General features: G+C 68.7%; 39 protein-coding genes and 6 pseudogenes (1 of these 45 running past the window's edge). 20 read left to right on the top strand and 25 right to left on the bottom strand.

Annotation, left to right across the window (positions count from 1 at the left end):
- Positions 1–2275, bottom strand: partial view of an FdhF/YdeP family oxidoreductase gene (locus AB0915_RS12655; RefSeq protein WP_366691068.1) — the 5' portion only. The gene continues 38 nt to the left of window position 1, outside the view; the window shows 2275 of its 2313 coding nt (coding positions 1–2275); its start codon is at positions 2273–2275; its stop codon lies beyond the left edge, outside the window.
- A gap of 165 nt (positions 2276–2440) precedes the next feature.
- Here AB0915_RS12655 and AB0915_RS12650 point away from each other — a divergent pair.
- The 4 genes and pseudogenes from AB0915_RS12650 to AB0915_RS12635 form a co-directional block, all read left to right on the top strand.
- A pseudogene (locus AB0915_RS12650) lies at positions 2441–2611 on the top strand (encapsulin); the annotation flags it as partial.
- A 41-nt stretch (positions 2612–2652) separates the two neighbouring features.
- Positions 2653–3288: a DUF1345 domain-containing protein gene (locus AB0915_RS12645; RefSeq protein ID WP_366691067.1), complete on the top strand. Its 636-nt coding sequence runs from the start codon at positions 2653–2655 to the stop codon at positions 3286–3288.
- A 360-nt stretch (positions 3289–3648) separates the two neighbouring features.
- Entirely contained in the window at positions 3649–4446 is a 798-nt protein-coding gene (locus tag AB0915_RS12640) for an inositol monophosphatase family protein (protein WP_366691066.1), read from the top strand.
- A gap of 196 nt (positions 4447–4642) precedes the next feature.
- The gene (locus tag AB0915_RS12635) at positions 4643–5125 is read left to right on the top strand and encodes a GNAT family N-acetyltransferase (protein ID WP_366691065.1); all 483 of its coding nucleotides are present in this window, start codon (positions 4643–4645) and stop codon (positions 5123–5125) included.
- Positions 5126–5258: 133 nt separating this feature from the next.
- Here AB0915_RS12635 and AB0915_RS12630 read toward each other — a convergent pair whose 3' ends face one another.
- The gene (locus tag AB0915_RS12630; protein WP_366691064.1) at positions 5259–5585 is read right to left on the bottom strand and encodes a hypothetical protein; all 327 of its coding nucleotides are present in this window, start codon (positions 5583–5585) and stop codon (positions 5259–5261) included.
- An 89-nt stretch (positions 5586–5674) separates the two neighbouring features.
- Between AB0915_RS12630 and AB0915_RS12625 the strand changes: the two genes are divergently transcribed.
- Positions 5675–6841: an IS630 family transposase gene (locus AB0915_RS12625; RefSeq protein WP_366691063.1), complete on the top strand. Its 1167-nt coding sequence runs from the start codon at positions 5675–5677 to the stop codon at positions 6839–6841.
- Between the two features lie 44 nt (positions 6842–6885).
- Here the strand turns inward: AB0915_RS12625 and AB0915_RS12620 are convergent.
- From AB0915_RS12620 to AB0915_RS12605, 4 genes and pseudogenes are all read right to left on the bottom strand, one after another.
- A pseudogene (locus AB0915_RS12620) lies at positions 6886–7335 on the bottom strand (transposase); the annotation flags it as partial.
- A 310-nt stretch (positions 7336–7645) separates the two neighbouring features.
- A pseudogene (locus AB0915_RS12615) lies at positions 7646–7906 on the bottom strand (phosphoketolase); the annotation flags it as partial.
- Positions 7907–7953: 47 nt separating this feature from the next.
- Positions 7954–8097: pseudogene (locus AB0915_RS12610) on the bottom strand (universal stress protein); the annotation flags it as partial.
- Positions 8098–8197: 100 nt separating this feature from the next.
- Positions 8198–8998, bottom strand: a complete 801-nt coding sequence (locus AB0915_RS12605) for an HPF/RaiA family ribosome-associated protein (protein WP_366691062.1) — start codon at positions 8996–8998, stop codon at positions 8198–8200.
- A gap of 495 nt (positions 8999–9493) precedes the next feature.
- Here AB0915_RS12605 and AB0915_RS12600 point away from each other — a divergent pair, with 495 nt between their 5' ends.
- The 4 genes from AB0915_RS12600 to AB0915_RS12585 all read left to right on the top strand — a co-directional run bounded on the left by AB0915_RS12600 (position 9494) and on the right by AB0915_RS12585 (position 14317).
- Positions 9494–10717: an arginine deiminase gene (locus tag AB0915_RS12600; protein ID WP_366691061.1), complete on the top strand. Its 1224-nt coding sequence runs from the start codon at positions 9494–9496 to the stop codon at positions 10715–10717.
- 66 nt (positions 10718–10783) lie between these two features.
- Positions 10784–11785, top strand: coding sequence for an ornithine carbamoyltransferase (gene argF, locus AB0915_RS12595; RefSeq protein ID WP_366691060.1), 1002 nt, complete (start codon positions 10784–10786; stop codon positions 11783–11785).
- 38 nt (positions 11786–11823) lie between these two features.
- On the top strand, positions 11824–12792 hold the full coding sequence (locus AB0915_RS12590) for a carbamate kinase (protein WP_366691059.1): 969 nt from the start codon (positions 11824–11826) through the stop codon (positions 12790–12792).
- A 1-nt stretch (position 12793) separates the two neighbouring features.
- Positions 12794–14317, top strand: a complete 1524-nt coding sequence (locus tag AB0915_RS12585) for a Na+/H+ antiporter NhaC family protein (protein WP_366691058.1) — start codon at positions 12794–12796, stop codon at positions 14315–14317.
- Positions 14318–14441: 124 nt separating this feature from the next.
- Here the strand turns inward: AB0915_RS12585 and AB0915_RS12580 are convergent.
- Positions 14442–14573, bottom strand: a pseudogene (locus AB0915_RS12580) (DUF397 domain-containing protein); the annotation flags it as partial.
- On the opposite strand from AB0915_RS12580, the gene AB0915_RS12575 reads away from it, so the two are divergent.
- Positions 14508–14813, top strand: a complete 306-nt coding sequence (locus AB0915_RS12575; protein ID WP_366691079.1) for a hypothetical protein — start codon at positions 14508–14510, stop codon at positions 14811–14813. The pseudogene AB0915_RS12580 and the gene AB0915_RS12575 sit on opposite strands and share 66 nt — an antisense overlap.
- Positions 14814–14871: 58 nt before the next feature.
- Here the strand turns inward: AB0915_RS12575 and AB0915_RS12570 are convergent, their stop codons facing one another.
- The 8 genes and pseudogenes from AB0915_RS12570 to AB0915_RS12535 all read right to left on the bottom strand — a co-directional run bounded on the left by AB0915_RS12570 (position 14872) and on the right by AB0915_RS12535 (position 34781).
- Entirely contained in the window at positions 14872–15891 is a 1020-nt protein-coding gene (locus AB0915_RS12570; RefSeq protein WP_366691057.1) for a helix-turn-helix domain-containing protein, read from the bottom strand.
- Positions 15892–16021: 130 nt separating this feature from the next.
- Positions 16022–16657, bottom strand: a complete 636-nt coding sequence (locus AB0915_RS12565) for a hypothetical protein (protein WP_366691056.1) — start codon at positions 16655–16657, stop codon at positions 16022–16024.
- Positions 16657–20337, bottom strand: a complete 3681-nt coding sequence (locus tag AB0915_RS12560) for a S8 family serine peptidase (RefSeq protein ID WP_366691055.1) — start codon at positions 20335–20337, stop codon at positions 16657–16659. The genes AB0915_RS12565 and AB0915_RS12560 overlap by 1 nt, the downstream gene beginning before the upstream one ends.
- A gap of 474 nt (positions 20338–20811) precedes the next feature.
- Positions 20812–24561, bottom strand: a complete 3750-nt coding sequence (locus AB0915_RS12555) for a S8 family serine peptidase (protein ID WP_366691054.1) — start codon at positions 24559–24561, stop codon at positions 20812–20814.
- A gap of 471 nt (positions 24562–25032) precedes the next feature.
- Positions 25033–27981 carry an AAA family ATPase gene (locus tag AB0915_RS12550; protein WP_366691053.1) on the bottom strand — a complete coding sequence of 983 codons (2949 nt, stop codon included), beginning with the start codon at positions 27979–27981 and terminating at the stop codon, positions 25033–25035.
- Between the two features lie 690 nt (positions 27982–28671).
- A complete protein-coding gene (locus AB0915_RS12545) occupies positions 28672–32376 on the bottom strand; it encodes a S8 family serine peptidase (protein ID WP_366691052.1) in 3705 nt (1234 codons plus the stop codon).
- A gap of 435 nt (positions 32377–32811) precedes the next feature.
- Positions 32812–33522: pseudogene (locus tag AB0915_RS12540) on the bottom strand (response regulator transcription factor); the annotation flags it as partial.
- Positions 33519–34781: a sensor histidine kinase gene (locus AB0915_RS12535; protein WP_366691051.1), complete on the bottom strand. Its 1263-nt coding sequence runs from the start codon at positions 34779–34781 to the stop codon at positions 33519–33521. The gene AB0915_RS12535 and the pseudogene AB0915_RS12540, both read right to left, overlap by 4 nt.
- A gap of 611 nt (positions 34782–35392) precedes the next feature.
- Between AB0915_RS12535 and AB0915_RS12530 the strand changes: the two genes are divergently transcribed.
- The gene (locus tag AB0915_RS12530) at positions 35393–35653 is read left to right on the top strand and encodes a hypothetical protein (protein WP_366691050.1); all 261 of its coding nucleotides are present in this window, start codon (positions 35393–35395) and stop codon (positions 35651–35653) included.
- A 160-nt stretch (positions 35654–35813) separates the two neighbouring features.
- Here AB0915_RS12530 and AB0915_RS12525 read toward each other — a convergent pair whose 3' ends face one another.
- Positions 35814–37040, bottom strand: coding sequence for a cytochrome P450 (locus AB0915_RS12525; RefSeq protein WP_366691078.1), 1227 nt, complete (start codon positions 37038–37040; stop codon positions 35814–35816).
- A 107-nt stretch (positions 37041–37147) separates the two neighbouring features.
- Here AB0915_RS12525 and AB0915_RS12520 point away from each other — a divergent pair, with 107 nt between their 5' ends.
- Positions 37148–38380 carry an FAD-dependent oxidoreductase gene (locus AB0915_RS12520; RefSeq protein WP_366691049.1) on the top strand — a complete coding sequence of 411 codons (1233 nt, stop codon included), beginning with the start codon at positions 37148–37150 and terminating at the stop codon, positions 38378–38380.
- A gap of 710 nt (positions 38381–39090) precedes the next feature.
- A complete protein-coding gene (locus AB0915_RS12515; protein WP_366691048.1) occupies positions 39091–39735 on the top strand; it encodes a hypothetical protein in 645 nt (214 codons plus the stop codon).
- Positions 39736–39934: 199 nt separating this feature from the next.
- Here the strand turns inward: AB0915_RS12515 and AB0915_RS12510 are convergent, their stop codons facing one another.
- Entirely contained in the window at positions 39935–40390 is a 456-nt protein-coding gene (locus AB0915_RS12510; protein ID WP_366136645.1) for a MarR family transcriptional regulator, read from the bottom strand.
- Between the two features lie 156 nt (positions 40391–40546).
- Between AB0915_RS12510 and AB0915_RS12505 the strand changes: the two genes are divergently transcribed.
- The gene (locus tag AB0915_RS12505) at positions 40547–42004 is read left to right on the top strand and encodes an MFS transporter (protein WP_366691047.1); all 1458 of its coding nucleotides are present in this window, start codon (positions 40547–40549) and stop codon (positions 42002–42004) included.
- A gap of 374 nt (positions 42005–42378) precedes the next feature.
- Here AB0915_RS12505 and AB0915_RS12500 read toward each other — a convergent pair whose 3' ends face one another.
- Positions 42379–43521, bottom strand: a complete 1143-nt coding sequence (locus tag AB0915_RS12500; RefSeq protein WP_366691046.1) for a site-2 protease family protein — start codon at positions 43519–43521, stop codon at positions 42379–42381.
- 308 nt (positions 43522–43829) lie between these two features.
- Here AB0915_RS12500 and cpt point away from each other — a divergent pair, with 308 nt between their 5' ends.
- Together cpt and AB0915_RS12490 are read left to right on the top strand one after the other, a co-directional pair.
- Entirely contained in the window at positions 43830–44360 is a 531-nt protein-coding gene (gene cpt / locus AB0915_RS12495; RefSeq protein ID WP_366691077.1) for a chloramphenicol phosphotransferase CPT, read from the top strand.
- Positions 44361–44847: 487 nt separating this feature from the next.
- Positions 44848–45024, top strand: coding sequence for a CsbD family protein (locus tag AB0915_RS12490; protein ID WP_366691045.1), 177 nt, complete (start codon positions 44848–44850; stop codon positions 45022–45024).
- A gap of 390 nt (positions 45025–45414) precedes the next feature.
- Here the strand turns inward: AB0915_RS12490 and AB0915_RS12485 are convergent, their stop codons facing one another.
- Complete coding sequence (locus tag AB0915_RS12485; protein WP_366691044.1) at positions 45415–45822, bottom strand: DUF2795 domain-containing protein; 408 nt, start codon at positions 45820–45822, stop codon at positions 45415–45417.
- Between the two features lie 688 nt (positions 45823–46510).
- Here AB0915_RS12485 and AB0915_RS12480 point away from each other — a divergent pair.
- On the top strand, positions 46511–46642 hold the full coding sequence (locus AB0915_RS12480; protein ID WP_366691043.1) for a hypothetical protein: 132 nt from the start codon (positions 46511–46513) through the stop codon (positions 46640–46642).
- Positions 46643–47035: 393 nt separating this feature from the next.
- On the opposite strand, the gene AB0915_RS12475 is transcribed toward AB0915_RS12480, so the two are convergent.
- Positions 47036–47335: a hypothetical protein gene (locus AB0915_RS12475; protein ID WP_366691042.1), complete on the bottom strand. Its 300-nt coding sequence runs from the start codon at positions 47333–47335 to the stop codon at positions 47036–47038.
- A gap of 496 nt (positions 47336–47831) precedes the next feature.
- Here AB0915_RS12475 and AB0915_RS12470 point away from each other — a divergent pair, with 496 nt between their 5' ends.
- From AB0915_RS12470 to AB0915_RS12460, 3 genes are all read left to right on the top strand, one after another.
- Positions 47832–48908 (top strand): glycerophosphodiester phosphodiesterase family protein, encoded by a 1077-nt coding sequence (locus tag AB0915_RS12470; protein ID WP_366691041.1) that lies wholly within the window; start codon positions 47832–47834, stop codon positions 48906–48908.
- A 205-nt stretch (positions 48909–49113) separates the two neighbouring features.
- On the top strand, positions 49114–49920 hold the full coding sequence (locus tag AB0915_RS12465) for a maleylpyruvate isomerase family mycothiol-dependent enzyme (RefSeq protein ID WP_366691040.1): 807 nt from the start codon (positions 49114–49116) through the stop codon (positions 49918–49920).
- Positions 49921–50191: 271 nt separating this feature from the next.
- Positions 50192–50335, top strand: a complete 144-nt coding sequence (locus tag AB0915_RS12460) for a hypothetical protein (RefSeq protein ID WP_366691039.1) — start codon at positions 50192–50194, stop codon at positions 50333–50335.
- Between the two features lie 183 nt (positions 50336–50518).
- Here AB0915_RS12460 and AB0915_RS12455 read toward each other — a convergent pair whose 3' ends face one another.
- From AB0915_RS12455 to AB0915_RS12435, 5 genes are all read right to left on the bottom strand, one after another.
- Complete coding sequence (locus AB0915_RS12455) at positions 50519–51442, bottom strand: RNA polymerase sigma-70 factor (protein WP_366691038.1); 924 nt, start codon at positions 51440–51442, stop codon at positions 50519–50521.
- A gap of 163 nt (positions 51443–51605) precedes the next feature.
- Complete coding sequence (locus AB0915_RS12450; protein WP_366691037.1) at positions 51606–52079, bottom strand: carboxymuconolactone decarboxylase family protein; 474 nt, start codon at positions 52077–52079, stop codon at positions 51606–51608.
- 817 nt (positions 52080–52896) lie between these two features.
- On the bottom strand, positions 52897–53463 hold the full coding sequence (locus tag AB0915_RS12445; RefSeq protein ID WP_366691036.1) for an isochorismatase family protein: 567 nt from the start codon (positions 53461–53463) through the stop codon (positions 52897–52899).
- A 542-nt stretch (positions 53464–54005) separates the two neighbouring features.
- A complete protein-coding gene (locus tag AB0915_RS12440) occupies positions 54006–56378 on the bottom strand; it encodes a SpoIIE family protein phosphatase (protein WP_366691035.1) in 2373 nt (790 codons plus the stop codon).
- A gap of 559 nt (positions 56379–56937) precedes the next feature.
- On the bottom strand, positions 56938–57603 hold the full coding sequence (locus tag AB0915_RS12435; RefSeq protein ID WP_366691034.1) for a TetR family transcriptional regulator: 666 nt from the start codon (positions 57601–57603) through the stop codon (positions 56938–56940).
- Between the last annotated feature and the right edge of the window lie 68 nt (positions 57604–57671).

The raw sequence follows: 57671 nt of genomic DNA, 5'->3' as shown, positions 1-57671 counted from the left end.
TGATCGGTTGGTCACTCTGGGTGCTGTAGTCGCCGTGCGCGCACAGCACGTTCATCTCGGGCATGTAGCCGGCTGCGCAGCCGCGGGGAATGTCGTAGGGGATGGCGAGGTAGCCGTTGAGGGACCGCTGGCTGCCGTCCTTCGCGGTGCTCGTGATGTCGACGGGGCCGAGGTCGGCGATACCGCGTTCGCGCATGTCGGCCCGGTTCATGAAGACGAGCGTGCGCAGGTTCTTGATGCCTCGGTAGCGATCGTTGTCGGAGTAGATGGTGGTGTTCCACTGGTCGTGGGACCGCACGGTGGCCAGTGCGAGGGTGCCGGGGGCGGGGACCACGTCGGGCAGGGTGGCGGTGGAGAACTCGGCGCGTCCGGACGGGGTGAGGAAGACCAGTTCGCGGGCGGGCTGCTTGATGCGGAAGCCGAGGGGCAGGCGCACGCGGCGGTTGAAGTCCTCGAAGCCGTCGAGGACCCTGGCCATGGTGTCGCGGATACGGTCGTAGTCCTCGATGTACCACTCCCAGGGCGTGGCGCTGTCGGGCAGCGCGGCGCGGGCCATGCCGGCGATGATGGCCGGCTCGGACAGCAGGTGAGGTGAGGCGGGCCGTTTCATGCCGATCGACAGGTGGACCATGCTCATCGAGTCCTCGACGGACGTGCTCTGGATGCCCTTGCGCTGATGGTCCTTCTCCGTACGGCCGAGGCACGGCAGGATGAGGGCCTGGCGGCCGTGGACGATGTGGCTGCGGTTCAGCTTGGTGCTCACGTGGACGGTGAGGTCACAGGAGCGCAGCGCCGCGTAGGTGTACGGGGTGTCGGGCGCCGCGAGGGCGAAGTTGCCGCCCATGCCGACGAACACCTTCACATCGCCGCGGTGCATCGCGGCGATGGTGCCGACGGTGTCCAGGCCGTGCGCACGGGGCGGCTGGATCTTGCAGACCTCGGCGAGGCGGTCCAGGAACTCGTCGGTGGGGCGGTGATCGATGCCGCAGGTGCGGTTGCCCTGGACGTTGCTGTGCCCTCGCACGGGGGAGGGACCTGCTCCTTCCCGTCCCAGATTGCCGCGGAGCAGAAGCAGGTTGACGATCTCCCGGACAGTGTCGACGCCGTGTTCGTGCTGGCTGATGCCCAGGCACCAGCTGAAGATGCTGCGGTCGGCTTCGGCGTACACGTGCGCCGCTTTGAGGATGTCGGCGCGGCTCAGCCCGGACTGGTGCTCGATCTCCTCCCACGGCGTGGCCTCGCACAGCGCGCGGTATTCCTCGAAGTCGGCGGTATGGCGGTCGATGAACTCCCGGTCCAGCGCCTTGGGGTCGGTTGCGGACTGCTCCAGGATCGCCTTGGCCACGCCGCGCAGCAGAGCCATGTCGCCGCCGATGCGGGGCTGCAGGTTCAGCGTGCTGGTGCGGGTCGTCTTGAAGAGGGCCATGTCCGTGAAGTCGTGCGGGACGATGGTGCGTGTGGCCGCCGCTTCGACGAGTGGATTGACGTGCACGATCTGGGCGCCGCGATGGTGGGCCTCGGCGAGGGCGGTGAGCATCCGGGGCGCGTTGGAGGCGGCGTTGACTCCCAGGATGAACAGCGCGTCGGCCGCCTCCCAGTCCTTGAGGTCGGCGGTCCCCTTGCCGGTGCCCAGGGACGCCTGGAGGGCGCGGCCGCTGGCCTCGTGGCACATGTTGGAGCAGTCCGGCAGGTTGTTGGTGCCCAGTTCACGGGCCATCAACTGGTAGAGGAACGTAGCCTCGTTGCCGAGCCGGCCGGAAGTGTAGTACGAGGCCTGATTGGGGTTGTCGAGGTCGCGCAGGGCACGGCCGACCACCTCGAACGCGTCCTTCCAGCTGATCGGAACGTAGTGGTCCGTATCGGGGTCGTAGACCATCGGTTCGGTCAACCGCCCCTGGTTCTCCAGGTCGTAGTCGCTCCACCCGGCCAGCTCCGTCACCGAGTGCGCGGCGAAGAACTCGCGCCCGACCCGCTTACGGGTCATCTCCCAGGTGACGTGCTTGATCCCGTTCTCGCAGATGTCCAGGTGCAGGCCCTTGGTGTCGTCCGGCCACGCGCAGCCCGGACAGTCGAACCCGGTGTTCTCGTGGTTCATCCGCATGATCGCCCGCGGCCCGTCCACCAGCGCACCCTCGCGTACCAGGAGACGGGTCACGCTCTTGGCCGCACCCCAGCCTGCGGCGGGGTGGTGGTAGGGGTGGAACTCCGGATCCTCCTCGGGCGTGGGACCCACACGAGGCTCCAGGGATTCCTGTTCGTCAGTGTTGGCGCTCAAGACTCTCAACCCTTCCACCATGCGGGCATGAGCGGATAAAACGGCACTTTCGGGCAGGCTATGCCCGCTCGTACCCGCTCGCCATTCGACTTTTGGGGGACTGGGCGGTGCCGGATATTCCGCGGGGGTGTGCCGGACGGCGCCCCGGTCTGAGCGCCGGCCCTCAAAGGTGCCTTCGTCCTGTCCGCCCGCGGAGGCCACTTCGAACTGTGCCTTTTGGCGGATGTGGCGATCGGCCGCACCGGGCACGACGCCAGCGGTATCGATCTGTACGTCCATGAGACGCTGATGTTCCTGACCTACACGGACGAGACCGTCGTCGTACTGGAAGCCTGAGACCGTTGACCGAGCTGCCGAGGCATCACTCTCGAGGCCCCATGAACCACTGGCTGATGGTTTCCGCCGCTCCCCGACTCGCGAGCGCGGCGGTCGTCGGAGCGGTCGTCGGAGCGGTCGTCGGCGTCCTGACCCACCTACCCCTGGGAATCCTCGCCGGGATCGCCGCGGCGGAAACGTTCTTCGTCGTGACAGGGTGGATCGCCTTGTGGCCCATGGACGCCGCCACCACCCATCGCAACGTCCGGCGCGAGGAGTTCCGGCCCATCGTCGAGGAACTCGCCGTAGTCGCGGCCGCCGTGTGCGGACTGGTCAGCATCGTGGCGCTGCTCCTCGTCGGCCACTCGGGCCTGAGCCACGCCGCGGCCGCGACCGCGCTCTGCGGCGTGTTCATGGCCTGGGCGGCACTCCACCTGATGTACGCCGCCCGCTACGCGTACATCTACTACCTGCCACCCGAGGGCGGGATCGACTTCAATACCGACGACTTGCCGCGGTACAGCGACTTCCTCTACTTCAGCTACAACCTCGGCATGACCTATCAGGTCTCCGACACCGACGTCTCCAGCTCTACGATCCGCGCGGTCGCCCTCCGGCACTGCCTGCTCTCCTATGTCTTCGGCGCGAGCATCCTGGCCACCACCATCAACCTCGTCGTCGGAATCGTCACGGGCTGACACGAGGGCGGTCCCGTAGGGTCAGGCCAGGACCGTGTCCCCGAGCCAGTGCGCGGCGAGAAGCGGAGTGCCGCCTTCGCGGAGCTGATCGACCCGTATTCCCCTCACCTCGCCGACCGCGGAATCGGCCCCGGCGGCATCGTCGCGGTCAGGCCCCTGGGTAATGCCCCCGGCCGGCGCATAAGCACAGAGGCCAACCGGCCAACCACCGGACCGGAAATAACGACTCGATCCGCGCCCACGGAGTGTCAGCCAACGACACAGCCAGACCAACGACCGGATGATCGGAACGAAACGGTCCAGCGCCTTGACCGCATAGTCTCGCCGGGTTGGTGGATCCGTCTCGCTATTCTGCACAGCATGATGAACTCGTACGCGAGCTTTGACGATGCCGGAGTTGCGATAGCTGGGGCGCGTGCCGGCGCGGATGTGGTGCGCACCATGTACGGACAGCGGCTCACTCGCATCGACAAGGGTGCTGGGGACTTCGCCACCGCCGCCGATGTGGAGGCTGAGAAGACGATCCTCGGCGTCATCCGTGCCGCTCGGCCCGATGACGCGGTCCTCGGCGAGGAAGGCGGGCAGCACGGTGCTGCCGACGCCGTGCGCCAGTGGTTGGTGGATCCCTTGTGCGGCACGCTGAACTACGCCGTGGGAAACATGCTGGTGGCCGTCAACGTGGCGCTGCGCAACGGCGCGGCGGCCGTCGCCGACCCGTTCAGCGGCGAGGTCTTCTTCACCGACGGTGAGACCGCCTGGGTGCGGCACGACGGGTCCGATGCGCAGCTGGTGCCCACGTCTGCTACTCGGCTGGTGGACGTCAACCTGGATCCGCCGTTCCCGAGCGCGCCCGGCTTCCGGGCCGTGGACCTGCTGGCCCGCACCGAGTTCGTCGAGCGGTTCCGGCCGCGTGTCGTGTCCACGACGTTGGCGTTGGCCTGGGTCGCGGCCGGCAAGCGCGCCGCGTACGTCACTGATGGCGGTGACCTGTCCGGGAGTGTGCATTTCGCCGCCGGCATCGCCGTCTGCCGGGCCGCCGGCTGTGTAGTCACCGGGATCGACGGCGCCCCGATCGGGCCGGACGGCCGCGGACTTGTGGTGGCCGCTGACGCCGAAACGCACGCGCTGCTGATGCCGATGATGCGCAGCCGCAGCTAAGTGGTCCGGTCCGGAAGTCCTTCGGGGGTTGACAGCGGAGCAGTTGTGGTGCTTGGTGTCCCGGCTCGCCAAGCCGTCACCGTGCCCCCCGCCACCGAGCGGTGTCGAGGAACACGATCTGGAGTGTGGCGGACATGCCGGAGGCCGAGGCCGTTAGCGTGGACTGCTCCGCGAACCCTGCGGCAGACTCGTCGACATGGTGCGCCTGCGGGTTCTCACGACGAACGACTGGCCGTTGTGGCGGGAGGTTCGCCTTGCCGCGCTGGGCGAGGCGCCGCAGGCATTCAAGTCCCAGCTCGCGGACTGGCCCAGCGGTGGGGAGGAGCGGTGGCGTGCGCGTCTGGAGACGCCCGACGCCTACAACATCGTCGCGTTGCTGGATGGTCGAACGATCGCGATGGCCAGCGGTCTTCCGGGGGACCGTGGCGTATGTGAGCTGAGGTCGGTGTGGGTCAGCCCCCAGGCGCGAGGCGGCGGCGTCGGCGACGGGTTGATAGCAGCAGTCGAAACATGGGCCCGGCAGTCGGGTGCTACAACGCTGAAACTTGCGGTGATCCCGGGCAACGAGCCCGCCATCGCGCTGTACCGCCGCAACGGTTTCGTCGTCACGGGAGAGCTCGGAGACCTGTTGTCCGACGGTGTGACCAGGGAATGTGTGATGGTGAAGGCGCTTTGCTGACGAGTCGGCAGGCAAGTTCGACGGATCGTCCCGCCCACCGCGTGGCCTGGTCCGATCCGATGAACGACTGCTGCCGGTCCAGGACCCTCCGAGCACCGCTCGCCTGCGGCGGGACAGGACACCCGGTGTCTGGTCAGATGTCGGCGGCGGCGAGGTGGAGCCGGCAGGCGCAGTCGAGCGCGTCTGCGGGGGCGCCCGTGTGGCTGCCGGTAGGCAGCAGGGAGTCCTCGTACCGGCCGTTACCGGCCAGGTAGAGGGCGAAGCCCCACCTGCCGACGGCACCGGTGTAGCGCAGCCGCATCAGCTTGATGCGTTCGCCGTCGGCCAGTTCCGCCTCCACGTAGGCGAAGGCTCCGCGGTGGCGGACGTGCAGCTGCTCCAGCTGCGGCCAGGCGGTGCGGGCGCGCTCGCCGAGGCGCGCCTCCAGGGAGAGCCGGGTGTGTTCCGAAGGCGTGGGCATGGCGCCCATCCTGCCCGAGGGGGCCGGTGGCCGGATGCGGCAGGCTTTCGGCCTGTCGTGATCCACTTCTGCCGATCGGCCTGCCTGCTGTGCCCATTGCCGCCGCCCGCCCCATAGTCCTGCGCGCCGCCGAGCGCGAGCGGCTGAAGAAGATGGCCTACGGCCACAAGACCGAGTACCGGCTGCGGATGCGCGCGCAGGTGGTGCTGCACGCCGCACGCACACGCTCCAACGCGCGTATCGCCCGCGAGACGGGGCTGCACCTGGACACGGTCCGCTGCTGGCGCGGCCGGTTCGCCGAGCACGGTCTGGCCGGTCTGTCCGATCGCGAGCGGTCAGGGCGGCCATCGTCGTTCACCGCGCTGCAGGTGGCCCAGGTCAAGGCCCTGGCCTGCCGGCTGCCCGCCGAGAGCGGGGTGCCGCTGGCACGCTGGTCGTGCCCGGAGCTGGCCCGCGAGGTTGCCGCCCGGGCGATCGCCAGCTCGGTCTCCGCCTCCACCGTGCGCCGCTGGCTGGCCGACGACGCGCTCAAGCCCTGGCAGCACCGGTCCTGGATCTTCATCACCGACCCCGACTTCCGCCTCAAGGCCGAGCGGGTGCTCGGCTTGTACGCCCGCACCTGGCAGGGCGTTGCGCTCGGCGCGGACGAGTACGTGATCAGCGCGGACGAGAAGACCTCCGTCCAGGCCCGCTGCCGCTGCCACCCCACCCTGGCCCCCGGGCAGGCCAGGGCGATGCGGGTGAACCACACCTACGGCCGCGGCGGCGCCCTGGCCTACCTCGCCGCCTACGACGTCCACGCCGCGAAGGTGTTCGGCCGCACCGAGCCGCGCACCGGCATCGACCCGTTCATGAACCTGGTCACCCAGGTCATGAGCACCGAACCCTACGCCAGCGCCAAGCGGGTGTTCTGGATCGTGGACAACGGCTCCTCCCACCGCGGCAAGAAGGCCGCCGACCGGCTGACCGCCGCCTACCCGAACGCGGTCCTCGTCCATACCCCAGTCCACGCCTCCTGGCTGAACCAGGTGGAGATCTACTTCTCCGTCGTGCAGCGCAAGGTCGTCTCGCCCAACGACTTCACCGACCTCACCGAGGTCGCGGACCGGCTCCGGGTATTCGAAGACCGCTACAACGCCACGGCACAGCCGTTCCAGTGGAAGTTCACCACCTCCGACCTGGACGATCTGCTGGCCAGGCTCGACCGGCACACCGCCGATCACCCAGAAGAATCCTCCGCCACTCCGAAAGCATGATCAACCCCCGAAGGGCTTACGCCGCAGACCACTAAGCTTGACGTTTATCCTCGTCGGGTTTGGTGTTCCTTGATCGACTCGGCGCGTTTGACGGTCTTGCCGACGTCGTGGCGCTTGGCCCGCTGCCTGTTCTTCGAACCGGGAGGCCGTCCCGGACCCGGTCGGGACGGTTGCGGTGCGGCCGCCGGGCAGGCCGCCGTCGCGCGGAGGTTGCGAAACCCCCGGCGGACGCGGGCAGGGGTGAGGCGGCGGGGCTCGGCTGGCCGTTCCCAGGGGTGGCGAAGGTCCTCGGCCAGGGGCCGAGCGAGGCGGAGTTGGGCGTGGGCGGCGATGATGAGCCAGGTCCACAGGTCGGCACTGTCGGCGTGGCGGACCTTTGGGGCGGTCCAGCCGAGCGTCTGCTTCATCAGCCGGAAAGTGTGCTCGAGATCAAATCTGCGCAGGAACAACTGCCACCACAGGTCCACGTCCGCCGGTGTAGCGGCAGTGGCCGAGCACGGGTGAGCCGGGCGCTCTGCGGCCGGCCGCCCGGCCGTCAGACGGGCTCGGGCGGGGTTCGACGACCTCGGCGGCGACCGCGTGTTCCACTGTGCCGGTGGTGGCCGTCCCGGGGCTTGGGGCCAGGGGCCATGCGCATGGGGCCGGAGGTCCTTGCCGCATGGGGGAGTTGGGATGCCGGACGGCACGACAGGGGCCGCCCGGCGCTGCGTGACGGCCCAGGAGCAGAGCGCGGGACGACGTGCCTCCGCCGGTATCCCGTCGCGGCGGCGCGGCCGGATGTCCTCGTCACCTGCCGCGGGCCATGCGAGTCCCAAGTCTCGGGCCACGGTCGACGACATCCAGGACGCGCCGAGAGCGGTCGGGATCAGTACGGACCACCATGCCGAACAGGGGCGTTGTGGTGCCGGTCTCCGCGCAGCCGCGTACCTACAGGTTCGGATGTCCCGCCCTGCGGCGGTCAGGACGGTGGATCGGCCACCGGCAGCCGTGGTACGCGAGGGTCACCGGCCTGTCGCGGACGAACAGGGCGTCGTACCCGGCGTCCGGCATCCCGAGCGGATGCTCCGGCCGTGCGACCGCCCCGACGTGTCGGCGGGGGAATGGACGACGGTTCAGTCGCTGACGACGGCGACGGGGCACGGCGCATGGTGGAGCATCGCGTGGGGGACCGGGCCGAGCCGCCCGAACGGGCGGCGGCAGCCGACCACGAGCAGATCCGCGCCGACGGCGGCGTCCAGCAGGGCGGAGGCCTTGCCCACGACCTGCGAGCCGTCCGAGCCGTCGCGTTCGGACCGCCGCGACCACCTCCGGCTGGGGGTGCTCGCGGCGATCTCGGTCATCTGTGCCGCGATGCCGCTACGCGGCGGGTGTGATCAGTCCGTAGTGGCCGTCGTACCGGTGGTACAGGACGTGTCCGCGGCCGGTGGCGCTGTCGAGGAAGAAGACGAACGGCAGCCCGGTGAGGGCCAGTCGCTCGGTCGCCTCCCGCACACTGATCTCGGGCGCCGGGACCTCGCTCACCGTCAGATGCGGTGCTGCCGGGGGCTCGGCAGTGGCTTTGTCGGCTGTCGCCATGCGGTGGTAGCCGGTGCGCGGGTCGCGGTAGACGACGCTGTCGCGGCCGGAGTCGGCGTCGGCGAAGAGATAGAAGTCGTAGTCCATCGACTCCAGGTCGAAAACGGCCTCCTCGGGGGTCTGCCGGGGCAGGCCGAATGACTTGTGCCGCACGATCTGGCGTTCCTCGGCCGGCAGCTGGCGGTGCCGCGGACGGTGCTCGTGCCCGTCGTCGTGCCACCGGTCGCCGGGCAGGCGCACCGTGTCACCGTGGTGGTCCCCCCGGTTGTGGCGGCGTGTCCTGGCCAGCCGGGCGACCAGCCGGTCACGGAGCAGATCGACGGCTTCGAACATGGTGCCCGCGGCCACGTGGGCCCGCACCGGGCACCCGTTGACGTCCACCACGGCCTGCGCGGCGGCGGGACGGCCCGACGCCGCGTTGGCGGCCTGAGTGAGCTTCACTCGGGCCGCAAGGACCGGCTCGCTCAGGTGGTCAAGGGCGGCCAGCGTCTTCTCACGCGCGTAGCCGGCCGCTCCGCGTGGCACCTGACCGCGGGCCTCCACTTGGATGTCGACGGCGGGCCTGGTCTTGAGACGAGTCATCAGAGATCCTCCTTGATCGCTCCCAGGATTCCCGTCGCGGCGGCCGGCGGGCGAGGGCCGGGTGGCCCGCGTGCCCGGCTCGTGGTCCCCACCTCGTCAGCCGTATGCCGGGACCGTCGGGCCGGAGCCGAGGACCTTCGCCCCATGACAGTCACCACCCCGTACGCGTCCGGGCGATTCACACGCGCGAAAACGGCAGCCGGGGCGGACGGCCGCGCGAACCGGACCGGGGAACGCCCGCTGCCACGCTCCGGCCGGGGCACGACAGGGCCCAATGGCCCTGCCGCAGTGGTCGCAACGGGCCACGCACGGTGGTGCCGGCAGGGCCACGGACGGGGACCTTCGCGACCCTGCCCGGGCCACGGCCGCGTGACAGGGTTTGAGGTGATCTCCCCGGCGAGGTGCGGAACACAGCCGCTGTAACAGCAGGTCCATGCCGTACTGCGGAGATCCACCACTTCCAGTTCTTCGTTTTTCTTCCCAAGGGGGAGATTCATGTCGTTCCACGTCGACTCCGAGACCGGCCGCCTCAAGCAGGTCATCCTGCACCGCCCCGACCTGGAGCTGAAGCGCCTGACACCCACAAACAAGGACGAGTTGCTCTTCGACGATGTGCTCTGGGTCAAGCGGGCGCGGGAAGAGCACGATGCGTTCGCCGACGTCCTGCGGGACCGGGGCGTGCGCGTCCATCTCTTCTCCGACCTGCTCACCGAGACCTTGGAGAACCCCGCCGCCCGGACGCTCATTCACGACCGGGTCTTCGACGAGCGGGAGTACGGCCCGCTGGCCACCGACCGCATGCGTGCCTTCTTCGACTCCCTGGGGCCGGCCGAACTCGCGGCCTGTCTCGTGGGCGGTGTCACCCGGCGCGAGCTCATGGACCGCCTGGGCCCGGTTGCGAGCGTACGGCTGCACGCCATGGATCCCGACGGCTTCGTGCTCGCGCCCCTGCCCAACCATCTGTTCACCCGCGACACCTCGTGCTGGATCTATGACGGGGTGAGCGTGAACCCCATGAAGAAGCGGGCGCGGCGCCGCGAGACCGTCCACTTCGAGGCCGTCTATCAGCACCACCCGCTCTTCGAGAAGCAGGAGTTCCACCGCTGGGCCGACGGGCAGACCGGCTACCCCTCCACCATCGAGGGCGGTGACGTGCTGGTCATCGGCAACGGCGCGGTCCTGGTGGGGATGGGGGAGCGGACCACGCCTCAGGCCGTCGAGGCGCTCGCGCTGCGCATGTTCGCCGCCGGGTCCGCCCGCCGGGTCGTGGCGATCGATCTGCCCAAATCCCGCAGCTTCATGCACCTCGACACGGTGATGACCATGGTGAGCGGTGACACCTTCACCAAGTACGCCGGTCTGGGCATGCTGCCCTCCTGCACCATCGAGCCCGGTCAGGATGGGCACAGCTTGAAGATCACCGATCATGCGCCGGAGTACATGCACCAGGCGATCGCCGACGCCCTGGGCCTGGATTCCATCAGTGTGCTCACGCCGACTCAGGATGTGCGCTCCGCGGAGCGGGAGCAGTGGGATGACGGCTGCAACGTCCTGGCTGTCGAGCCGGGAGTCGTCCTCGCCTACGAGCGCAACGTCACCACCAACACCTATCTGCGCCGCAACGGCATCGAGGTCATCACCGTCCGGGGCAGCGAGCTGGGCCGGGGCCGCGGCGGTCCGCGCTGCATGAGCTGCCCCGTCGAACGCGACGCCGCCTGACCGGCACCGCCCCGGCACACCGCCCACCCCGCCCATCCGTCTTCCGCTCGAAGGAGAGCACCCGCCATGACCATCGACCTGCGCCACCGCTCACTGCTGAAGGAACTCGACTTCACTCCCGATGAGTTCCGCCACCTCCTGGAACTGTCCGCCCGGCTCAAGTCGGCCCACTACGAGGGCACCGAACAGCAGCGCCTGCGGGGCAGGAACATAGCCCTCGTCTTCGAGAAGACCTCCACCCGTACCCGCTGTGCCTTCGAGGTGGCCGCGCTCCAGCAGGGAGCCCACGTCACGCCCCTGGATCCGACGGGCTCTCAGATCGGCCACAAGGAGTCCATCAAGGACACCGCACGGGTCCTGGGCCGCTTCTACGACGGCATCGAGTACCGGGGCAGCAGCCAGAGTGCCGTGGAGGAGCTGGCCGAGTACGCGGGTGTCCCGGTGTGGAATGGCCTGACCGACGACTGGCATCCCACCCAGTCCCTCGCCGACGCGCTGACCATGCGGGAGCACACCGACAAGCCCCTGCACGAGATCTCCTTCGCCTATCTCGGCGACGCCCGCAGCAACGTGGGCAACTCCTTGCTCGTCATGGGCGCGATGCTCGGCATGGACGTCCGCATGGTAGGCCCCGAGAGCCTGCACAACACCCCCGGCGTGGTGGCGGAGGCCAAGCGGATCGCACGGTCCACCGGGGCCCGGATCACCCTCACCGAGAACGCCGACGAGGGCGTGGCGGGCGTCGACTTCGTCTACACCGACGTGTGGCTCTCCATGGGGGAGCCGAAGGAACTCTGGGACGAGCGGATCGCCCTGCTCAAGCCGTATCAGGTGACCATGGACGTGCTGAAGGCGACGGGCAACCCCCGGGTGAGGTTCATGCACTGCCTGCCGGCCTTCCACGACAGCGGCACCACCGTGGGCGCGGAGATCCTGGAGCGCACCGGGATGAACGCCCTGGAGGTCACCGACGAGGTCTTCGAGTCCCCCCACTCCGTCGTCTTCGACCAGGCGGAGAACCGGATGCACACGATCAAGGCCGTCCTCGTCGCCACCCTCGGCGACTGACGCGCGATAACCGCCACCCCACCCGTACAGGAGAAGTCATGCGCGTCGTCGTCGCGCTCGGCGGCAATGCCCTGCTCCGCAGGGGAGACCGGCCGGACGCCGCCGTCCAGCTCACCAACGTCCAGGCGGCCGTGGCCGCCCTGGCCCCGCTCGCCCGACAGCACGAGCTGGTGATCACCCACGGGAACGGCCCCCAGGTCGGCCTGCTCGCCCTGGAGAACGCCGCCGACACATCCCTCACCCGCCCCTACCCGTTCGATGTCCTCGGCGCGGAAACCCAGGGGATGATCGGCTACTGGCTGCTGCAGTCCCTGCAGAACGCCCTGCCCGGCAGGCAGGTGTGCGCCCTGCTCAACCAGACCCTCGTCTCCGCCGCCGACCCCGCCTTCCACGACCCCACCAAGTTCGTGGGCCCGGTCTACACACGCGAGGAAGCCGAACGCCTCGCCGCCGAAAGTCACTGGACGGTCAAACAGGACGGCCCGCACTGGCGCCGGGTCGTCCCGTCCCCCGATCCGCAGCGTGTCGTCGAGACCCGGCTGATCCGACTGCTGCTCACCTCCGGCGCCGTGGCCGTCTGCGCCGGAGGCGGCGGGGTCCCTGTGGTCCGCGACGAGCACGGACGGCTTACCGGTGTCGAGGCGGTGGTGGACAAGGACCTCACCGCCGCCCTGCTCGCCGAAGCCCTCGACGCGGATGCGCTGCTGCTGCTCACCGACGTACCCCAGGTCATGCGCGGATACGGCACCCCGCAGGCGCAACCCATCGGCCGCACGACCCCCGCCCGCCTGCGGGCCGAGCACCTTCCGGCCGGTTCCATGGGGCCGAAGGCGGAAGCGGCCTGTCGGTTCGTGGAACTCACCGGCGGCCTCGCCGCCATCGGCGCCCTCGGAGATGCCCAGGCCATCCTCGACGGCATCGCCGGCACGGTCGTCACTCCCAGCGGCCACCACCCTCAGGGCCAGGACCTCACCGGCCCGCGCCACGACGACACCCTCGAGATCTGACATGACCACACACGCCGCCCCGGCCGCACCGGAGCCTGACACCCTGTCCGCAGCCGCGCCAACCAGGAAGAAGGGCCCGCACTTCCCCTCGGCGTTTACCGTCCTGGCGATCGTCACCCTGGTGGTCTGGGCTCTGACCTTCGTCGTCCCCGCCGGACACTACGACACCAAGGACGGTCGCCCGGTCCCTGGCAGCTACCACACCGTGGAGCTGACCACCGGCTTCTGGGGCCGTCTCAAGGACCTCTTCCTCGCCCCCGTCAACGGACTCTACGGAGTCACCGACCCGCACACCGGGCTCACCGCCCCCGGCGGCAGCGGCGACTTCTTCGGCGCAGCGGGCGTGTTCCTCTTCGTGCTTGCCGTCGGCGCCTTCATCACCGTCACCCTGCGCACCGGAGCGCTGACCACGGGAGTGGCCCGCCTCGCCGAACGGCTGAGGCGCCACAGGACAGTCCTGCTCGTCGTCCTGCTCACCCTGTTCTCGCTGGGCGGCACCACCTACGGCATGGCGGAGGAAACACTCGGCTTCTACGCCCTGATGATCCCCCTGGCGCTCAAGCTCGGCTACGACCGGATGACCGGCGCGGCCGTGATCGTCGTCGGGGCCGGAATCGGCACCCTCGCCTCCACCGTCAACCCGTTCGCCACCGGAGTCGCCTCCGACAGCGCGGGCATCGGCACAGGCGACGGCATCATGCTGCGGCTGCTGATGTGGGCCGTGCTGACCGCTCTTGCCGCGGCCTATGTGGTGCGCTACGCCAACCGCGTCCACCAGGACCCGTCCCGCTCCCTGGTCACGCCGAAGCCGGAGGACGAGGAACTGCGGACCCAGGGCGCCACCGCCGAACCCTTGACCGTGCGTCAGCGCATCGTGCTGGCGGTCTTCGCCGCAACCTTCCTCTTCATGATCTTTGCAGTGATCCCCTGGGCCGACCTGGGCGTCACCTTCCTGCCGACCCTGGGCTGGTACTTCCCCGAACTGGCGGCCCTGTTCATCGTCGCAGCCGTCGCCGTGGGCCTGTTCGCCGGGCTCGGTGAGAAGGGCACAACCGAGGCCGTCGTGGCGGGCGCCGGCGACTTTATAGGAGCAGCGATGATCATCATGCTGGCTCGCGGAGTCACCGTCATCATGAACAACGCCAGCATCACCGACACCATCCTCAACAGCCTGCACAGCGTCGTCTCCGGCACCTCGTCGGGACTGTTCGCCGTGCTGATGTTCCTGGTCAACCTCCCCCTCGCGTTCCTCGTGCCCTCCTCCTCCGGACACGCGGCCCTGGCCATGCCCGTCCTCGCCCCGCTCGCCGACTTCGCCGGCGTCAGCCGCGCCGTGGTGGTCACCGCCTACCAGTCGGCCTCCGGCTGGATCAACCTCATCACCCCGACCTCCGCCGTCGTCATGGGCGGACTGGCCCTCGCCAAGGTCCGCTATGACCGCTACCTGCGCTTCATGGCCCCGCTGATGGGCATCCTCCTGGTCGCTGTCGCGGGCTTCCTGGCCCTGGGAGCGGCGATCGGCTGAGCGCCGGGCCGACAAGGGCCGTCTCGGCGGCGTCCTGGACCACCTCGGCGATTCCGTACACCGGCATGACCGCGAAGATGTGCACGCCGGCGATAGGCTCGGCCTCTCGCCGGCCGCGCGGCTGTCAGCGGTCGCGTAGGAACGCGACGAACGTGGTCCACGCACCGTCGCCGATCACGACCACGGGGCCGTGCGGGGCGGTCTTGCTGTCGCGGACGGGGACGACGACGGCGAAGCCGTCGGCCACTTCAACGCATACAACCCCGCACGCGGATGGCGTCTCGACCGGATCCCCGGGCGGCGCATCCGCCGCATCGAGACCCCGTACGAGTCGGCCCCGGCCGCCCTGGAGCTCCCGCTGTGGATCGTCCGTGACGGCGAACACCACGCCGACGGCCGGCTCCGCATGAGCCTGGCCGAGGAGGAACAGCTCCACGCGGAACTGTCCCTGGCCCTCGCGGACGACGCCACCACGGGAAGACCGGCCTGCCGATGAGGGGGCTGTGTTCACATGGCCCGCCCGGCTTCAGCCGGGGGAACCCTGCGCGCGGCCCTCATGTTCGACTGCCTTGGGTTCGCACCCTGGTGTTGCCGTCCTGCTGGGTTTCGAGCCAGCCCAGCCGTGCCGCCTGGAAGCCCAGCTGCATGCGATTGTGCACCTTCGCGACGTCCATCAGGTGCCGGGTCCGGCGCTGCACCGTCCGCAGGGAGGTGCGCAGTTGGGTGGCGATCGCCTGGTCGGTGAGGCCGGTCAGCGACAGGCTGAGGATCTGTGCATCCAGATCATCGATGGCGGGCGCGTTCTGCAAGGCACCCGCCGAGGTGGCGAACTGCGTTGCTTTCTCCCATTCGGACTCGAACAGTGCTATCAGCGCGTCGAGCAGGCTGCTCTCGTGCACGAGCAGGGCTCCCGCCTTTGCGGCACTGGCCGAACCGAGGAGTGGAACAATGGCCAACTCGCGGTCCACGATGAAGAGTTTCAGTGGCACCGTGTCGGCGACCCGGACCTCCTCTCCTGATGCCCGCGCCTGGGCGATCTCGTCGAACGACGGGGCTCCCTCGTCGAGCATTGCGCGTTCGAGTATCACGCGGTAATGGACGCCGCGCGCGATGACCGTGTCGTCGGTCATGTTGCCGGGCGAATAGAACGGCGCCTTGACGAAATTCATGATTTCTTTCCGTGCGCCGAGTTGTATGTGTCCGACGCGCTCGCGGATGGCCTCGGTGCCGTGGATCACATCGACGACCTCCGCGACGCCGCGCCCGAGGGTGGCCGCGCGGTAGATTTCGTCGAGGGAGTCGAGCTCGATTTCTGCCAGCTTGAGCTCGTTCTGTCGCTGGACCAGGAGCGCCCGCAGCGCCGCCGCCGGTGGGGAGGCGACGAACCGGGTGGTGTGGCCGAGGCTGCGCGCGGCGAGTCCCCGGCCTTCGAGCATGCAGAGGATGCGTACGACCTGGTCGGCCTCGCAGCCGACGGACTCGGCGAGTTCGGCGGGAGTGGCGGAGGCTACGGAGATCAGGTTGTGGTAGATGCCCGCCTCTTCGGGGGTCAGTCCCAGCACGTCTGACAGCATGATGTTCCTCCGCCTGTCTGTCGGTACTTCGGCCTGGTGCGTTGCGAACGCGAGAGACGGCCGGGGCGAAACGTACGTCTCGCCCCGGCCGTGACCCCTCAGGGTCGGTTCACCGTTTCAGCGGTTCACCTCAGCGCAGTCGGTACGCCTTGGGGATGGTCTGCTTGACGGTGTTGCCCGCACTGTCGGTCGCGGTGACCCGCAGTGCGACTCCTTCGGGAGCCTCGTCACGCTTCGGGTGCTTGATGCCCGTGGAGAAGGTGTTCTTCCCGTCGGCCTGGGTGTTCGCCGGCGGCCAGGTCTTGCCGCCGTCGAAGCTGGCTTCCACCCGCAACTCGGTCACGGTCGGCGGCGTGCTGAGCCGATCCTGGTAGTAGCCGGTGACGGTGACGGGGTGGACCCCGCCGGCCTTGGCGGTGTTGTCCAGGTCCAGGCCCAGGTCGTACCGCAGGAAGATGAGCGGCTCCGGACGGCACTGGCCGGGATCCTTGACGATGACGTCCGCGATGCACGGCTGTGACGTCGGCGTGTCGGGCTTGGTCGGCCGGTCGGACGTGTACTCCCACGCGGTCTTGACCCCGTTGGTCTCCGCCTGGAACGTGTAGCGGGCTGATTCCGCAGGCAGGTCGTACGAGATGACATCGGCCTTGCACCCCACCAGCGCGAGCATCGCTACGGCTGCCGACGCCGCCAGGTTCACCTTCCGGCGCCACCTCGATGGCTCGGCCGCGTTCATCGGAGCAGTCTCCTTTCCCATTTCGGTCATCACCGCCCGCTCCTCGACATCAGGTCCGACGCGTTGCCGGGCTCGCCGAGCTGGAAGACGAACTCGACCGGGTTCAGCTTTTGCTGGAGTTCGCGGCCGGCGTCGTCGAGGAGGCTTACCTTGCAGGCGGGGGGCTCGCAGGCCTGGATCCCGTAGATCAAATGGGCGATACCCGTGTCGTTGAGCATGCCCGCCATGGCCTGGCGACCGCCCCCGCTGCTGGTCAGGTACAGGGTGGGCCAGAAGCGGTCGCCCTCCCGGCAGCCGGCGCACGGCAAGCCGGTGCTGGCTGTGAAGCCCGACTTGGTGCGGACCTGGGGCGCCGCGCCGGGAAGGGACGGACCCTCGTTCCAGTCGATCGTGTTCTTCTTGCCGAGCGCCAGGTCCTGGGTTTCGCTCGGGCCCGATGGACGTGCCACGGACGGCGCGAGATAATCCCTGACGGACATCTCGAAGCGGTCGATCGCGTTGTCGTTCCGCGGCCCGACCAACGTGGTGAACTGCCGCTGACTGTCCGGCTTGGGCAGCATGATTTCCTCAGTCACCGGGCCGGACTTCGTTATCCGGTTCCAGCTGAAGTGGGGAATCGCGCCGGGCTGGTCGGCGTGGAAGCGGTGATCGACGCGGTCGAGATCCCTGGACTGGACCTGGTACGGCAGGTTGCCGGGAACCCGACCGGGGGAGTTGAAGGCAAGAGCGTAGGCCTTGGACACTTCGCTGCTGCCGCCGAGTTCGACCTGGACGCCGGGCTTCGCTCCGCCCTTGATCCGCTGGATCAGCGCCGTGCCCTCGGCCGGAGGTACGGTCACGATCGGCAGCGCCGCGTACGGATCGACCGGCGGGCAGCTGTCGGGACCGTTTTTGCATTGATACTGCCGGGACGACTCGTACTTCAGCAGGGCGACCCGATCGGCCTTGCCGGTCACCAGCACCCCGACCGCGCCCGCGGCGGCAGCCTCCGCCACTCGCTTGCGCAGTGCGGTGAAGTCACAGGTCGTCTTGCAGATGTCGGTTGGCCTCAGCAGCACCAGCGCACCCTTGGCATCGACGTTGGCAAGTTCCTCGGCCGAGCCGGTGCCCGCGTAGACGACGGGCTTACTCCCGTTGGTGGGCAGTCGGGGAATCGTCGACCGCACGAGGTTGTGCGCGGGCTTCCCGTCCTCACTCCAGTTCTGATTTCCGCCGTTTATGGAGGTGTCCGGTGTCGCGTAGCGGGCGTTCAGGTCGAAGGAGTCACCGTCCCCCTTGACCTTCATCGTCACTGACCGCGGTACCAGGACATGCTCGCTGTGGAAGGCGAGCGTGCCGAGGCTCACTTCACCGGTCGGCAGTGCCCACCAGTTCGGCTCACCGGGACCGTATTCGGTGGTCAACGCCGCGGTGATCCCCCAGTCGCCGTCCACGGAGGTCCGCACGGTCTTGAAGACTGCCTGGTATGTCTCGGTCGGCTCCGGGGCGTTCACCTTGACCGGCTTGGCCTTCCGAAGGTCCAGCTCCACCGTGGTCGCCCCGGTGACCTCCACCTGCGGTGCCATCGGTGCGGCCTTGTGCAGCTCGCCGGCCGCGTCCCGCCACGTCACACCGAGGGCCGCCGTGACAGTACCGGCGAAGACCCGTGCCTTGACCGTCTCGCCACCCGGTGCAGTCAGCGGCTTTTCGTACAGTTTCAGCTTGTCCTCGCTGACCGGAACGATCAGCGCGTCGCCGTACGAGACATCGGTGGCACCGGCCGGAGGAATGACCTTGATGGTCAGGTCGTGACGGATCGGCTCCAGGAACGCCGATATCCGCGACGATCCCAGTACGTCCCCAGCGCCGTCCTTGGCGGTCAAGGAGCCGGTGTACGCGCCGTACTGTCCGGGACCGTCCACCACCCTGCCGTCCATGGTCACCGTCACGTCGGCCGAGCCCTTGGCGGGCACGGTCACCTGGTCGGCGCTGAGCGTGAACAGCCCCGCCGGTGCGGGCTTGCCCGCGGAGGAAGCCGACGTGGAGAGCGTGAGAGTGATCGGCTCGTCGGTCCAGTTGCTGTAGGTGAACTTCCTGGACACCGGAGCGTGCGGGTACTCGGCCCGGCCGAAGTTCAGGCTTCCCTCCGGGATGATCTTCGGATCGGTCGCACGGTCCAGGTCCACCCGGCCGGCGCCCTGCGCGTACAGGTCGTGTCCGAGGTCCTTGGAGGTCCCCATCAGCAGCGCCTTGATCTGCTTCCCGGTGAAGTCCGGGTGCTGCTGGGCGACGATCGCCGCGGCACCGGTCGTATGGGGGGTGGCCATGGAGGTGCCGCTGGCGGACGTGTAGTAGTCGTCCACGGGCTGGCCCATCGAGGTGCCCTTGGCGCGGGCCGCGGCGATGGCGACGCCCGGAGCCGCGATGTCCGGCTTGGCCGCGCCGTCGCCGATACGAGGTCCGCGGCTGGAGAACTTGGCCATCTGGTCGCTCTTGTCCACGGCCGCGACGGTCAGTGCCTCGTCGGCGGCACCTGGCGCCCCGACCGTCCCGGAGTCCGGGCCGGCGTTGCCCGCGGCGATGACGAACAGGGTGCCGTAGGCGCGGCTGAGCCTGTTGACCGTCGCGCTCAGCGGGTCCGTTCCGTTGGTGGCCCCTCCGCCGATGCTCATGTTCACCACGTCGGCACCGGACTTGGCGGCCCACTCCATGCCGGCGATGACCGCGTCGCCGGCGCACCTGCCCTCGTTGTCGCACACCTTGCCGATGGAGAGCTTCGCACCGGGCGCCACACCGCGGCGCAGCCCGTTGGAGGCCTTGCCGGTACCGGCGATCGTGGACGCCACATGGGTACCGTGTCCGTGTCCGTCCACCGGACCGCTCGGGTTGTTGGTGAAGTCGACCGCCTCGGTGATCTGGCCGGCGAGATCGGGGTGGGTGGCATCGATGCCACCGTCCAGCACCGCGACCTTCACGTTCGAACCGTCGTAGCCGCGCTCCCAGGCGGCGGGCGCGCCTATCTGCGGTACGGACTTGTCGAGCTGGATCGTCGTCAGTTCGTTCAGCCACACCTTTTCCACCCCGGCCAGCGGGCCGGTGGCCAGAGAGGCGGCGGACTTGCCGGTGTTCTTCTCCTTCCGCACCTCTCGCCACCACTGACCGTTGCCCTTGATGGCTATCGAGCGGGCGTTGAGGCTCGGCAGGACGGCCTTGGCGGTCGTACCGGTGGGGGGCGTTGCCGTCCGGGCACTGGTCTTTCCGGTGTACGCAGCGATCGCCGGGACCTCGCCGGTCCTGCCCGCGGCCGCCCAGTCGGCCAGCTTGGCGAGGTTGAAGAGCTCCCAGTCCAGCAGGTCGGCACGGAGCAGCGGCAATGCGTCGTCCGGTACGACGTATACCTGGCCGTTCCTGGTGACGGTGTGAAAGAGAACCGACTCGTTCCCGGGCCGCGTTGCGGGCTCGATCTCACGGACGACCGGCTGCCGGCCCTTGGTGACGCCGATTTGCACCTTGTCGCCGGTCACCAGCGTCAGCGGCAGGTTCGCCCGATTTCCGGCGGTAGCCTTGAGAAGGCTGTCGCTGACCGAAGCCGGCAGGTTGACGGCAGTAAGGGAAGACGGAGCTGGAGCCGGAGCTGGGTCGGAGGCATTCGCAGCGGTGCTCGACATGACCGTCCCGAGGACGGTGATGCCGGCGGCCGCGGTGGCCAGCCGTCGCCCGAAACGCCTCATCGCGAGGCCTCCTGAGGTGCCGTTCTTTCGGGTTCGCCCTGAATATGGTGCGGTGGATGCATGAGCGTCTCCTGCTCGTCGCGAGAAAGAAGTACTTGCTGCATTCGGCAGATACTTTCGGGCTCTGCGCGGACCGAGGCAACCGATTGGCAGTGGCGGATTTCTTCCATGTCGCAAACCCGCCACGACGTTTGGGCGGAAGGCCGGCGGAGGAACACCAAAGTGCGCGTGGGTAGGGGAAATTTCCGGCGCCGCGTTCGGGAATGCGGAGTTGTGCCGATGATGCGGTGTATCAGGCGCTCCGGTGCGGACGTCAGAACTCTCGGATATGCCCGGACTTTTCGAGGATGCTCTCGATTTTCGGCAATACGGAGGAACAGCAAGGTATTCGATTTCCGGTACAACGGGGTGCGCCCCTGGCACAAGGGCGTTCCTTGTGCCAGGGGTGCGGTCAGGAAAGGGCTGCCGTGAAGGTCAGCGAATGGCGTAGGCCTTGATCAGGGTCTGCTCGATCTTGCTGCCGTTGGTGTCCTGCGCCTTGACGCGCAGGGACACGTAGCCCGAATCCGGGTTGCTCACGGATACCTTGAAGCCACCGTCGCTCTTGCTCTCGACCTTCGCGGGCTGCCAGGTGGCACCGTCGTCGGAGGACGCCTCCACCTCGACCCCGTCGATGTCCGGGGTGGCGCCGTTCTGGAGGAGGAACGCCAGATCGAAGTGGTAGGTGTTGCCGCCCTGGGTGGTGTTCTGCGCATCCAGGTCCAGGCCGTACTTCGGCCAGAGCAGTGCCAGGTCCTCCTTGCCGTTCGCCGGCCGGGCGGACTTGAACGTCCACGCGGTGCTGGCCTTGGTGGACAGCGGGAACCACGCCGGGTGCTCGGTGTCCATGGTGATCCGGTAGGTCGCCGGGTCAGGGCCGACCGGTAGCGTCGTGAGCGAGAACCAGCCCTGCTCCTTGAGGAGTTTGCCGTCCTGGTACAACCGCACCGTCGTCACGGTGCCGTCATCGCCCTGGAAGTAGGCGTAGTGTCCGGGCTGGCTGTCGCCCATCTCCATCATGTTGAGGGTGACCTTGTCGCCGTCGCGGAACGCGAGGGTGGTCTCCGGTCCGGACGGGCCGTTCGCAGCGCCCAGCCAGGTTTCCTCGCGCTGCTCGCCCGGGCTGTAGTTGCGGATGAGGTCTCTCATGCTCATGACGATGTCCTTGCGGTCCGGGTAGACCGAGTGGAACCACCGCATGCCCTTCATCGTCGGCCACTTGCTGCCGGTGGAGTACCACTCCTCCCGGTCCTGCGGCGCGTCGTAGAAGTCCACCAGCTGGGTGATCATCGCCTCTCCCGGGCGGACCGCCGAGTCGGTGTCGCCGATCAGAGTGCCCTTGGTGCCGCGGTAGTGGGACTTCACCACGGCCGAGTTCTCCGTGGTGACCGCGTCGGTGGGGTCGGCCGGAATTCCACCGGGAACCATCAGCGCGATGTTGTACACATAGGGGTGGTTCCCGATGCCCTGCAGGTTGATCTGCGTGGGACCGTCGGCCATCCGGCCGAAGAGCACCGCGCCCTCGTCCTGGGTGAGGCTCCAGGCCGGGATGGCAGTGCCGGTGACGCGCGGCACGATGGTGGCGTAGACGCCGGGCCGGTCGTTGACGATGATCGCTGCCTTCGCGCCGGCGTCGGCCACTGCGGCGATCTGGTCGACGACCTTCTGGGTGGCATCGCGGGTGACGACCGCGAGCTTGCCATCGAGGTCCTTGCCGGCCAGGTCCTCCGGCCGTCCCGTGCCGGCGTTGACCGCCTGGAGTGTGCTGGGGCCGTACAACCGGGCCGCATAGGTCACCGGCTTGAGTGGGAGCGCGCCTTCCTGCCCTGCAATGGACGCCCGGATCACCGGCGAGTACCTGCGGTCTTGGAAGTTGAACTCGAAGGTGCCGTCCGTCACGGGCGCGGTGGGCACCACATAGGCGTGCTTCGAGAACAGGCTCGACACACCCTTCATGTAGTCGATCCCGCGCTTGCCGGGCAACTGCTGGCGGTACCCGAGCTTGTGGTTACTCGAGTCCGACTCCTTGGGGGTCGTGACCTTGACCTCCTTGCCCAGCCGGGCGTCCATCGTGATCGTCCGATTGGCCTTCAGGTCCACCACGGGCTCGCCGGCGAGGGTGTGGCTCAAGGCCTGGCCCGTGGCCTTGTCCAGCGTGTATACGTCACCCATGACGGAGTAGCGACCCTGCGGCAGTGCGACGGTCTTGGTTCCGACCTGGAGGGTGGGCTGGCGGACAATCCCGTTGTCCAGGTCGAACACCATGAGTTCGCCGACGGCCGGGTTTCCGTTCCGGTCGATCGCGTTGAGGGTGAGGTCGACGGTGGGCACGTCCTTCGTGGCGCCGACGGTGGTGCGGATCGCGGTGCCGTCGGGCGCGGTGGCGGTGATGATCCCGGTGTAGTCGCCCACGGCGCCGAGCTCGGGGTGGTAGGTCACCGTCACGCTGGCGGTGGAGTTTGCCGGGACCGTCACACTGCTGGCGCTGAGCGTGAACATGCCGTCCGGCGGGGGCGCGCTCTCTCCGAGGCTGAACAGGCGGAGCGACAGCGTGGTGTCCGCCGCGGAGGTGTTGACGTAGTTGACCGTCTTGGTGACCGGCGCGCTCTCGGCCGACTTCTTGCCCATGCTGATGACGGCGGGGCTGGAATACGTCGTGGCGTTGATTGCCTTGGGCACGTCGACGCGGCCGTTACCGCCCTGGTAGGCGGTGTACGAGCCCTGCTTGGCGGTGCTGACCAGCACCTGCTTGAGCCGGTCGGCGGTCCAGTCGGGGTGGCGCTGGGCGAGGATCGCCGCGGCGCCGGACACATGCGGGGTGGCCATCGAGGTGCCGCTGGCCGTGGTGTAGTTGGCGTCAATGGGGGTGCCCATCGTGGTGCCGGCGGCGCGCGCGGCGACGATGCCCACGCCCGGCGCGGTGATCTCCGGCTTGACCGCGAAGGTTTCCTTCACCGGGCCGCGGCTGGAGAAGTTCGCGAGCTGGTCCTGCTTGCTCACCGCGCCGACGGTCAGTGCGTCCTCGGCGGCGCCCGGCGAGCCCACGGTGCCCTTGCCCGGGCCCGTGTTGCCGGCCGCGATGACGAACAGCGACCCGGAGGACTCGGTGAGCTGGTTGACGGCCTGGCTGATCGGGTCGGTGCCATCACTGCCGGCCGCCGACCCCAGGCTCATGCTGATGACGTCCGCACCCTGGGCCGCCGCCCACTCCATGCCGGCGATGACCCCCGAATCGGAGCCTGAACCGGCAGAGTTGAGGACCTTGCCGATGTACAGGTCGGCGCCCGGCGCCACACCCTTGAACTTGCCGCCCGACGCGGCACCCGAGCCGGCGATGGTCGAGGCGACATGCGTGCCGTGGCCGTGGTGGTCGACCGCGTCGGGGTCGTCGGTGAAGTTCTGCGTCTTCTTCACCCGCCCCGCCACATCAGGGTGATCGGGGTCGATACCGGTATCGAGAATGGCCACCTTCGTGCCGGTCCCGTCGTAGCCGGCCGCCCACGCCTCCGGGGCGCCGATCTGCGGCACACTCTGGTCCAGAGCGACGTGCACCGGCTTGTCGAGCCAGAGCTTCTTGATGCCGTCGGCGAGCTTCGGTGCCTTTGCCGCGGCGGTGCTGTCGTCGTCGACCGCCTCCCAGAAGGCCGCCGCCTTCTTCTTCCCGGCGTGCATTGCCACCGCGTTGGCGCTGGGCAGCTCGTCCTTCTTCACCGAGCCGGCCGGCGCGGCCTGCTTGAGTGCCTTGCCGGCCTTGCCCGGCGCACCCCCGTAGGTCGCGATCAGGGGTAGGGCGGGGCGGTGTGCGTCGTCGTAGCCGTACTCGACGAGCTTGGTGACGTTGAACAGCTCGCGGTCGAGTTCGTTCGCGGCGAGGTAGGGCTGTGCCTTGTCCGGGATGACGTAGACCTCGTCGCCCACCTTCATGGTGGTGAACGCCGCCGGGGTGCCGTCGGCCGCGGGCTCGACCGTCGCCGCCTGCAAGCCGTTGGCGTGACGCTCCAACGTCACCACCTCGCCGGTGACGAGGGTGAGCTTGTGCGTGGCGACAACGGGGCTGTTCTGCTGCGACTGGCTCGCCCGGGTGGCCGGCGTTTCGGCGGCGGCGATGGCGGGGATGCCGAGCGTCCCGGCCACGCAGGCCGTGGCCAGCAGCGCCGTGAGCGCGCGATGTGGGCGGTGTGACAAGCGCCGGAGTATGGGGATGGTCAGGTGGGCCGGGAGCCCGGATGCCCCGGCCGGTGGTGACTGTCTCATGCGGCAATGACCATTTCTGAGGGGAGGATGCGCGCGGATACCGCGCGGCTGCGGGGATTGCGCATCGCGCCGAATGGCTGCGATGAATGCGGTGGGTGCCGCCAGTGTTGCTTCGGGCGGATCGGTGGTAGAGCGGCGGGCGGCGAACGACGCGTCCCGCTGTTGCGGCAGTGACCTGGCACCGGTCGGTCGGCCTGCGGGGTTCGTCCCGGAACCTGACCTCGTCGGGAAACCAGGGCCGGTTGAGGCGATCCGTCAGATGTGACCGTGCGGCAGAAGCCTTGCGGACGCGCGGGGACGAGTGGCGACAGGCGGAGGTAATGAGTCCATGACGCTGAGTGTTGTTCACGCACCGGCCACCGGACGACTGGGCAGATGACCCAATTTTGCTGCCGCGCCCGCCTAACGGTGCGCGCCGGCCGGGCTGTCGACGACGACGCCGGCTTCGACGACCTTCACGGCCAGCGCCGTCCGGGACGAGACATCGAGCTTGCGCATCGCTGTCTCCAAGTGCCGCGCGACCGTCTTCGGCGACAGGATGAGGGCACCGGCGATCTCCCGGTTGGTCCGGCCTCCGACAAGCAGCCGGACTACGTCGAGCTCACGGGGAGACAGCTGATCGCCGTAGCTACGCCGTCCACCGTGCCACGACGGGCGCTTCACCCCGACACCGGATGCACGCAGTGTGTGCATGACGCGCTCGGCGTCGCCACGAGCGCCGAGGGTGGACAACCCCTGGAAGGTTTCCTTCAGGAGGGAGAGAGCCGCATCGGACTGGTCCGCACGTAGCAGACAACGGGCCTGTCGCTCACGGCTGAGCAGGGCGTCGTACGGCTGCGGAAGGCCCTGCCACGCGTCGGCCGCACGCGCGAACAGTTCGGCGGCGCTGAGGGGATCGTCCTGATACTGGGCCAGGATCGCCCTGCAGGTCGACAAGGCGGCGTGCGGCCCAGGTGCGCGGCGATCACGCACTCCCGCTGCGAATGCGTCGACCAAGTCCCCGGCCTCGTCGATGCGGCCGGCCATGAGTAGTGCCTCGGCCCGGACCGGGGCGAGTTCGGTGGCCCAGATCCACGTGCCCTTGCGTTCCAGGAACCGGATCGGCCCGTCGGTCAACCGCAGCACGTCGTCGACCCGCCCGGCGCTGAGCCGGATCCTGGCCAGGGCGCCGGCAGGTTCGACGGAATACTCCGCACCGCCATGGCGGTCAGCCTGTTCAAGGACGCGTCGCAGGCACTCGTCCGCTCTGTCCTGGTCGCCGCGGGCCGCATACAGCAAGCCGGTGACCACGGCCGGCGCCAGGCGGCTCACCGGCTGCAGGAGTTCGTCGTCACCGGCCAGCGACAGGGCCCGGTCGGCCAGCCCGTCCCAGGCTCCGGTGAGCCAGTCCAGCTGAGCCAGCGTCACCTGCCCCTTCCTGCGGAGCTTCTGGTACTGATACGTGTCGGCTAGTCCTGCGGCCAGCGTGAGCATCCGCCTCGCCTCCGAGTACCTCCCCCAGATCAGCGCCATGTGCCCGACGTTGAGTTGGCCGACCGCGATCAGCTGCCTCTCCGCGGCGGTGGGCGCGTCATCGGCGATCAACGCTGCCTCCGCCCACCCCTCCTCCTCACCGAGGAGCAATAGGCCGCTCGCCCGTCCGACCCGGATGCTCAGCCGGTCCCTCGGCGCCATCGAGACCGGCACCTGCGCGACGCGCCGCAGCCACCTGAGATGTTCGGCCGCCAGTGTCGTCGTCCCGTACGGCAGGCCGAGGAACATCATTGCGCGAACTGCCTTCGCCGGGTCGTGCCCGAGGCCGGGCAGCGCTCGTTCCATCTCGATCCGGGACTGCTCGAACGACTCCGTCTGTTGCAGCAGACGGGCGACATGGAAGCGGATTTCTGCCGCCTCGCTCGGCGTCGGCGCACCGGTCTCCAGCGCGAGATGGAGAGCGTCCATCAGTTCACGGTAGCGTTCGTGCCCGCTGAGCAGACAGAACGGAACCTTGCCGGTCAGCCGCACCACGTCGGCGGGCGGCAGGTCGGCGTTGGTGAGCAGATCGTGCACCAGGATGGCCGCCGTTGCATCGTCACCCGAGGCGAGGGCGAGGTCGGCAGACTGTTCCGTGTACCGGCACCACGCCGTCGTGTCGCCGGCCTCCCGGAAGTGGCGCGCTAGCTGGGCGACCGGCGACGGGGTGGTGTCTTCGAGAACGTGCGCGGCACGCAGGTGCATCGCCCGCCGCTGCGGCACAGGAATCGCCTCGTACACCGCGCGGCACGCCAGCATGTGCCGGTACGAGACCAGCCCGCGCTGGTCTTCCCTCAGCAGCCCCGAACCCACTGCCTCCGCCAGGCCTGTCAGCCGGCTCGCCGGATCACCCTCCGGAGCCATCACCTCGACGACGGCGTCCTCGGGGGCGGGGCCGGCGAGGACGGCGGCCGCGCGCAACGCAGCCTGCGCCGCCGGGCCGAGCCGTGCGCTGCGTTCGAGTACGACGTCTCGCACTGTCGGCGGTACGTCGATCTCACTCAGCCGCTGCCACACCCAGGAATCACCCCGCCGGGTCATATCGGCGCGGTTCCACATCAGCCGGACGGACTCCTCGACTGCGAGCGGAAGCCCGTCGGTCCGGTCGTGCAGGATGGTCGCCAACTCGTCGGAAGCCCGTTCCCCACCCAGCATCGAGGACACCATCGCGGCAGTCCCGGAAACATCCAACGGTTCCAACGACAGCCGCAGCCGCGCCGCCCCCGTCGGTTGCCGCGACGACAACCGCAGCAGCAGAGAGTCCGGCGCGATTTCCTCCGGGCGGTAGCTCACCAGCAGACTGACCTGTTGTCGCGGACGTGATGTCAGAAACAGCAGAAACTCCAGGGTTGCCTCATCCGCCCAGTGCACGTCCTCAACCGCGAGCAACCCGATCTCGAGCCGTACGAGGATCTCCTCGATGGCCCGGAACAGCCGGTGTCGTGCCGCTGCCGCGTCTTCGGCCAAGTCGGGTGCCGGTGGCAGCGCCGATGCCCACTCGGGGAACAACGGCCGGAGCGCCCCCGCCAACCCGCTCAGGCCGAGCCGGGCGACATCCTCGGTGGCCGGCCGGATCGCGTCCACCATCGGCCCGAGCGTAAAAGGCTGCCGAACAGCCGGACATGCGGCCAGCAGCACCCGCTGCCGGGCCGGAGCATGCGCCGCGAGCAGTTCCTGGATCAGCCGGCTCTTACCGATCCCGGCCTCGCCCTCGATCAGTACGACCACCGGTGGGTCGGACAACGCCGCTTTCAAGGCGGCGAGTTCGCGCTCGCGTCCGACCAAACCGGGTGATGCGATCGCCGGCAGGTCGCGTGTGTCAGAATCGCTGGTAGACATTCGCCCCACCGTAGGAGACAGACGACGGCATGCCGAACCGTCGTCTCCGTGAACAATATGAACAGAGGTTACAAGGCGGGGTGGCAGGGGGGTAGGCCACGTTCAGAGGCGTGATGCAGAAAGCGATCACTGTGGAGCTCCGGGGCTGAGGCTTGTGCTGCCATCGCGCCCGCCCGGGGGCAGAGACCTCTGTGTCACTTGCCCCAGCCTCGCATCGGTCCGCTCCGCCGCCGTGGCGCTACGGACCGGCGGACGCCGCACCGGTGCCGTGCTCTTGCACCGCATGGGGCGGTTCTTGACGGCCGGTTTTCCCGAAGGGGCGTCATGTGCTCTGCCCCAGCTCAGCAGTTGTCACTGGCAGAGCTGACGGAAAAGGCAGGCGGAGCAGCCTGACTCGGCGAATTCTTTGAGCGCCGGGGACCGGCGGAGGAACGCCAAAGTGCTCGCGGTCAGGGAAAGCTGCCGGTGTCGCGTTCGGGAATATGGAGCTGTGCCGACGATGCGGCGTAGAAGCGGGCTGGTGCGGACGTCAGAACTCTCGGATATGTCCGGTCTTTTCGAGGATGCTGCTGATTTCGGCAACACGGAGGAACGGCAAGGTATTTCGATTTCCGGTACAACGAGGTGCGCCCCTGGCGCAAGGGCGTTCCTTGTGCCAGGGGTGCGGTCGGGAAAGGGCCGTTGTGAGGGTCAGCGAATGGCGTAGGCCTTGATCAGGGTCTGCTCGATCTTGCTGCCGTTGGTGTCCTGTGCCTTGACGCGCAGGGACACATAGCCCTTTGCCGGGTTGCTCACGGACACCTTGTAGCTGCCGTTGCTCTTGCTCTTGACCGTCGCGGGCTGCCAGGTGGCACCGTCGTCGGAGGACGCCTCCACCTCGACCCTGTCGATGTCCGGGGTGGTGCCGTTCTGGAGGGCGAACGCCAGCTCGAAGTAGTAGGTGTTGCCGCCCTGGGTGGTGTTCTGCGCATCCAGGTTCAGGTTGTACCTCGGCCAGAGCAGCGCCAGGTCCTCCTCGCCGTTTGCCGGCCGGGCGGACTTGAACGTCCACGCGGTGCTGGTCTCGGTGGACAGCGGGAACCACGCCGGGTGCTCGGTGTCCATGGTGATCCGGTAGGTCGCCGGGTCAGGGCTGACCGGCAGCATCATCAACGCGCGCGTCGTCTCGGCGAGGAGCTTCTTGTCCTGGTACACCCGCACCGTCGCCTTGTCGGCCGCCGTGCCGAACCAGCCGAAGTGCTCCGGTTCGCTGTCACCCATCTCCGGCACGATGAGGGTCATGTCGTCGCCCTCGCGGACCGCGCTGGTGTTCGCCGGTCCTGCCGGGCCGTTCGCCGCGCCCAGCCAGGTCTCCTCATGCCGCTCGCCCGGGCTGTAGGTGCGGAGTACGTCATCCATGCGGCGGCTGATGTTGGGGGCGTTCGGGAAGACCGCGCGGGACCAGCGCATGTCCTTCAGAGTCGGCCACTTGCTGCCGGTGGAGTACCACTCCTCCCGGTCCAGCGGCCCGTCGACGAACTCCACCACCTGGATGATGAGACGCTCCCTCGGGCGGACCACCGATCCGGTCTCGCCGAGTCTGGCGCCCTTGGTGCCGCGGTAGTGGGACTTCACCACAGCCGAGTTCTCCGCGGTGACGGCGTCGACGGGGTCGGCCGGAATTCCACCGGGAACCATCAGTGCGATGTTGTACACATACGGGCTGCTGGCGATGCCGTGCAGGTTGACCTGCGTGGGACCGCCGGCCATCCGGTCGAAGAGGACCGCGCCTTCGTCCTGGTTGAGGGTCCAGGCCGGGATGGCCGTGCGGGCGGCGAACGGCACACTGGCGTTGAAGGTACCCGGCTGGTCGCCGACGATGATCACTGCCTTCGCGCCGGCCTCGGCCACGGCGGCGATCTGGTCGGCAGTCGGCCGGGTGGCATCGCGGGTGACGACCGCGAGCTTGCCACTGACGTCCGCGCCGGCCAGGTCCTCGGGCCGTCCCTTGCCGGCGTCGACCGCCCGGAGCGTGCTGGGGCCGCCCAGCCGGACCGCATTGAACACCGGCTCAAGCGGGAGCGCGCCGCCCTGCCCGGCAATGGACGCCCGGATCGCCGGGGCGTACCTGCGCTGCTGGAAGTTGAACTCGAACGTGCCGAGCTTCACCGGCTCGGTGGGCACCACGTAGGCATGGTCCCAGATCGGGCTGAACATGATCTTCATGAAGTCAAACCCGTAATTGCCGGGGAGTTGCTGGCGGTACCCGATTCTGTAGCCGTTCGGCTCGGAATCCCTGGGTGTCGTGACCTTGACCTCCTTGCCCAGCCGGGCATCGAGTGTGATCGTCCTGTCCGCTTTCAGTTCCACCATGGGGTCGCCGGCGAGGGTACCGTTCAGGATCTCGACTCCGGCCTTGTCCCGCGTGTAGACGACACCCATGACCGAGTAGCGTCCCAGCGGCACTGAGACGGTCGCCGTTCCGTCCCGGAGGTAGGGCCGGATGACCTCGTCCTCGTCCAGGTCGAACACGGCCACGTCGGTGCCCTGCGCCGGGTTTCCGTTCCGGTCGATCGCGTTGACGGTGAGGTCGACGGTGGGCACCCCCTTTGTCGCACCGACGGTGGTGTGGATCGCGGAGCCGTCGGGCGCGGTGGCGGTGACGACCCCCGTGTAGTCACCCAGGACGCAGAGTTCGGGGTGGTAGGTCACCGTCACGCTCGCGGTGGAGTTCGCCGGGACCGTCACGCTGTTGGCGCTGAGCGTGAACGTGCCGTCCGGTGCGGGCCCGGTCTCCCCGGAGGCGGCCAGGCGGAGCGACAGCGTCTTGTCCGTGGAGGAGGTGTTGACGTAGTTGACCGTCTTGGTGACCGGCGCGCTCTCGGCCGTCGACTTGCCCATGCTGACGACGGCGGGGCTGGAGTAGACCGTGGCGTCGATCGCCTTGGGCACGTCGACCCGGCCGCCGCCCTGCTGGTAGGCCGTGTACGCGCCCTGCTTGGCCGTGCTGACCAGCACCTGCTTCAGCCGGTCGGCGGTCCAGTTCGGATGGCGCTGAGCGAGGATCGCCGCGGCGCCGGCCATGTGCGGGGTGGCCATCGAGGTGCCGCTGGCCGAGGTGTAGTTGGCGTCGACCGGGGTACCCATGGCGGTGCCGGCGGCGCGCGCGGCGACGATTCCCACGCCCGGTGCGGTGATCTCCGGCTTGACTGCGAAGTCGCCCTTGCGCGGGCCGCGGCTGGAGAAGCCCGCGAGCAGCTCCGACTTGGACACCGCGCCGACGGTCAGCGCGGCGTCGGCGGCACCCGGCGAACCTACCGTCGATTTGTCCGAGCCCTCGTTGCCGGCCGCGATGACGAACAGCGCGCCGGAGGACGTGGTGAGCTGGTTGACGGCTTGGCTCAACGGGTCGGTGCCGTCACTGGGCGCGTCCGAACCCAGGCTCATGTTGACAACGTCCGCGCCCTCGGCAACCGCCCATTCCATGCTGGCGATGACCCCCGACTCGAGGCCGACACCGGCCTTGTTGAGGACCTTGCCGATGTACAGGTCGGCGCCCGGCGCCACACCCTTGTACTTGCCGCCCGACGCGGCACCCGAGCCGGAGACGGTCGAGGCGACATGCGTGCCGTGACCATGGTGGTCGACCGCGTCGGGGTCGTCGGTGAAGTTCTTCATCGTCTTCACCCGGCCCACCAGGTCGGGGTGGTTCGGGTCGATGCCGGTGTCGAGGACGGCCACCTTGGTGCCGGTGCCGTCGTAGCCGGCCTTCCACGCACTCGGCGCGCCGATCTGCGGCACACTCCGGTCCAGCGTCGCCTTGACCGGCCGGTCGAGCCAGAGCTTCTTGATGCCGTCGGCAAGCTTCGGTGCCTTCGTCGAGGCGGCGCCGTCGTCGTCGACCGCCTCCCAGAAGGTCGCCGTCTTCTTCTTGCTCGCGTGCAGCGCCACCGCGTTGGCGCTGGGCAGCTCGTCGGCCTTGACTGAACCGGCCGGCGCGGCCTGCTTCAGTGCTTTCCCGGCCTTGCCCGGCGCGCCCGGGTAGGTCGCGATCAGAGGTACGGCGGGGCGGTGCGCGTCGTCGTAGCCGTACTCGACGAGCTTGGTGACGTTGAACAGCTCGCGGTCGAGCTCGTTCGCGGCGAGGTAAGGCTGAGCCTTGTCAGGGATGACATAGAGCTCATCGCGCACCCGCAAGGTGGAGAACGCCGCCGGGGTGCCGTCGGGCGTGGGCGCGACCGTTGCCGCCTGGAAGCCGTTGGCGTGACGCTCCAGCGTCACCACCTCGCCCGTGACGAGGGTGAGCTTGTGCGTGGCGACAACCGGGCCGTCCTGCCGTGGCTGGGACGCCTGAGCGACCGATTCGGCCGGTGTTGCTGCGGCGGCGACCGGCAGGGTGACGAGCGTGCCGGCCACACAAGCCGCGGTGAGCATCCCCAGGGCCGTTCGCACTGGACGGCGCGTCAGCCGGTAGGCTATGGGGGTGGTTGAGCGGGCTGGGAGTCCGGTCGACCCAGCCGGTCGTGACTGTCTCATCAAGGCGTTGACCTTCTCTGAGGGGGAATGAAGGCGCGCGAAAGCCACGCGGTCGCGGGAATTCGGCGCCGCGTCGGATCACTGCATGGGATGCGCTGTGTGGTTGTTCTGCACTTTCAGGTGTGAGCGGTGCAGCAGTACCAGGACGGCGGACCACGCGCCGCGTTGATGCGGCGGCCGTGCCGGGTCGGTATGTCAGGCACGGGGACCTCGTTGTGCTGTGGGATCCGGAAACTCGGGTCGGTCGGACGCCTTGGGTGGGTCTGCGGGATTCGCTCGTACGGGCGGCAGTGCGGGGCCGGGCAGCGGTTCGGGAATCAGGCCACGGCCCAGTGCCGCCGTCACGGCGCCGGTGCGGCTGTCCACCCCGAGCTTGGCGAAGACACGGACCAGGTGGGTCTTCACTGTTGCCTCGCTGATGAACAGCGCGCGTGACACCTGACGGTTCGACAGTCCCTTCGCGAGCAGGACGAGAATCTCTGTCTCGCGTGGGGTCAGTGTGGACTGCGGTGCACGCATGCGGCCGAGCAGCCGAGTGGCGACGGGCGGGGCCAGCACGGTGTCGCCGGCCGCGACGGCGTGCACTGCGGAGATCAGCTCCTCGACCGGCGCGTCCTTGAGCAGGTAACCGGTCGCACCCGCCTCGACGGCGGCAAGGATTTCGGCGTCGGTTCTGTAGGTGGTGAGGACCAGTACCCGGGGCGGGGCCGGCAGGGCCCTGATCCGGCGGGTGGCCTCGACACCGTCCATGCGCTCGCCGCCGCCTCGCCCGCTGCCGGTCGCATCGGTGGCGACGTCTGACATCTCGTCGGTACCGCCGCCCATACGCAAGTCCATGAGGACCACGTCGACCTGCGTCGACCCGGCGACCATGCGCAGCGCCTCGGCGCCGTCCCCCGCCTCACCGGCCACCACGACCTCGGGCACGTCATCGAGCAGCGCACGCAGGCCACGGCGCACCACCGGGTGGTCGTCGACGATCAGCACGCGCACCTGCGCGACGGAGGCGGTCTGTGGCGCGGTCATGACGTCACCTCATTCGGAATCGGCAGACTGGCGGCCACCGCAGTTCCCTCGCCGATCGTGGACTCGACGGTGAGTGCGCCGTCCAGCTCCGCAATCCGCTGGCGCATCCCGAAGAGCCCGAAGCCGCCACAGGAGTCCTGTCGGGGCAGCTCCGGATCGAAGCCCTTGCCGTCGTCGAAGACATCAAGCGTCACCCGGTCGTCCAGGTAGCACAGGCTCACCACGCACCTCTCGGCGTGCGCGTGTGCGCGCACATTGGCCAGCGCCTCCTGGGTCAGCCGCAGCAGCGCCACATCGCACTCGGCACCCAGCGGGTACGGTTCCCCGTGCAGATGGAAAGCAGTGCTGAGACCGTCCTCGGCACTCCGGTCGACCAATCGGCGCAACGCCTCGGGCAGGGGCGTCTCGACCAGGGGCGGCGGGCTCAGTTCGTACAGGAAGCGCCGGCACTCGGCGAGGTTCTCCGTGGCGACCTCCGTGGCCGCCGCGGTCCGCTCCTGCGCCAGGGATGCGTCCGGCGGCAGCGCGGCTTCGGTGGCGCGCAACAGCATGATCACGCTCGAGAGGCCCTGCGCGACCGTGTCGTGTATCTCCCGGGCCAGCCGCTGGCGTTCGGCGAGCCGGCCGGCCTCTCGCTGCGACTCCGCCAGCGCGTCCCGGGTGACGACCAGCTCAGCGATGAGCGCCTTGCGGGCCTGGCTCTCCCGGTACAGCGACTGGTACCCGAGGAGCGTCAGCGTGGAGACCAGCGCGCCCAGCAGCGGTCCCGCCACCTGGGGGACCCCCAGCGTGCCGGCCTCCGCTCCCTTGGCGGCGACCACGATGGCGGTCCCCAGAGCGACGGCCACGACCGACAGCCGCAGTGGCAGGTGCAGGACATACAGTGCGAACAGAGGGAACCCCAGCCAGCCAAACCCCGCACTGAACGCCATGAGGCAGGTCCACACCGCGGTCAGCGCGCCAAGCCAGCGCAGCACACGGCCCGGGTTCCCTCCGGTCGTGTCGACGGACTCGGTGGGTTCCTTGCGACGTCGAGAGTCGGCAGGCCTGGCAGGGCCGGCGAATCCCACCGCGTACGTGGCGGCGAGGAGCACGGACAGGGCAGCCATGATGGACGTGTCCTGGCTCGACACAGCCGTGCCCGGACCGATCACGATCAGGAGGGCGGCGACGAGCGAGGAAACGAACAAGCCGTTCAGCGCATGCCGCAGCGTCGGCGGTATGGCGCACGCCGCCCCTCTGGGCTGCCCAATCCTCATCCGCGCCTCACTCCTGGTTCACTTCAGGCGGTCAGCGCTGAGACTAAGCCGTGCACCGGTTCGGGTCGTGTCCATCGTTCGGTTGACTTGGGAGGGTGCTTGATCCTCGATCGCCCTTGAATGCAACGGTTCTCGAGGCGGATGGCGGCCGCAGAGGAGTGGCCTGCCGGGGCTGATGTGCTAAATGGGGGAGAGCGATTTGAACACTGCGCCCGTCTTTCCTCATCTTCCTCCTGTCTCATCACGGAACGCCTCGATCCTCCGCAACCGCCTCCGATGCGACGTCAACTATCGGCGCAAAGAGGGCCGTTCGCGGTACGTGCACGCACCGCAGCCGGCCGAGGCGATGCCTCGGCAGCGCGGACGGCCCGGCCCATGACCGGACCGGACCCCGAGTCAGCCGCCTGCGGCGTCGATGCGGAGGACTGCGACGAGGTCTTGGGGGCGTTCGGTGAGGATGTTCTTGGGTGTCGTCCGTGCTCGACGGATCGCCTCCGACCTCGTTGTACGCCACCTCTGCGAGCAGATAGGCGGGCAGGTCGTATTTCTTCGCTGCATTCCACCGTCTGAAATCCACGCTCCGTCGCACGCCCGCTGGAAGGATTCCGGCCATGACCGATAGCGCCCCGGGGCAGCAGGCCCGCGAATTGCTCACCAAGGCATCCCAGCACCCGATCGCCAGCCCCCAGCGCGACGCGCTGGTGGCCGAAGCCGCCGTGTGGGCACAATTGGAGCACGCAGCCAGCATGGACAAGTACACGGCCGCAGCAGTCGATGTCGAGTCCGCACTGGCCTCCCTCGCCGCCCCTGTGCAGAAACTCGGCAGCGAGGTCGGTGACCTGACCGAACACATCAAGCTCGGCCGGAAGTGAGCGGCTACGCCTCCGGCCGCGGGGCAGGAGTGTGGCGTTCGGAGATCGTCATGGGGCCACGAACACGCCCTGTTCAGGCGCCCCCGACGGAGTACCTACCGGGTGGGGGCGCAGCCGGAGGCGTTCCGCCGTTTATCGTGCCAGGCCGGCGTTCGTTTGCTCAGTTCGAGTCGGACGACGTGAAGGTGACGGGTAGTCGCTCGGGGCCGCGCAGCCCGCCCGGCCGCCACTGCAGCTCGCCGGGCGGCACGGCCAGGGTGAGGTGGTGAAGGCGGCGCAGGGCGGTGCCGATGGCGATCTGGCCCTCGAGTCGGGCCAGCGGCGCCCCCAGGCAGTAGTGGATGCCGTGCCCGAACGCGAGGTGAGCGTTGTCCTGTCGGGTGATGTCCAGGTGATCGGGGTCAAAGAACCGTGCCGGGTCGCGGTCGGCGATGGCGGAGGCGACCAGCACGGTTGCGCCGCGTGGGACGGCCACGCCCGCGATGGTGACGTCCTCGCGCGCGAACCGGGCGATCCCGGGGCTGACCGGTCCGTCGTAGCGGAGGAACTCCTCGATCGCGCCCGGCAGAAGCGCCGGATCTTCCCGCAGCATCTGAAGCTGGTCGGGGTGGGCGAGCAGCGCGGCGATGCCGCTGCCGATCAGGTTGACCGTGGTGATGTATCCGGCCGCCAGCAGCAGGAAGGCCATGGCGATCAGCTCGTCCTCGTCGAGCCGGTGCTCCTCGTCCCGGGTGGTGATCAGCGCACTGAGCAGGTCGTCCCCGGGCCGGGCCCGTTTGGCCTCCAGGAGTCTGGTCAGGTACGAGCGCATCTGCCGCCACGCCGCGTCCATCTGGGCCGGATCCGGCGGGGCCGTCCCCTGGAGGATCATGTCGTCGGTCAACCGCTGGAAGTCGTGCCGTTCGGCCACGGGCACCCCGAGCAATTCGCTGATCACCGTAACCGGAAGCGGCAGCGCGAAGTCCTTGACGAGGTCGGCGTGGCCGACCGGCACGATCGCGTCGAGCAGTTGGTCGGCGATGGCCTGGACGCGAGGTTGCAGCTCGGCCACCCTGCGCGCTGTGAACGCTTTGGAGACCAGACGGCGCAGGCGGGTGTGGTCGGGCGGGTCGGAGCGGAGCATGTTGCGCAGCATGGAGTCGCGTTCCGTCGCGGGCAGCCGCTGCACGAGCTGTGGATCCGACGCATCACGGACGTCGCTGCTCAGCCGGGGGTCGGACAGGGCCACGAGGCCGTCTTCGTAGCGCGTGACGAGCCAGGCTTCCAGGCCGCCGGCGATGACGACGCGCCGCACCGGGCCGTCCTCGCGCAGCTGTCGGTAGAGCGGGAAGGGGTCTGCCACGAAGGCCGGGTCGGCGTAGGGCAGAAGGACCGGCTGCTGGCTCATCATGCCTCCCAGAAGGATCCGCGAATCTTCGCGGCAGATTTGCAGGTTTTGATGGTATATGTCCCATCGTGACGGATGCCGGGATTTCACCGAGGTCAGGGGCTGCGATGGAACGCACCACTTGCTGTGTTGTGGGCGGCGGCCCCGCCGGGATGGTCCTCGGCCTGCTGCTGGCCCGGGCCGGCGTGGCGGTCACGGTCCTGGAGAAGCACGGCGACTTCCTGCGCGACTTCCGCGGCGACACGGTGCATCCGTCCACCCTGGCGCTGCTGGACGACCTCGGCCTGGCGGAGCGTTTTGCCCGTCTGCCGCAGCGGCGGGTGACGACAGTGCAGTTGCCGCTCGGCCCTGACCGTTCGCTGGTCACCGTCGGAGACATCGGCGCGCTGCGGGGCCCGTACAACTACGTGGCGATGGTGCCGCAGTGGGACCTGCTCGACCTCCTCGCGGACGAGGCAAGTCGAGAGCCGTCGTTCTCCGTGCGGATGAGCACCGAAGCGACTTCCTTCCTGGTGGAGCGCGGACGGGTCATGGGGGTGCGGTACCGCACGCCCGACGGCCGCACCGGTGAACTGCGGGCCACCCTCACCGTGGCCTGCGACGGCCGGAGCTCGCTGGCCCGGTCCCGGCCCGAACTGGCCCTGCGGAGATTCGCCTGCCCCATGGACGCCTGGTGGTTCCGGCTGCCGCGGCGGGAGGGCGATCCGCACGGGCTCGTGGGAGGCGTCGGCGACCGGTTCCTGACCGCCATGATCGACCGCGGGGACTACTGGCAGTGCGCGGCGCTGATCCCCAAGGGAACCGATGCCGAGCGCCGCGCCGCCGGTCTTGAGCGGTTCATGGCAGACTTCTCGGCCGCCGTCCCTTGGCTCGCGGACCGGGTGCACGCGCTGCGGTCGTGGGACGAGGTGAAGATGCTCGACGTACGGCTCGACCGCCTCCGGCGCTGGCACCGCCCGGGACTGCTGTGCATCGGTGACGCGGCGCACGCGATGTCGCCGGTCTTCGGTATCGGCATCAACCTTGCTGTCGAAGACGCCGTCGCCACCGCCCGGTATCTCGTCGAGCCGCTGCGCAGGGGTGTGGTCGGCCTGGGGGACGTACGCGCCGTACAGCGCCGCCGGTGGCCGACCACAGCCGCGACGCAGACGCTGCAGCGATTCGCCCATGCGCGGGTCATCGCACCCGTACTGGCGGGACGACCGCCCTTCGGTAGCCCCAAGCGGGCACTGCGGATGACCGAACTGTTCACCACCTCGCCGTGGCTCAAGCGAGTGCCGGCGTACTTCATCGCCTACGGCGCGGTACGCGAACGTCCGCCCACCGCGTCCATCCGGTGATACAAGGCTCCCGGCCCGAGCCCCTCTCGCCGCCTTCGCCTCACTGTGGCAGCCGGCCTCACGGGCCTACTGCGACAAGAAACGCCGGGAGGGCAATCACCACGTCGCGGTTGGCGGGACGTGCCGACTGAAGAGCCAATTTCGGATGCTCCCGACCTGGGCCCGGAGCAGTGTGGTCCACCTCGGTGGCCGTGCTGACCGTCTGAGGCGGACGGCCCGTGGCGACCACCGTGAGTGGAACCAGTGTCAGTCCCCACCAGCCGGCCCTCTGCCGGAACGCGGCTCGATCCGTGCCCCAGCAGACGGTTCAGCCGTGGGCGTGACGCGCCACCCGCTTGCGCCACAGGGTCGAGGGGCCCCGTCCCACTCGGCGATGATGTCCTGATCCGCGCCGTAACCGATGTTCAGGGCCGGCCCCTTCACCTCTGGGTCCGGCCCTGGCCTCTGCCCTCGCCCTCTACCGCGGCAGATCGGACACTGACCGCCACTCAGAGCGCTGTAGCAAAAGGAAAATGACAGCCATTCAGATAGTGCTCAAACATGACTATTTTTCAAATAGACGCAGCTCATATGCGTAAATGGCGCAAATTCACTCGATCAGCCGGTGGTTGCCACACTTTAGAGGTGTCCGATATGACAGATATAAACATCACTAAGTACGTTTGTCACGTATCGGCACGAGCCGATGTCTCTGAGACAGGAGAAGTGATATGACCACACGTACTGTCGTCGTGACCGCCGCCGTTGTAGGCGCCGCGGCCATGGCGGCAACCGGTATCAACTACGCCACGGCCGCGGATAGCCCCGCAGCCGCGCCCGTTGTCCAGCAGCAAGCCGCCGCTCCCGCCGCGGCTCCGCTGGAAGAGGGCGGCGGCGGAAAGGGCACGAGCAACGGAGGTGGCGGCTACGGCGGCAACGGTGGCGGCGGCCGAGGTGGCGACAACGGTGGCGGCTACGGCGGCAACGGTGGCGGCGGCAAGGGTGGTGGCGGCTACGGCGGCAACGGTGGCGGCGGCTACGGTGGCGGCGGCTACGGTGGCGGCGGCTACGGCGGCGATTACGACCGGGGAAGGATCTTCTTCAACGAGCGGTCCTACTCCGCCCACTCCGACGGCTGCATCACCGTGGTGAGCGGCCTGGGTTCCAGGACTCTCAACGTCCGCAACGACAGCCGCCGGACCGTTGAGGTCTTCCGCGGCGCGACCTGCGACAACGGCTCTCCCGTTGCCACGGTCGGCCCGTTCAGCACCAGCAACGGTGTCACGCCGCGCTTCGTCCACGGCGGCGTGTTTGTCAAGAACGGTGTCGTGGGCAGCTTCCGAGTGATCAGGGATCACTACCGCGACGAGTGGTAACAGTAGCGCCTGCACACCATGGAAACCCTGGCCCGCCGGAATCGGGCCAGGGTTTCCGGCATTCGATCCGCGCTGCGCATCGGGTCGGCGCCGCGGAAGCCGGAGGGCGTGGCCGCGCACAGTTGGACGACCGGTATGCAGGCTTCATGGTTACCGCACTCCCTGTCGCGGGAGGCCGTTTGGCGCCTGTGCTGCCGTCTCAGGGTCGCGGCCAGGGCCTACCGTCCAGGCGCTCGATGTCGGTGTTGAAGCGCTTGAGGTAGTCGGCGAAGGCGGCGATGTCCTCGTCGGACCAGTCGGCCATGATCTGTTCCAGGGTGTGGATGGTGCCCTCGCGCTCCTCGTCGAGACGCTGCTCGCCTTCCGCGGTGATACGGAACTTGCGCGCCATGCCACCGTCGGGGTCCGGGATGCGCTCGACGAGTCCGGCGCGCATGGCGGCCGCGGTCTGCCGGTTCAGGGTGGACGCGTCGAGGCCGAAGGCGTCACCGAGCTGGCCGATGGACATCGGGCCCTGCACCCGGATGCGGCTGAGCAGGATGTACGCGCTGCGCTCCAGGGTGCTCCCCTTGCGCCGCCCCTTCGACTTGTGCAGGTGGAGGTAGCGGCTCTGCAGCATCTGCTCGTACTCCACCTGGCGCGTGGCCCTGTTCATCGGATCTCCTCGACGGTCCCGTGCATGCCGGACGGCGCATGCGATGTCGCAATGATCCTGCACCATGCATGCTGCATGCAGCATGGTCGATACATTGGATATGTATGATGCATATCTTCTTCCCGTCTCGAATCCCGAATACGTAGAGGAGCCTTCATGGACGGCCCCCAGCCAACCTCCCGATCGGGCGGCGTCGTCGCCACGCTCGCGCTGGCCGGCACTGTCGCCGCGATCATGCAGACCCTGGTGACGCCGCTGATCGCGGATCTGCCGCAGATCCTGCACACCACGTCCTCCAATGCCACGTGGGTGATCACCGTCACGCTCCTGTCGGCAGCGGTCTGCGTCCCCGTCGCCGGCCGCCTCGGCGACCTGCTGGGCAAGCGCAAGATGCTGCTCGCCTCCTGTGTGCCGCTGATCGTCGGCTCGGTGGTGTGCGCTCTGACCTCGTCCGTCGGCATGATGATCGTCGGGCGCGGTCTGCAGGGCATGGGCATGGGCGTGGTGCCGCTCGGCATCAGCCTGCTGCGTGACCTGCTGCCGGCCGAAAAGCTCAGCTCTTCCATTGCACTGGTGAGTGCCTCCATGGGCATCGGCGGCGGCCTCGGCCTGCCGATCGCTGCCGCAGTCGCGGAGTACACGAGCTGGCGGGCACTGTTCTGGGGGTCGGCTGTCCTCGCCGCACTGATCGCCGTGATGATCTGGTCCTTCATTCCCAACGTACCGGCCGCGGCGAAGGGGGAGCGCTTCGACCTGGCCGGGGCGCTCGGTCTCGGCGTGGGCCTGGTCTGTTTGCTGCTCGCGATCTCCAAGGGTGCGGACTGGGGCTGGGGCTCGGGCAGCACGCTCGGCCTTTTCGCCGCCGCGGTCGTGGTCCTGCTGGTCTGGGGTCTCTGGGAGATGCGCACCCGCGACCCGCTGATCGACCTGCGCACCACCGCCCGCCCCCGGGTGCTGTTCACCAACGCCGCCTCGATCCTGATCGGCGTCGGCATGTACGCGCAGATGCTGATCGTGCCGCAGTTGCTGCAGTTCCCCAAGGCGACCGGCTACGGCCTCGGCCAGTCGATGCTGGCGATGGGCCTGTGGATGGCGCCCGCCGGCCTCGTCATGATGGTCGTCTCGCCGTTCGGCGGGAAGCTGACCAACGCGCGCGGCCCGAAGTTCACTCTCGTCTCCGGTTCCCTCGTGATCGCGGTCGGCTATGGCCTGTCCATGGCGCTGATGGGCTCGACCTGGGGTCTGCTGATCGTCACCGTCGTGATCAGTGGTGGCGTCGGTCTCGCCTACGGTGCGATGCCCGCCCTGATCATGAGTGCGGTTCCGATGTCCGAGACGGCCGCCGCGAACGGCTTCAACGCGCTGATGCGCTCGCTCGGCACCTCGATCGGCGCCGCGGTGATCGGTGCCGTCCTCTCGCAGATGACGGTCACCATGGGTGGCTTCACGTTCGCCTCCGAGGACGGCTTCCGCGTCGGCCTGCTGATCGGCGGCGGCGTCGCGCTCTTGGCAGCCGCGGTGGCAGCGGTCATCCCGGGCGGTGCCCAGTCCGCCGTTGCACAGGACGGCGAGGCGGGGAACGCCGTTACCGCCGAGCCCGCTGTCAAGGCCTGACGGAGGCGCATCAGCAGGGCCGTCCGCTCCGGGACGTCGGTGTCCCGGGGCGGTTGCGTGCCCACCTACCGCTCGGGGTACGGCGTCGAACCACCCGTCCAGCAGCTGCACGTGGAATGTGTTGAACGCCATCACGGGCAATCCGTACGCCCCACCGTGAACATCAGGTCCATGAGCTGTGCTCGTCGCGTGCCCTCCGCGACGTGACGGTCGCCGATGCCGAATCCGCCGTCGCCGCGCCCCATCGTCGAGCGCGCGGCTCAGGGGAAGACCGTGACGTGCAGTCGGTGCCGACCGGTCGTCCTGGAACCTGATGCGGTGCGTGAACCCACCCGTTTCTTCGCGGGGCCCGGTACGGCAGGCCGTGCCGGAAGTCATCCGTCGGGAGTCGGAGTAGCACCATCCGGGCCCGCTGCGTGCAGATGGGCGACTCGGTCGATGTCGCGGGCGGTGACGATCCCGTCGAGTCGGCCGCTGTCGGTGACCAGGATGGGCAGCCCGCCGCCCGAGCCGAGGCGGTCCAGGACCCCGGTGAGGAGCTCGTCCGGTGTGGCGAGCGTGCACTGCGACAGCGGAGTCGCCACTTCCCGTATGCGCAGCGTCTCCCGCTGCTCGGACGGTACGGCACCGAGTCGGCGCAGCCGTACGACGCCGCTGGGACGGCCTTCGAAGTCCACCAATGGCAGGACCGAATGACCCGCCTGTGCGGCCACGTCGGACAGGAAACGGTTCACCGTCAGCCAGTCCGGACCGGCTGCGGCCGGACTGGTCATCGCCTCCCTCACGCGTACACCGCGCAGGACCGTGCGGAGCTCGGCCCACCGTCGTTCGGCCGCGGCGGTGAGCGCCACGAACCAGCCGATGACCAGCAGCCACAACCCACCCGGCACCCCCCTCACAAAAGCCAGCCACCCGAGCACGGCAAGGCCCATACCGAGGATCTGTCCGCTGCGCCCCGCCACCCGCCGGGCTCGGTCCTCGTCACCCGTACACCACCACACCGCGGCCTGCAGGACCCGGCCCCCGTCCAAGGGCGCGGCGGGAAGCAGATTGAAGACGCCCAGCAGCAGGTTCGTGCCGCCCAGCCACGCGAGCACAACAGCCGGTATCCGCCAGCCCCCTGCCCCGGCCCCGACCGCGGCCCCCAGCACGGCCCCGCCGAGCACCAGGCTGGCCAGCGGCCCGCTCACGGCGACCGCGAGCGCCGCCCGTGCCGTCGCAGGCCGCTGCATCCGGGTTATTCCACCCAGCGCCCACAACGTAATGTCCCGCACGGGGATCGCGGACCTGCGGGCCGTGAGCGCGTGCGCCACCTCATGCACCACCAGACTCACCAGCAACAGCAGAGCACCGATAACTCCAGCCACCGCGTACACCACCGATGCCAGGCCCGGCGCGTACGCAGGCAGTGTGCGGCTGCCCAGACCGTACGCGAAGAGCAGCATGATCAGCGGCACGCTCCAATGCGCACGCAGCTCCAGCCCCCGCACACTCCCGATCCGGATCGAACCCTTCATTGCGATCACCCGCAGACGGAACACGACGCACGGCCGCCGACCGAAGTCCGTCCCCTTACATGGTCCGTCAGCCGCCCCGGCGACCGGAACCGCTCAACGACCTTGCGTCGGAGTGATGCCGCCTTGTGCCGGCCACAAGATCTCAGCAGGAAGCCCTGAGACGGAGGTCACCGTGATCCCGGGGCTTCTTTGCGATTTCATCTCCCAGGTGCCGTGACCGGGAAGATTCACCAGGTTCTGGCCGGCAGTGCGGCGTTCGCTGAAATCCGTTTCGAGCATTGTTGCGGTACCGCTACTGTGGCGCGGTGATGACTCAGGTGATCTTTCTCAATGGTGGCTCCAGCTCGGGGAAGTCCGGGATCGTACGGTGTCTGCAGGCGGTCCTGCCGGGTTCGTGGCTGGCCTTCGGGGTCGACACGCTGGTTGATGCGATGCCCGCGTCCGTGCAGGCATCGGATGCCGGGATCGAGTTCGCTCCGGATGGCGAAGTGATCGTCGGGCCGGAGTTCCGGAATCTGGAAGCAGCCTGGATCGAGGGAATCGCCGCGATGGCCCGCGCGGGCGCCCGGATCATCATCGATGAGGTCTTCCTCGGCGGCGCGGACTCACAGCAGCGATGGCAGAAGGCTCTGGGCGAACTGCGGGTGCTGTGGGTCGGCGTCCGGTGCGACGGTGTGATTGCCGCAGGCCGCGAGATCGCACGAGGAGATCGGGTCACCGGGATGGCCATGTCCCAGGCCGAGGCGGTCCACCGGGGCATGGTCTACGACCTGGAAGTGGACACCGCGCATGCCGAGTCGATGGAGTGTGCACGGGCCATCGCAGTACATGTCAGGTAAGCGACGGCTCGGTTGTCTGCCGCTGTGACCGCAGCGTCGGGACGGTGTGCGTCCGGCGTGGCCGCTTCCGAGATCACCTGCGCGTGACCTCGACGGGCCGCGATGTCCTCTGGCCGGGCGTGGCCCCGGGATGAGTGTGTGGGGCGTCAGCCTGGGGATCGGTGCTCGCGAACAGCCCTGCGGCGGAGAGCGCGACGACGTGCGGCAGTGATGAGAACGCCCAGCAGCAGTGGGAGGTCGGCCGTCCCGCCGTCATCGTCAGCCCGCGGCGTTGTCTGCAGCGGACGGACCTGGTTGAGGAAGGCGCCTTCACGGGGCAGGACAAAGGCCGGGGTGAGCATCGGGTCGGCTCATGGGGACCGTGCGTGCCGGACGACGGGCCCGCCCCGAAGGAGCCGGTTTGCAGCACGTCGGTGGCGGAGGCAGGGTGGGATAACAGCCCCGCTTACCACACCCCTGCCGAACGCTCGGAAGGACAGGGATTCTGATGACCAAGGGCACGGCGAAGGCGAAACAGGTCAAGGGCAAGATGAAGGAGACCCTTGGCAAGGCAATCGGCGATAAATCCACGCAGAGGCACGGTCTGGGCGAGCAGCTGCGCGGGAAGGCGCAGGAGATCGCCCACAAGACAGCCGACCAGGTCCGGAAGCGGACGGGGCACTGACCTCGACCACTCATCAGGCGAAGAAGAAGTATCGGTTCTGCCGCTGGCGCTGCCACTGTGCCATTCTTGCCGGGCCCGGCGCGCGGTTCGCCCACGCTGCAGGAAGACACGCCGCCCAGGAGCGCACCGGGACCCTTTCGCCGATCTGCCGTCGCCGGCCCCCGGCACGTTTCCTCCGGGCGGTGGGCACGGGACATCGAGCTGCTGGGTGGGTAGCGCCGAAGCCGCGGACGGGGGAGTGCCGGCTCGTCCGGGCGCTGAGGCGCTGGAAGCGCCCAGGGTCCGTGGTCGGTCTGCCCGCTCGTCGGCAAGGGCCGGTTCCCACCGCTGGAGTGTGGAGGCGGCCCATCGAAGCGTGGACGGGGCCAACGATGCGACGATTCCCCGTTGTCAGGCGTGGGGCCGGTGGCCCAGCGCCCGCACGATCTGCCCTGCGTTCTTGTAGCGCTCACCCCCGGGCAGTTCACGCACCGCATCGACCAGAGTGTCCGGAGCGTGCTCCTTCGACAAGGTCTGCACGAGTGACGAACGGTCGCCCGGGAAGGCCGTGCGATTCAAGTGGCGCGCCAGATCGGACCTCAGAGTTTCGGCCGCCTTCTCGGCGCGTATCCGGTCCCTTTCTTTGCCTGGTGGGGGGACGGGGCCACCCGGGTCCACTCGCACGTCGTCGTCGGCTGCCGGCTCGGGATCGTAGGTCTCCTCGGCATGGGTGGGGTGGCCGGACCTCAGATAGCCCTGCAGTTCATGCTTCCTCGCATCATCCTTGTGCGGGCTGACCTGATTGCTTCCTCGCTCCATGGTGGAACACCTTCTCTGTGTGCGGTGATGCTGCCGGACGGTCAGCCGACGGACGGGGCTTCGACAGGTCCTCAACGGCCGGATCGGGCAGCGCCCAGGCGGGCCGGGCCTGCAGTTCACGAGCGGCTGGTGGTGGCTTCCTCAACCATCGAGGCATCGACACACCAGCTGGCGCGCCTCACCGACCGCCTCTCCGGACGGTTCACGGAGTGCTCCGCACGCTGCTACGGCCCTGCGTGTACTGCTGACGGGCAGTCGAGGCCTGCGGCTTCAGATCGAGGTCGTCGTGCCCTTGCTCGCGGGCGCGCAGATCGCGCTCTGCCGCCCCCCTTGCGCCTGCTCGCCCCCTCGCTGTGTGGGGGCTGCGATGGCTTCGGCGGTTTGGTCATGTCCAGGCCTCGCTGTCCAGAGTTCGTGCTCAGGCGGCTCTCTGCACACCTTTTGAGGGTAGTCGAAATCACCCATCTGCGCTTATGGGGCCACTCGGGATGTTGCGTGCCCCTTTCCCCTTGCGGTGGCCGTTCGGTGGTGGTCGGGGCGTATTCGTAGCGGGTGGCGATGCCGCGCCACTGACTGCCCGACAGCCGAGAGGGGCTCCTGGTCCGCAAGGGGCCCGCGAGGACCCCGCCCATGGACGGTGGACATGAGCCGACCCCGCCGTGGACGTCAGGTCGTAGGATGGTCGACCATGGGAGACGCTCGGCACGAGGTCAACGCATGGCGCCAGGGGCGCAACCCGCAGCGCCGGAAAATCGGGGTCCTCGGCTGGACCTTGTTGCTCCTGCTCATGGTCGCGGTGTTCACCCTGGGGCCACGCTGACTCATGACCCCGCGATGAGGCCGGCCGGCACAGCGATTACCCACTTCGCCTGGGACACGCTCACGATCCAGCGCCTGACCGGGAAGACTCCAAGGGTCGATCAGGCCTGGCGACCGGTGGGAAAGCGATGCCTTCGTCGAAGGGGACGCCGGTCCCAAGGCAGCGATGAAGCTGTCCCCGCAAGCGATTGAACGGGTGTCCAGGGCCTGCATGCGTCAATCCCCGTCTGTCGTTGGCGCCGGTAGCGGGTAGGCGCTCCTGACGACTGGGTGAGGAGGGCGAAGGCGCACACCTGCACGATCTGGTCGAGCCGGTTGTTCTTCACGAATCGGCGGCCGACGTAACGGAGTTGACCGGAGGCCCGGGTGATCGGGGCCGGGCCGACATACACCTTCAGGCCGCCAGTAGCTGGTCGCGAAGGGTGTGCGGGTCATCACCGGCAGGATCTGGCGCGTCGTGAACCGGGAGAGGGGCTGCGTTGCGGGCGAGGCCGGTGCCGGCGTGCCCCGGGTTGTAGGCGGCAGCGTTGATCCCGGCCGGGAGGCGGCGCGCGTACTCGTGTGCGAGATAGATGGCGGCCGACTTGCTCGTCGGGTACGCGGTGCGCCCGTCGGCCGTGGTGTCCGGCTCAAGGAACGCGCCCGTGCGGGCGAGGATGTCCGGGGACCGCCAGGCCGGGCACGCCGCCCCCATGTTGTGAAGTGACCGAAATGGGTGTAGCTGACAGTGATCACGATCCGGGCGGGATCGGCAAAGCGGTCCTCCAGCAGGCAGGCGAACACATGGTTGGTGAGCACATTGATGGCGAAGATGGACTCGAACCCGTCTGCTCTGCCGTGATATCGGCGCAAGGCCGGGGCGGGCACCAGGGCGCCGGGTCCGGCCGGGAAGAGGTGTGTACTGCGGGGGAGTGCGCCGTGGACCACGGGCACCACCCCCTGCGTCGGCAGCGACATGAACGACGACTTCCGCCAGGTCGCCGACGGCCTGGCGTGGGTCAGCCGCCGCCGCTCGCGCAGCGGCCTCGACGGGCGTGGGCCTCCTCCCATGCGGCCGGGCGATTCGCTCCGGTGCCCCGGCGAACAACAGTTCCCGGGCGTTCACGATGTCCTCACGTCCGGGCTTCGTACGGGCCGGAACTGCGGCTTAGCGTCGAAGGCCCAGTTCGTCCGACGTACATGAGGTTCACATGTCCCTTCGGCATGCAGTTGCCGCGCTGGCCGTGGTGCCCGCGCTCGTGGTCCCCGCGACGGCCCAGGCGGCCACGGCTCACAACGGCCACGTCCCGCCCCAGCAGACCCACTTCGACCTCCAGGCCCACCGCGGTGGGATCGGCATGACCACCGAGGAGTCCCTGGAGGGCTTCGGCAAGGCCCTTCGCCTCGGAGTGACCACCCTGGAGCTGGACACCCATATCACCAAGGACCAGAAGGTCGTCGTCAACCACGACCGGCAGATCAGTGCCCAGAAGTGCAAGGACACCGGGCCGGTGACGCCCGGCGACCCGATGTACCCGTACGTCGGTAAGTACATCAAGGACCTGACGCTGGCTCAGATCAAGACAATCGACTGCGGCTACCAGCAACTGCCCGGCTTCCCCGAGCAGGAGCAGGTCAAGGGCTTCCGGATGGTGGAGCTCAAGGACGTCCTCAACCTGGTCAAGAGTTACGACGCCAAGCAGGTCAAGCTCAACATCGAGACCAAGGTCGAGGCGGGCGCGCCGGAGCAGACCGCACCGCGCGAGCTGTTCGTCCGCCGCGTCCACGAGGAGATCCACCGCTCGGGGATCGAGCGGCAGGTCACCATCCAGTCCTTCGACTGGGGCGCGCTGAAGGAGATGCACAAGCTCGCGCCGTCCTATCCGCTGGTGGCACTGACCAACTACGACTTCCTTCAGGTCGGCAAGCCCGGAGCCTCCCCGTGGCTGGGCGGCATCGACGTCGACGACTACGATGGCGACTTCGTCAAGGCTGCCTCCGCTGTCCCAGGTGTCACGGCGCTCTCCCCCAATTACGGCTTCCCGCAGAACGGCACCGTGGCGGACCCGAACTTCCGCTTCTACCCCGACGACAAGATGCTCTCCGAGGCCCACGCCCGCGGCCTGAAGGTCATCCCGTGGACCTGTGACGACAACGCCACGGTCGAGGCGCTGATGGACATGGGTGTCGACGGCATCATCACCAACTACCCCAACCACGTGCGGGAGATCATGGCCAAACGCGGCATGCGTCTGCCCAAGGCCTACCCCGCGCCGAACCACCACTGACGACTGCCTGCACGCCACAGGCGCGTACGTTCCTGGAGCACCGTTGTTCCGGGGACGTGCGCCGGTACGGGGACGAACGCCGTTACTGGTCGTTTCAGAATGAGGGCACCACGTCATTCGAGGGCGTGCGGCCCGGCCGCGCGCCCGCCGCGTCGGCTATGAATATCGCTGTCCGGTTGCCGGAGCACAGTGATAGACAGCCGGAGTGGAAAATACTCTGGAGTTCCTCGATCTGCTGCGGCTGATCGACGAACGGTCGACCGCCTTCCGCGCCGCGGTCTCCTCCGCGCCCAGCCTCGACGTGCAGGTGCCGACCTGCCCCGAGTGGACGCTGTTCGATCTGGTGCAGCACCTGGGCGAAGGGCGCCGCTCCTGGGCCGCCACCGTCGCCGCAGGGCCTGCCGCCGCACCCCCGGCCAAGTCCGCATCGGAGGGCGCCCCGGCTGCGCCTCGAGAGCGCGAGGCCCTGCTGGCCTGGTTGGCCGCATCGACGCAGCAGCTACGGGACGCACTGCGGGAGGCGGGCCCGGATCGCGGTTGCTGGACGTGGTGGGGTATGTCGCAGTCGCCGCAGACCTGCGGTGCCGTCGCCCGACACCAGCTCCAGGAGATCGCGGTGCACACCTACGATGCCCAGGTCACCCTGGGCGCCCCGCAGTCGCTGCCGGACGAGGCGGCACTCGACGGTGTCGACGAGTTTCTGTCCACCTGCTGCGCAACGACTGACGCCTGGCCGCACGAGCCCGCTGCCGTCGATTACCACACCACCGAGGGCCGCTCCTGGCGCCTCTGGCTCTCGGCCGACGGCGCACGGACCGCCCGTCTGCCCAAACCGGGCACTATGCCCGCCACCGCTGCCGGCGAGGACCCGGACGCGGCCGACGCCTCCGCCCGAGGCACGGCCAGTGAGCTGGTCCTGGCCCTGTACGGCCGTATTCCGGTGGATTCCCTGAAGCTCGACGGCGACCGACGTCTGTTCGACCTGCTCCTGGCCTGGGACCCGGATGAGTAGGACCTGACGGTGCGCCACGACGACTACGTCTACGGCGCCGTAGTACTTCGCGACCGCGGCGAACGCCGCGGTCATCTGCCCGCTGGAGGAGTAACAGACTGTCGCCATCCGGTCGAACCGCCATCGCCGCGTAGTCCCGCCGAGCTTTCGCATCACCTCGTCCAGGGCCTGGACCAGGTGCGGGAAGGGACGCGGTCCGGCGGCGGCTCTCGTCCTCGGCGCTGCCGGAGCGCTCATCGGCACTCGCTTCCAGCAGGCGTACCAGGACGATGTGGCACGAGGGGCCGTGCCCCCGCTGCCGGTCTGGGCAGGCGAGGCCGTCGATCTCATCACCGACCTGCCCTCGGCGGAGGACCTGGTCACCGCCATGGCCACCCAGGCCCAGGACGCCCTGGCCCGAGCAGAACGCCACTGACCCTCCAACCGTCAGCGCCGTTCTGGCTCGCTCGTCACACGCCGCGGCGGAGCCAACGATCCAAGACCGATCCCCCGCAGTCACACCGCAACTGGCCTTCCATGGGGGCAGGGTCCGCGGCGGGGCGACGAACGGACAGGCGGGCAGGTGGCGGCCATCCCGAGGTGCGGTCGGCTGTTGCGGTTATTCCGTGGGCCGGCGTGCCTGCCTTACTTCGCGGTTGATTGCCCAGGCGTCCGCTACTGGGCCCATGTGCCCGAGCTTGTCGGGGTTGATCACCGAGCGGATCGTCTGGATCTGCCCGTCGAGTACATCGAGGGTCAGGGTGTGGAGCACCTTGTCGTCCCGGTCGCGGAAGATCGCGCCCGGCTGGCCGTTGATCTCGTGCGGCTCGAACGTCACGTCGATCCGGGCCATCCACGGGAAGACGGAGGCAAGCAGCCGGGCCACGTTCTCGGCGCCGATGACGGCTCTGGCCAGCTGCGGGGCCTTGCCGCCGCCGTCGCCGACCATCGATACGTCGGCGGCGAGCAGTTCCTGCAGGCCGGCGACGTCGCCTTCGCGGAGGGCGTCGAAGAACCGCGACGCCAGTTCCTCCCGCTCTTCGCGGACCGCTTCGAAGCGCGGCCGACCGGCCTCCATATGCCGCCGTGCCCGCACCACCAGCTGCCGGCACGCCGACTCCGATCGCCCCACCGCCGCGGCGACCTCGCCGAACCCGAAGCCGAACACCTCCCGCAGCACGAACACCGCGCGCTCCAGCGGGCTGAGCCGCTCCAGCAGCAGTAGTGCCGCCATCGACACCGAGTCGGCCAGCTCCACCGACCGCGCCGGATCCTCATAAGGGTCGGCGAGCAGCGGCTCGGGAAACCACGGGCCCACGTACTCCTCCCGTCGCACCCGCGCGGAGCGCAGCACATCGATCGAGACCCGCGTCACCGCGGCCGAGAGATAAGCCTTGGTCGACGTGGGCCGGGTCGCCGAGCCGTCAAAGCGCAACCACGTCTCCTGCACCGCATCCTCGGCCTCACCCACACTGCCCAGAATCCGATAAGCAATCGAAAACAGCAGCGGCCGCAGCTCCTCGAACTCCTCGACCTTGCTCACGCCGACTCCCCTCTCCTTGAAGCCCTTCCATCACGCCGTACTCGCCGGCACAGGCATCTTCTGGTGATCACCGGGACCACTGGCAGGCCAGAGCAAGGCCATCGAGCCCGGGGCCCGGGGCCCGGAGCCCGCAGTCGGCCCCCGAGCCAGTTGCTGATGCCGGTCAGTGGAACTGCCCGGGCTCGTAATTGCCGGCCGGCTGCTGCGTGATGATGTTCAGCCGGTTCACCGTGTTCATGAAGGAGACGAGGACCACCAGGGCGGTGAGCTGCTCCTCGTCGTAGTGCTTGGCGGCGTACGCCCACACCTCGTCGCTGACCCCGCCGGCCGCATCCGCGACCCGGGTCCCCTCCTCCGCGAGCTCCAGCGCAGCACGCTCGGCCTCGGTGAAGACCGTGGCCTCCCGCCACGCCGCCACCAGGTTCAGCCGCACCGAGGTCTCGCCGGCAGCGGCGGCCTCCTTGGTGTGCATGTCGATGCAGGCGGCGCAACCGTTGATCTGGCTTACGCGAAGCGCCACCAGCTCCTGCGTCGCGGCCGGCAGCGGCGAGTCCTTGAGCGCTTTGCCCGCCGACATGAAGTACTTGAGGGCCTTGCCGGCGGTCGGGCTGGCGAAGTAGTTCAGTCGCGCGTCCATGGTGTGCTCCTCTGTGGTTGTCAGTGGCTACACCCCTGAGACGGGGTAGCTTGGCCCCCTGTGACATAGCCGAACGTGACCTGCGTCTCCCGGCCGTCGGTGCGCGTCAGCCGGCGAATTCGGCGTCACCCGCCCGCCATCTGCCGACACCTCGACCCGACCCGAGGCCACCGACCCGACGGGGGAGTTGTTTCCATGGGCTCACTCGACGTCGAGCGAGAAGGACCTACTTTCGGGTTCCCCGTGATGACGCGGACCGTTGGGTCATCGGTGTGATCGAGCGGGACGAGTGCCTGTACGAAGAGTGCGAAATGACGTTCAACGCATGGATGTTGTCCTATCTAAAGGGGGGAGGGGATGGCGACATGTTCCCAGAACTTCGCGCCTGACCGCCCGTTCTTCAGGGAGATTCCGCAGCCCTGATCACTGAGACCGACCGGCACATGGGGGGGCGTCGCGGGGCTGGGCACGCACATCTGCGGCGTTGTCGTCAGTCAACAACTCCCCCATAGCCCTGAAGGCATGGGGGGACCCCCTTCGCGTTGCCCCCCTCCTCCGCCTTGCAGCTGCACGCACCCAGCCCCGCTCCTTCTCCCACCCCCATGTGCCGGTCGGTCTTACGGGCGATGAAGCAGCCGCGGCCCGCCAGGTCTTCTGGCGGGCCGCGGTGTCAGTTGCTTGTCAGCTGCAATCCTGTACGTCGAGCAGATGAATTCGCGGGTGCAGATCTCGCTCGATTTGCATCGCCGAGGGCGTGGCCGAGGTTGCCGGAAGAGGGATCTGCGGGGCGCTCGCTCGACGTTGGTCGTGCCTCGTCTCAGGTGCTGGGGTTCGCAGCGAAGTCGATGTCCGCGGTGTTGACCGTGCCCGCGGTCCGGCCGGGAGCCGTGTGGTACTTCCAGTACAGGTTCGTGTGGGCGATGACCTTGTCGGGCGTCGGCGCTCCGTACTGCGACAAGTCCTCCGTGGTGTGGGCGTCGCCGACCAGCGTGGCATCGTAGCCGCGGGTGATCGCGCCGTGGAGCGTCGAGCGGATGCACTCGTCGGTCTGCGCGCCGACGACGAAGAGCCGGCTGATGCCGCGCGCGGCGAGCACCGACTCCAGGTCGGTCTCTTCGAAGGAGTCGGCGTACTCCTTCTGGACCAGGGGCTCGGAGTCGCGCCGCACGAGTTCGGGTACGTACTGCCAGCTCTTGCTGTCCCGGGGCAGCTCGTCACTGTTGTGCTGGACCCAGACAACGCCGATGTCAGCAGTGCGCGCTTTGTCGACCAGGGTGCCGATGTTGGCAACGACGCTGTCCCGGGAGTACGCCTCCCCCACTACGCCGTTCTGCACGTCTATGACGAGCAGGGCGGTGTTCGGCCGGTTGACGAGCGTGCTCACGGTGCCTCCTGGCACATGGGGATCGCGGTCTCGACGATGCTATGCCAATGCGGGCTTGCAGCGGGGCGTCGTCACATTTCAGTGGCAAAATGCCAAGGACCAGTGATCCCCGGTCTCGAGGTGCGGATCCCCAAGGGCTCCGTGGTCCGTGAGGCCACGGGCAGCCGGTCACCGAACTCGGCATCACCGCGATTCCGATCCACTGGACGCCGATCCCGCACCCGCAGAACAGCGTGGTGCCGGTCTGCTCACTGTCCGGTCCGGCCCGGACGCACTGGGGCGTCTGTACCGGAGGAGATGCCGTGGATGTCGACCTGTGCAAGCTGCGCTACTTTCGTGGCCGAGGAGTTTGCACTTCGGCCGGGCCATCGCGCCTTCGGGGTGGGCCCGAGCCTTCGTTGGCCACTTCCCTCACGCAGCTGATCTGCGGTCCTTCACGTGGGCGCCGCGTTCACGCGCAGGCACGTTCCCTCTGCGGCAGTTGGTGTGCGAGGCCTGTGTCTCCGGGCCGATCGGCGCGCCCCCTCACTGGTCCCGAGCGCCTACACGGGAAGGGGCTGCTCGGCCCAGATGGTCTTGCCCGTGCCGGTATGCCGCATTCCCCAGCGCTCGGTGAGCTGGGCGACCAGCATGAGGCCTCGTCCGCCCTCGTCGAAGATGCGGGCACGGCGCAGGTGCGGTGCGGTGCTGCTGGCGTCGGAGACCTCGCAGATCAGTGTCCTTTCCTGGATCAGCCGCAGCTGAATGGGCGCGGCAGCGTAGCGGATCGCGTTGGTCACCAGCTCGCTGACCACGAGTTCGGTGACGTAGGCCAGGTCGTCCAGCCCCCAGGCGTGGAGTTGGGCGGTCGCCTGAGAGCGGGCTTCGGCCACAAAGGCCGGATCGGCGGGAAGATCCCAGACGGCGACGTGCCCGCTGTCCAGGGCACGGGTACGGGCGATGAGCAGCGCGACATCATCGGCGGGCCGCTCGGCGAGCAGAGCATCGAGCACCCGGTCGCAGGTGGTCTCCAGCGACGGATCCGCGTCGGCGAGGGCCGTGCGCAGAGCGTGCAGGCCGGCGTCGACATCGCGATGGCGCGCCAGGACAAGCCCGTCGGTATAGAGGGACAGGAGGCTGCCTTCGGGCAGTTCGCGTTCAACGGATTCGAATGGCAGCCCGCCCAGGCCGAGCGGCGGGCCGGTGGGGAGTTCGAGGATGTCCACCTTGCCGTCGGGGGTCACCAGAACGGGCCAGAGGTGGCCGGCGCTGGCGAGCGAGCACTTGCGGGAGATGGGGTCGTAGACCGCGTACAGGCAGGTTGCTCCGAGTTCTCCGAAGGGCGCCTCAGCTTCGGACTCCGGCCCGGATCCGAGCCGGACGACCAGGTCGTCCAGATGCGCAAGCAGCTCGTCCGGGGCCAGATCCACGTCGGCGAGGGCGCGTACGGCGGTGCGAAGACGCCCCATGGCAGCGGAGGCATGGATCCCGTGACCGACCACATCGCCGACAACGAGGGCAACGCGGGCGCCGGAGAGCGGGATCACGTCGAACCAGTCACCGCCGACACCGACCTTCGAGTCCGCGGGCAAATAGCGGCTGGCTACGTCGACAGCGGTCTGATCGGGAATCCCCTGCGGCAGAAGGCTGTGCTGGAGGGCCAGAATCGTGGTGTGTTCGCGCGTGTAGCGGCGGGCGTTGTCGAGGCAGACTGCGGCGCGCGCCACAAGTTCCTCGGCGATCTGCAGGTCGTCCTGCTCGTACGGCGCGGCGGACGGATCCAGACGCATGAAGAGCACGACGCCGAGGTTGGTGCCGCGGCCGCGCAGCGGCACCGCCATCAGCGAGTGCATGCAGTGCCGACTCACCCAGGCGGATCGGTCCGGGGCTTGGGCCAGCCAGCGGGTCAACTCGGGCTCGCCGATCTGGTGCACGGTGCCGCGACCGGTGGCCAGGCAGCGAGCAATCGGCGAAACCTCCGGGTAGCGGGACAACCCGCCGACCGCGACGCCAGCCTTAGCGTCGGGGCGGACGGCCGCGCGCCGCAGCAGCAAGGGACCGTGGGTGGGAACCGGCGGAGGCTCGTCGCCGTGCAGCACGGGGTCGAGGAGATCGACCAAGACGTAGTCCGCGAGGGCGGGCACGGCCACGTCGGCCAGTTCCTGGGCAGTGCGGGTCACGTCCATGCTGCTGCCGATACGCCTGCTGGCCTCATCGAGCAGCGCCAGGCGTTCGCGGGCGGCGTACTGCTCGGAGAAATCGAGGGCGGCCAACTGCACGCCGTGCACCAGCCCGAGGGAGTCCTTCAGCGGGGTGAATTGGATGGTCCATGCATGAGCTTGGGGCTCTCCCGGCACCTTGACGTTGATCTCGATGTGCTCGGGCTCACCGGTCTGCAACACGCGATCGACGGACTGCTCGGGGGTCCGGAAGGCGGGATCGGGCATGTGCTCGGTGATCCGGAGGCCGCGAAGATCCCGCTCCGAGGCGGCGAGCTGCTTGCTCATGGGCTCATTGACCCGCAGGAACCGGCCCTCGGAGTCGTAGATCGCCAGGGCGAACGGCGACTGGTCGAACGACCAGCAGAGCAGAGGGTCAGTGGCGCGGTCCACCTCTTCCTCCACCGGGACGCCCTCCAGTAGCCAACTGGCTCGCCCGTCACCCGTGGGCAGCGGACGCGCCCGCAACCGGCACTCGACCGCGCTGCCGTCCCGGTGGCGGAGTACCACCCGTCCGGTCCAGTCCTCCTGCCGACCCAAACGCTCACGAACGCCGATGGGGAGGGGCGATGCAAGCAGCGCAGCAGCGAGCCGGCCGACGGCCTCACCGGCGGAGTACCCGAGCAACTGTTCCGCACCGGTGCTCCAGCTGGTCAGCGTCCCGTCCGGAGCTGCCACGGCCAGAGCCGCGGCGGAGGTGAGGGAGTCACGAGGCATGCTCGTCGGTGTGTCCATGGCTGATCCACCCGCCTTCGAGTCCACTGCTGATTCAAGGATCTCTCGGTCCTGCCACCAGATCGCGTTGGACGGGGTCGCACGCGCCGGACGCAGAGAATGGGACTCCGGGGGAGCTAGGGAGTCAACGACGGTGACCATCCGTAGCGGCTGCCGGGCTGGCGAGCGACTGCCGGTCTCGCGCTGATCAGCGTGCGAGCCGATCCGGCGGTGCCGCGCCCGCTCCGCGGCGTCGGGTTGCGCGCCCTTCGCCGTACGCGTCGGGCTTCCGCGCGCCCCGCCTCGCCCACCACCTGGTGCACCGGCTCGGGCGAGCAGGACCCCAGCCGCCCAGGCGTGAAATCAGCACACCGGCCCGACCGACGGCCCGTTTCAAGAGCAGCGGCATGGTCATCGCTTCGACAGGGGCTCCAGCCATGCCGTGCCCGGACGCCATCGTGCAGGACCGTCCGACACCGACACCGACACCACACCGACACCGAACACCGAGGCGCAGGCACCAGACGCTGGTGGATGGGTGGGACCGGCCGCCGGGCTGGGCCTATGGGGCCTCGTCGACATCGGTGATGACGGCCACGTCGTGGTCGCCCCCTTGCTGCTGGGCCTTGGGTGGCAGCGGTTCTTGCACGGCGCCGGCGATGACCGTGGTCACGACCTTGTGAACGGCTCCAGTCTCCGGCGGGGTGCTTCCCCGGTCGGCGAAGAGTAGGTGCCCGGCCCCGATCAGCGTGGGAGCGAGTGTGGAGACGTCGGCATCGACCGCGATGCGGCCCCGTTCACGCTCGATGGTGAGGTAGGAGGCGACCATGGCCGTAGCTTCCGTCAGGACCGGCACGCTGGTCGGCGTGGCCTGGCGCAGCCGGGCACGGAGGTCATCCCGTGAGATGACGAGGCCGATGATCGCCACGGCGACCGACTCGAACAGGGTTGTCAGCGTGCCGGTGAGGTTACCGGCGACGGTGCCGGTCCCGGCGGAGTTGCGCAGGGCAGAGGCCTGGTTGTCGATCAGGGCGATGCGGTTCAGTACGAGCTCGGCGAGGAAGGCGTCGAAGTCGGCGAAGTGCCGGTGCAGGACGCCCTTGGCGCAGCCTGCCTCCGTGGTGACCGCCCGGCTGGTGAGCGCGTTCGGCCCGTCCCGGAGCAGGACCCGCTCGGCGGCGTCGAACAGCTGCTCACGCGCGTTGCGGATGGCTACTCCTGTTGGCACCGCGCATCTCTCCTTCGCTCGCTGGGCCCGCCCGGTTGACGAGTGGGCATGCGCCCACTAAGAGTGGG

The sequence above is a fragment of the Streptomyces sp. NPDC048411 genome (genome assembly GCF_040704695.1).
GTDB lineage: Bacteria > Actinomycetota > Actinomycetes > Streptomycetales > Streptomycetaceae > Streptomyces.
The sequence above is the reverse complement of the archived record's forward strand: the minus strand, read 5'-3'. Positions and strand labels throughout refer to the sequence as shown.

Bases quoted from the DNA above. Each gene is read 5' to 3' on its own strand.
- AB0915_RS12645 (WP_366691067.1), top strand. From the start codon at position 2,653: ATGAACCACTGGCTGATGGTTTCCGCCGCTCCCCGACTCGCGAGCGCG.
- AB0915_RS12640 (WP_366691066.1), top strand. From the start codon at position 3,649: ATGATGAACTCGTACGCGAGCTTTGACGATGCCGGAGTTGCGATAGCT.
- AB0915_RS12635 (WP_366691065.1), top strand. From the start codon at position 4,643: ATGGTGCGCCTGCGGGTTCTCACGACGAACGACTGGCCGTTGTGGCGG.
- AB0915_RS12630 (WP_366691064.1), bottom strand. From the start codon at position 5,585: ATGCCCACGCCTTCGGAACACACCCGGCTCTCCCTGGAGGCGCGCCTC.
- AB0915_RS12605 (WP_366691062.1), bottom strand. From the start codon at position 8,998: ATGACTCGTCTCAAGACCAGGCCCGCCGTCGACATCCAAGTGGAGGCC.
- AB0915_RS12600 (WP_366691061.1), top strand. From the start codon at position 9,494: ATGTCGTTCCACGTCGACTCCGAGACCGGCCGCCTCAAGCAGGTCATC.
- argF (WP_366691060.1), top strand. From the start codon at position 10,784: ATGACCATCGACCTGCGCCACCGCTCACTGCTGAAGGAACTCGACTTC.
- AB0915_RS12590 (WP_366691059.1), top strand. From the start codon at position 11,824: ATGCGCGTCGTCGTCGCGCTCGGCGGCAATGCCCTGCTCCGCAGGGGA.
- AB0915_RS12585 (WP_366691058.1), top strand. From the start codon at position 12,794: ATGACCACACACGCCGCCCCGGCCGCACCGGAGCCTGACACCCTGTCC.
- AB0915_RS12570 (WP_366691057.1), bottom strand. From the start codon at position 15,891: ATGCTGTCAGACGTGCTGGGACTGACCCCCGAAGAGGCGGGCATCTAC.
- AB0915_RS12565 (WP_366691056.1), bottom strand. From the start codon at position 16,657: ATGACCGAAATGGGAAAGGAGACTGCTCCGATGAACGCGGCCGAGCCA.
- AB0915_RS12560 (WP_366691055.1), bottom strand. From the start codon at position 20,337: ATGAGGCGTTTCGGGCGACGGCTGGCCACCGCGGCCGCCGGCATCACC.
- AB0915_RS12550 (WP_366691053.1), bottom strand. From the start codon at position 27,981: ATGTCTACCAGCGATTCTGACACACGCGACCTGCCGGCGATCGCATCA.
- AB0915_RS12535 (WP_366691051.1), bottom strand. From the start codon at position 34,781: ATGAGGATTGGGCAGCCCAGAGGGGCGGCGTGCGCCATACCGCCGACG.
- AB0915_RS12530 (WP_366691050.1), top strand. From the start codon at position 35,393: ATGACCGATAGCGCCCCGGGGCAGCAGGCCCGCGAATTGCTCACCAAG.
- AB0915_RS12525 (WP_366691078.1), bottom strand. From the start codon at position 37,040: ATGAGCCAGCAGCCGGTCCTTCTGCCCTACGCCGACCCGGCCTTCGTG.
- AB0915_RS12520 (WP_366691049.1), top strand. From the start codon at position 37,148: ATGGAACGCACCACTTGCTGTGTTGTGGGCGGCGGCCCCGCCGGGATG.
- AB0915_RS12515 (WP_366691048.1), top strand. From the start codon at position 39,091: ATGACCACACGTACTGTCGTCGTGACCGCCGCCGTTGTAGGCGCCGCG.
- AB0915_RS12510 (WP_366136645.1), bottom strand. From the start codon at position 40,390: ATGAACAGGGCCACGCGCCAGGTGGAGTACGAGCAGATGCTGCAGAGC.
- AB0915_RS12505 (WP_366691047.1), top strand. From the start codon at position 40,547: ATGGACGGCCCCCAGCCAACCTCCCGATCGGGCGGCGTCGTCGCCACG.
- AB0915_RS12500 (WP_366691046.1), bottom strand. From the start codon at position 43,521: ATGAAGGGTTCGATCCGGATCGGGAGTGTGCGGGGGCTGGAGCTGCGT.
- cpt (WP_366691077.1), top strand. From the start codon at position 43,830: ATGACTCAGGTGATCTTTCTCAATGGTGGCTCCAGCTCGGGGAAGTCC.
- AB0915_RS12490 (WP_366691045.1), top strand. From the start codon at position 44,848: ATGACCAAGGGCACGGCGAAGGCGAAACAGGTCAAGGGCAAGATGAAG.
- AB0915_RS12485 (WP_366691044.1), bottom strand. From the start codon at position 45,822: ATGGAGCGAGGAAGCAATCAGGTCAGCCCGCACAAGGATGATGCGAGG.
- AB0915_RS12480 (WP_366691043.1), top strand. From the start codon at position 46,511: ATGGGAGACGCTCGGCACGAGGTCAACGCATGGCGCCAGGGGCGCAAC.
- AB0915_RS12475 (WP_366691042.1), bottom strand. From the start codon at position 47,335: ATGGGGGCGGCGTGCCCGGCCTGGCGGTCCCCGGACATCCTCGCCCGC.
- AB0915_RS12470 (WP_366691041.1), top strand. From the start codon at position 47,832: ATGTCCCTTCGGCATGCAGTTGCCGCGCTGGCCGTGGTGCCCGCGCTC.
- AB0915_RS12450 (WP_366691037.1), bottom strand. From the start codon at position 52,079: ATGGACGCGCGACTGAACTACTTCGCCAGCCCGACCGCCGGCAAGGCC.
- AB0915_RS12440 (WP_366691035.1), bottom strand. From the start codon at position 56,378: ATGCCTCGTGACTCCCTCACCTCCGCCGCGGCTCTGGCCGTGGCAGCT.